Origin of the sequence: Caproicibacter fermentans (genome assembly GCF_014303955.1) — a bacterium.
Taxonomy (GTDB): domain Bacteria; phylum Bacillota; class Clostridia; order Oscillospirales; family Acutalibacteraceae; genus Caproicibacter; species Caproicibacter fermentans.
In genome coordinates, this window is record NZ_CP060286.1 from 228,395 (window position 1) to 284,669 (window position 56,275).

57 protein-coding genes, 3 tRNA genes, 1 pseudogene and 1 riboswitch (2 of these 62 cut by a window edge) are annotated in these 56,275 nt (G+C 49.4%); of the genes and pseudogenes, 40 read left to right on the plus strand and 21 right to left on the minus strand.

What is annotated here, in order from left to right; genetic code table 11:
• From HCR03_RS01145 to HCR03_RS01155, 4 genes are all read left to right on the plus strand, one after another.
• Window positions 1-172, plus strand: the final stretch of a protein-coding gene (locus HCR03_RS01145) for an IS5 family transposase (protein WP_187036298.1). The gene continues 815 nt to the left of window position 1, outside the view; 172 of the gene's 987 nt are visible here — the last part of the coding sequence; the start codon falls outside the window, past its left edge; it ends in the stop codon at window positions 170-172.
• A gap of 809 nt (window positions 173-981) precedes the next feature.
• On the plus strand, window positions 982-1,644 hold the full coding sequence (locus tag HCR03_RS01150; RefSeq protein WP_267459204.1) for a tyrosine-type recombinase/integrase: 663 nt from the start codon (window positions 982-984) through the stop codon (window positions 1,642-1,644).
• Complete coding sequence (locus HCR03_RS19985; RefSeq protein WP_267459205.1) at window positions 1,584-1,874, plus strand: tyrosine-type recombinase/integrase; 291 nt, start codon at window positions 1,584-1,586, stop codon at window positions 1,872-1,874. Before HCR03_RS01150 ends, HCR03_RS19985 begins: the two co-directional genes overlap by 61 nt.
• Window positions 1,867-2,997: an IS91 family transposase gene (locus tag HCR03_RS01155; RefSeq protein WP_187036300.1), complete on the plus strand. Its 1,131-nt coding sequence runs from the start codon at window positions 1,867-1,869 to the stop codon at window positions 2,995-2,997. The genes HCR03_RS19985 and HCR03_RS01155 overlap by 8 nt, the downstream gene beginning before the upstream one ends.
• A 756-nt stretch (window positions 2,998-3,753) precedes the next feature.
• On the opposite strand, the gene HCR03_RS01160 is transcribed toward HCR03_RS01155, so the two are convergent.
• Complete coding sequence (locus tag HCR03_RS01160) at window positions 3,754-4,317, minus strand: hypothetical protein (RefSeq protein ID WP_187036302.1); 564 nt, start codon at window positions 4,315-4,317, stop codon at window positions 3,754-3,756.
• Between the two features lie 134 nt (window positions 4,318-4,451).
• Entirely contained in the window at window positions 4,452-5,111 is a 660-nt protein-coding gene (locus tag HCR03_RS01165) for a hypothetical protein (RefSeq protein WP_187036304.1), read from the minus strand.
• A 310-nt stretch (window positions 5,112-5,421) separates the two neighbouring features.
• Here HCR03_RS01165 and HCR03_RS01170 point away from each other — a divergent pair, with 310 nt between their 5' ends.
• Window positions 5,422-6,669, plus strand: a complete 1,248-nt coding sequence (locus HCR03_RS01170) for an IS110 family RNA-guided transposase (RefSeq protein ID WP_187034118.1) — start codon at window positions 5,422-5,424, stop codon at window positions 6,667-6,669.
• A gap of 382 nt (window positions 6,670-7,051) precedes the next feature.
• On the opposite strand, the gene HCR03_RS01175 is transcribed toward HCR03_RS01170, so the two are convergent.
• The 3 genes from HCR03_RS01175 to dinB all read right to left on the minus strand — a co-directional run bounded on the left by HCR03_RS01175 (window position 7,052) and on the right by dinB (window position 9,126).
• The gene (locus tag HCR03_RS01175; protein WP_187036306.1) at window positions 7,052-7,621 is read right to left on the minus strand and encodes an SOS response-associated peptidase; all 570 of its coding nucleotides are present in this window, start codon (window positions 7,619-7,621) and stop codon (window positions 7,052-7,054) included.
• 6 nt (window positions 7,622-7,627) lie between these two features.
• Entirely contained in the window at window positions 7,628-7,786 is a 159-nt protein-coding gene (locus HCR03_RS20240; RefSeq protein WP_330601097.1) for a hypothetical protein, read from the minus strand.
• A 101-nt stretch (window positions 7,787-7,887) separates the two neighbouring features.
• Entirely contained in the window at window positions 7,888-9,126 is a 1,239-nt protein-coding gene (dinB, locus tag HCR03_RS01185; protein WP_187036308.1) for a DNA polymerase IV, read from the minus strand.
• Between the two features lie 266 nt (window positions 9,127-9,392).
• On the opposite strand from dinB, the gene HCR03_RS20435 reads away from it, so the two are divergent.
• Window positions 9,393-9,623, plus strand: a complete 231-nt coding sequence (locus HCR03_RS20435; RefSeq protein WP_407926849.1) for a DnaJ domain-containing protein — start codon at window positions 9,393-9,395, stop codon at window positions 9,621-9,623.
• 776 nt (window positions 9,624-10,399) lie between these two features.
• Here HCR03_RS20435 and HCR03_RS01195 read toward each other — a convergent pair.
• A tRNA-Leu gene (locus tag HCR03_RS01195) sits at window positions 10,400-10,490 on the minus strand.
• A 388-nt stretch (window positions 10,491-10,878) separates the two neighbouring features.
• Here HCR03_RS01195 and HCR03_RS01200 point away from each other — a divergent pair.
• Both HCR03_RS01200 and HCR03_RS01205 read left to right on the plus strand, forming a co-directional pair.
• A complete protein-coding gene (locus tag HCR03_RS01200; RefSeq protein ID WP_187036310.1) occupies window positions 10,879-11,250 on the plus strand; it encodes a BlaI/MecI/CopY family transcriptional regulator in 372 nt (123 codons plus the stop codon).
• Window positions 11,247-12,497 carry a M56 family metallopeptidase gene (locus tag HCR03_RS01205; protein ID WP_187036311.1) on the plus strand — a complete coding sequence of 417 codons (1,251 nt, stop codon included), beginning with the start codon at window positions 11,247-11,249 and terminating at the stop codon, window positions 12,495-12,497. The genes HCR03_RS01200 and HCR03_RS01205 overlap by 4 nt, the downstream gene beginning before the upstream one ends.
• A gap of 111 nt (window positions 12,498-12,608) precedes the next feature.
• On the opposite strand, the gene HCR03_RS01210 is transcribed toward HCR03_RS01205, so the two are convergent.
• A complete protein-coding gene (locus HCR03_RS01210) occupies window positions 12,609-13,970 on the minus strand; it encodes an APC family permease (RefSeq protein WP_187036313.1) in 1,362 nt (453 codons plus the stop codon).
• 320 nt (window positions 13,971-14,290) lie between these two features.
• Here HCR03_RS01210 and HCR03_RS01215 point away from each other — a divergent pair, with 320 nt between their 5' ends.
• The 7 genes from HCR03_RS01215 to HCR03_RS01245 all read left to right on the plus strand — a co-directional run bounded on the left by HCR03_RS01215 (window position 14,291) and on the right by HCR03_RS01245 (window position 21,632).
• Window positions 14,291-15,220 carry a ComEC/Rec2 family competence protein gene (locus HCR03_RS01215; RefSeq protein ID WP_187036315.1) on the plus strand — a complete coding sequence of 310 codons (930 nt, stop codon included), beginning with the start codon at window positions 14,291-14,293 and terminating at the stop codon, window positions 15,218-15,220.
• A gap of 14 nt (window positions 15,221-15,234) precedes the next feature.
• On the plus strand, window positions 15,235-15,441 hold the full coding sequence (locus HCR03_RS01220; RefSeq protein ID WP_187036317.1) for a DUF3006 domain-containing protein: 207 nt from the start codon (window positions 15,235-15,237) through the stop codon (window positions 15,439-15,441).
• A gap of 260 nt (window positions 15,442-15,701) precedes the next feature.
• On the plus strand, window positions 15,702-17,693 hold the full coding sequence (locus HCR03_RS01225) for a hypothetical protein (RefSeq protein ID WP_187036319.1): 1,992 nt from the start codon (window positions 15,702-15,704) through the stop codon (window positions 17,691-17,693).
• 209 nt (window positions 17,694-17,902) lie between these two features.
• Window positions 17,903-18,712, plus strand: a complete 810-nt coding sequence (locus HCR03_RS01230) for an EFR1 family ferrodoxin (protein WP_187036320.1) — start codon at window positions 17,903-17,905, stop codon at window positions 18,710-18,712.
• An 82-nt stretch (window positions 18,713-18,794) separates the two neighbouring features.
• Window positions 18,795-19,508: an ATP-binding protein gene (locus tag HCR03_RS01235; RefSeq protein WP_187036322.1), complete on the plus strand. Its 714-nt coding sequence runs from the start codon at window positions 18,795-18,797 to the stop codon at window positions 19,506-19,508.
• A 29-nt stretch (window positions 19,509-19,537) separates the two neighbouring features.
• Window positions 19,538-20,221 (plus strand): Crp/Fnr family transcriptional regulator, encoded by a 684-nt coding sequence (locus tag HCR03_RS01240; RefSeq protein ID WP_066644371.1) that lies wholly within the window; start codon window positions 19,538-19,540, stop codon window positions 20,219-20,221.
• Window positions 20,222-20,363: 142 nt separating this feature from the next.
• Entirely contained in the window at window positions 20,364-21,632 is a 1,269-nt protein-coding gene (locus HCR03_RS01245; protein WP_187036324.1) for an MFS transporter, read from the plus strand.
• A gap of 266 nt (window positions 21,633-21,898) precedes the next feature.
• Here the strand turns inward: HCR03_RS01245 and HCR03_RS01250 are convergent, their stop codons facing one another.
• Complete coding sequence (locus tag HCR03_RS01250; protein WP_187034658.1) at window positions 21,899-22,885, minus strand: IS5 family transposase; 987 nt, start codon at window positions 22,883-22,885, stop codon at window positions 21,899-21,901.
• A gap of 125 nt (window positions 22,886-23,010) precedes the next feature.
• Here HCR03_RS01250 and HCR03_RS01255 point away from each other — a divergent pair, with 125 nt between their 5' ends.
• From HCR03_RS01255 to HCR03_RS01315, 13 genes are all read left to right on the plus strand, one after another.
• Window positions 23,011-23,472 (plus strand): MarR family winged helix-turn-helix transcriptional regulator, encoded by a 462-nt coding sequence (locus HCR03_RS01255; protein WP_066644375.1) that lies wholly within the window; start codon window positions 23,011-23,013, stop codon window positions 23,470-23,472.
• Window positions 23,473-24,438: a beta-ketoacyl-ACP synthase III gene (locus HCR03_RS01260; protein ID WP_187036326.1), complete on the plus strand. Its 966-nt coding sequence runs from the start codon at window positions 23,473-23,475 to the stop codon at window positions 24,436-24,438.
• Window positions 24,439-24,465: 27 nt separating this feature from the next.
• Window positions 24,466-24,687 carry an acyl carrier protein gene (locus HCR03_RS01265; protein ID WP_066644379.1) on the plus strand — a complete coding sequence of 74 codons (222 nt, stop codon included), beginning with the start codon at window positions 24,466-24,468 and terminating at the stop codon, window positions 24,685-24,687.
• Window positions 24,688-24,691: 4 nt separating this feature from the next.
• Window positions 24,692-25,639, plus strand: coding sequence for an enoyl-[acyl-carrier-protein] reductase FabK (fabK, locus tag HCR03_RS01270; protein ID WP_066644382.1), 948 nt, complete (start codon window positions 24,692-24,694; stop codon window positions 25,637-25,639).
• The gene (locus HCR03_RS01275; protein ID WP_187036328.1) at window positions 25,627-26,550 is read left to right on the plus strand and encodes an ACP S-malonyltransferase; all 924 of its coding nucleotides are present in this window, start codon (window positions 25,627-25,629) and stop codon (window positions 26,548-26,550) included. The genes fabK and HCR03_RS01275 overlap by 13 nt, the downstream gene beginning before the upstream one ends.
• Window positions 26,543-27,283 carry a 3-oxoacyl-[acyl-carrier-protein] reductase gene (gene fabG, locus HCR03_RS01280; protein ID WP_066644387.1) on the plus strand — a complete coding sequence of 247 codons (741 nt, stop codon included), beginning with the start codon at window positions 26,543-26,545 and terminating at the stop codon, window positions 27,281-27,283. The genes HCR03_RS01275 and fabG overlap by 8 nt, the downstream gene beginning before the upstream one ends.
• Before the next feature lie 23 nt (window positions 27,284-27,306).
• Window positions 27,307-28,401 (plus strand): NAD(P)H-dependent flavin oxidoreductase, encoded by a 1,095-nt coding sequence (locus HCR03_RS01285; RefSeq protein ID WP_066644389.1) that lies wholly within the window; start codon window positions 27,307-27,309, stop codon window positions 28,399-28,401.
• Window positions 28,402-28,443: 42 nt separating this feature from the next.
• Window positions 28,444-29,685, plus strand: a complete 1,242-nt coding sequence (gene fabF / locus HCR03_RS01290) for a beta-ketoacyl-ACP synthase II (protein WP_187036330.1) — start codon at window positions 28,444-28,446, stop codon at window positions 29,683-29,685.
• Window positions 29,682-30,116: an acetyl-CoA carboxylase biotin carboxyl carrier protein gene (accB, locus tag HCR03_RS01295; protein WP_207645026.1), complete on the plus strand. Its 435-nt coding sequence runs from the start codon at window positions 29,682-29,684 to the stop codon at window positions 30,114-30,116. Before fabF ends, accB begins: the two co-directional genes overlap by 4 nt.
• 63 nt (window positions 30,117-30,179) lie before the next feature.
• Window positions 30,180-30,605, plus strand: a complete 426-nt coding sequence (locus HCR03_RS01300; protein WP_187036332.1) for a 3-hydroxyacyl-ACP dehydratase FabZ family protein — start codon at window positions 30,180-30,182, stop codon at window positions 30,603-30,605.
• Between the two features lie 2 nt (window positions 30,606-30,607).
• Window positions 30,608-31,948, plus strand: a complete 1,341-nt coding sequence (accC, locus tag HCR03_RS01305) for an acetyl-CoA carboxylase biotin carboxylase subunit (RefSeq protein WP_066644397.1) — start codon at window positions 30,608-30,610, stop codon at window positions 31,946-31,948.
• A complete protein-coding gene (gene accD / locus HCR03_RS01310) occupies window positions 31,945-32,814 on the plus strand; it encodes an acetyl-CoA carboxylase, carboxyltransferase subunit beta (protein ID WP_066644399.1) in 870 nt (289 codons plus the stop codon). The genes accC and accD overlap by 4 nt, the downstream gene beginning before the upstream one ends.
• Complete coding sequence (locus HCR03_RS01315; protein WP_139104041.1) at window positions 32,766-33,590, plus strand: acetyl-CoA carboxylase carboxyltransferase subunit alpha; 825 nt, start codon at window positions 32,766-32,768, stop codon at window positions 33,588-33,590. Before accD ends, HCR03_RS01315 begins: the two co-directional genes overlap by 49 nt.
• Before the next feature lie 174 nt (window positions 33,591-33,764).
• Here the strand turns inward: HCR03_RS01315 and HCR03_RS01320 are convergent, their stop codons facing one another.
• From HCR03_RS01320 to HCR03_RS01340, 5 genes are all read right to left on the minus strand, one after another.
• Window positions 33,765-35,438 (minus strand): peptide ABC transporter substrate-binding protein, encoded by a 1,674-nt coding sequence (locus HCR03_RS01320; RefSeq protein ID WP_187036334.1) that lies wholly within the window; start codon window positions 35,436-35,438, stop codon window positions 33,765-33,767.
• 208 nt (window positions 35,439-35,646) lie between these two features.
• Window positions 35,647-36,615: an ABC transporter ATP-binding protein gene (locus HCR03_RS01325; protein ID WP_187036336.1), complete on the minus strand. Its 969-nt coding sequence runs from the start codon at window positions 36,613-36,615 to the stop codon at window positions 35,647-35,649.
• The gene (locus HCR03_RS01330; protein WP_156990685.1) at window positions 36,608-37,624 is read right to left on the minus strand and encodes an ABC transporter ATP-binding protein; all 1,017 of its coding nucleotides are present in this window, start codon (window positions 37,622-37,624) and stop codon (window positions 36,608-36,610) included. The genes HCR03_RS01325 and HCR03_RS01330 overlap by 8 nt, the downstream gene beginning before the upstream one ends.
• Window positions 37,621-38,676 carry an ABC transporter permease gene (locus tag HCR03_RS01335; RefSeq protein WP_066644411.1) on the minus strand — a complete coding sequence of 352 codons (1,056 nt, stop codon included), beginning with the start codon at window positions 38,674-38,676 and terminating at the stop codon, window positions 37,621-37,623. The genes HCR03_RS01330 and HCR03_RS01335 overlap by 4 nt, the downstream gene beginning before the upstream one ends.
• Window positions 38,677-38,691: 15 nt before the next feature.
• Window positions 38,692-39,609, minus strand: a complete 918-nt coding sequence (locus HCR03_RS01340) for an ABC transporter permease (RefSeq protein WP_166525116.1) — start codon at window positions 39,607-39,609, stop codon at window positions 38,692-38,694.
• An 820-nt stretch (window positions 39,610-40,429) separates the two neighbouring features.
• Window positions 40,430-40,529: riboswitch (TPP riboswitch) on the plus strand.
• 228 nt (window positions 40,530-40,757) lie between these two features.
• Between HCR03_RS01340 and thiD the strand changes: the two are divergent.
• The 3 genes and pseudogenes from thiD (at window position 40,758) to HCR03_RS01355 (ending at window position 43,070) form a co-directional block, all read left to right on the plus strand.
• Window positions 40,758-41,553, plus strand: a pseudogene (thiD, locus tag HCR03_RS01345) (bifunctional hydroxymethylpyrimidine kinase/phosphomethylpyrimidine kinase).
• Window positions 41,550-42,863 carry a phosphomethylpyrimidine synthase ThiC gene (thiC, locus tag HCR03_RS01350; protein ID WP_187036338.1) on the plus strand — a complete coding sequence of 438 codons (1,314 nt, stop codon included), beginning with the start codon at window positions 41,550-41,552 and terminating at the stop codon, window positions 42,861-42,863. The pseudogene thiD and the gene thiC overlap by 4 nt, the downstream one beginning before the upstream one ends.
• Before the next feature lie 15 nt (window positions 42,864-42,878).
• On the plus strand, window positions 42,879-43,070 hold the full coding sequence (locus HCR03_RS01355) for a thiamine phosphate synthase (RefSeq protein WP_066644420.1): 192 nt from the start codon (window positions 42,879-42,881) through the stop codon (window positions 43,068-43,070).
• A gap of 81 nt (window positions 43,071-43,151) precedes the next feature.
• On the opposite strand, the gene HCR03_RS01360 is transcribed toward HCR03_RS01355, so the two are convergent.
• On the minus strand, window positions 43,152-43,922 hold the full coding sequence (locus HCR03_RS01360) for a MerR family transcriptional regulator (protein ID WP_187036340.1): 771 nt from the start codon (window positions 43,920-43,922) through the stop codon (window positions 43,152-43,154).
• 243 nt (window positions 43,923-44,165) lie between these two features.
• Between HCR03_RS01360 and HCR03_RS01365 the strand changes: the two genes are divergently transcribed.
• The 3 genes from HCR03_RS01365 (at window position 44,166) to HCR03_RS01375 (ending at window position 47,405) form a co-directional block, all read left to right on the plus strand.
• Window positions 44,166-45,155 carry a 2-hydroxyacid dehydrogenase gene (locus HCR03_RS01365; RefSeq protein ID WP_187036342.1) on the plus strand — a complete coding sequence of 330 codons (990 nt, stop codon included), beginning with the start codon at window positions 44,166-44,168 and terminating at the stop codon, window positions 45,153-45,155.
• Window positions 45,156-45,249: 94 nt separating this feature from the next.
• On the plus strand, window positions 45,250-45,954 hold the full coding sequence (locus tag HCR03_RS01370; RefSeq protein ID WP_066644432.1) for a DUF3298 and DUF4163 domain-containing protein: 705 nt from the start codon (window positions 45,250-45,252) through the stop codon (window positions 45,952-45,954).
• Between the two features lie 92 nt (window positions 45,955-46,046).
• A complete protein-coding gene (locus tag HCR03_RS01375) occupies window positions 46,047-47,405 on the plus strand; it encodes an MATE family efflux transporter (RefSeq protein WP_228725050.1) in 1,359 nt (452 codons plus the stop codon).
• Window positions 47,406-47,613: 208 nt separating this feature from the next.
• On the opposite strand, the gene HCR03_RS01380 is transcribed toward HCR03_RS01375, so the two are convergent.
• The 3 genes from HCR03_RS01380 to HCR03_RS01390 all read right to left on the minus strand — a co-directional run bounded on the left by HCR03_RS01380 (window position 47,614) and on the right by HCR03_RS01390 (window position 49,079).
• Window positions 47,614-48,339: a hypothetical protein gene (locus tag HCR03_RS01380; RefSeq protein WP_139104015.1), complete on the minus strand. Its 726-nt coding sequence runs from the start codon at window positions 48,337-48,339 to the stop codon at window positions 47,614-47,616.
• 153 nt (window positions 48,340-48,492) lie between these two features.
• Window positions 48,493-48,774: a GNAT family N-acetyltransferase gene (locus HCR03_RS01385; protein WP_066643814.1), complete on the minus strand. Its 282-nt coding sequence runs from the start codon at window positions 48,772-48,774 to the stop codon at window positions 48,493-48,495.
• Window positions 48,775-48,875: 101 nt separating this feature from the next.
• Window positions 48,876-49,079: a hypothetical protein gene (locus tag HCR03_RS01390; protein WP_187036344.1), complete on the minus strand. Its 204-nt coding sequence runs from the start codon at window positions 49,077-49,079 to the stop codon at window positions 48,876-48,878.
• 706 nt (window positions 49,080-49,785) lie between these two features.
• Here HCR03_RS01390 and HCR03_RS01395 point away from each other — a divergent pair.
• Complete coding sequence (locus tag HCR03_RS01395) at window positions 49,786-50,283, plus strand: GAF domain-containing protein (RefSeq protein WP_156990688.1); 498 nt, start codon at window positions 49,786-49,788, stop codon at window positions 50,281-50,283.
• Window positions 50,284-50,482: 199 nt separating this feature from the next.
• Here HCR03_RS01395 and HCR03_RS01400 read toward each other — a convergent pair.
• Together HCR03_RS01400 and HCR03_RS01405 are read right to left on the minus strand one after the other, a co-directional pair.
• Window positions 50,483-50,558 (minus strand) — tRNA-Thr (locus HCR03_RS01400).
• Between the two features lie 2 nt (window positions 50,559-50,560).
• Window positions 50,561-50,637: transfer RNA gene (locus HCR03_RS01405), tRNA-Asp, on the minus strand.
• Between the two features lie 297 nt (window positions 50,638-50,934).
• Between HCR03_RS01405 and HCR03_RS01410 the strand changes: the two genes are divergently transcribed.
• Together HCR03_RS01410 and sigE are read left to right on the plus strand one after the other, a co-directional pair.
• Entirely contained in the window at window positions 50,935-51,759 is an 825-nt protein-coding gene (locus tag HCR03_RS01410) for a sigma-E processing peptidase SpoIIGA (protein WP_187036347.1), read from the plus strand.
• A gap of 65 nt (window positions 51,760-51,824) precedes the next feature.
• The gene (sigE, locus tag HCR03_RS01415; RefSeq protein WP_407926827.1) at window positions 51,825-52,547 is read left to right on the plus strand and encodes an RNA polymerase sporulation sigma factor SigE; all 723 of its coding nucleotides are present in this window, start codon (window positions 51,825-51,827) and stop codon (window positions 52,545-52,547) included.
• Here sigE and HCR03_RS01420 read toward each other — a convergent pair.
• On the minus strand, window positions 52,540-53,055 hold the full coding sequence (locus HCR03_RS01420) for a DNA-deoxyinosine glycosylase (protein ID WP_066643819.1): 516 nt from the start codon (window positions 53,053-53,055) through the stop codon (window positions 52,540-52,542). The two genes, sigE and HCR03_RS01420, sit on opposite strands and share 8 nt — an antisense overlap.
• Window positions 53,015-54,391, minus strand: coding sequence for a CCA tRNA nucleotidyltransferase (locus HCR03_RS01425; protein WP_187036351.1), 1,377 nt, complete (start codon window positions 54,389-54,391; stop codon window positions 53,015-53,017). The genes HCR03_RS01420 and HCR03_RS01425 overlap by 41 nt, the downstream gene beginning before the upstream one ends.
• A 129-nt stretch (window positions 54,392-54,520) precedes the next feature.
• Between HCR03_RS01425 and sigG the strand changes: the two genes are divergently transcribed.
• The 3 genes from sigG to rpsB all read left to right on the plus strand — a co-directional run.
• Window positions 54,521-55,291: an RNA polymerase sporulation sigma factor SigG gene (gene sigG / locus HCR03_RS01430; protein WP_066643820.1), complete on the plus strand. Its 771-nt coding sequence runs from the start codon at window positions 54,521-54,523 to the stop codon at window positions 55,289-55,291.
• A gap of 169 nt (window positions 55,292-55,460) precedes the next feature.
• Window positions 55,461-55,754, plus strand: coding sequence for a YlmC/YmxH family sporulation protein (locus tag HCR03_RS01435; RefSeq protein ID WP_066643821.1), 294 nt, complete (start codon window positions 55,461-55,463; stop codon window positions 55,752-55,754).
• 147 nt (window positions 55,755-55,901) lie between these two features.
• Window positions 55,902-56,275, plus strand: partial view of a 30S ribosomal protein S2 gene (rpsB, locus tag HCR03_RS01440; RefSeq protein ID WP_066643887.1) — the 5' portion only. Its footprint extends 370 nt past the window's final position; only the first 374 of its 744 coding nucleotides appear in the window; the start codon lies at window positions 55,902-55,904; its stop codon lies off the right edge, out of view.

The window sequence follows — 56,275 nt, forward strand, 5'->3', positions numbered from 1 at the left end:
CTCTGTGCGATGCAAAGTGGAGCACGTTTTTCGCATCATCAAATGCCAATTTGGCTACACGAAAACCCGGTACAGAGGCTTAATGAAAAACGAGAACCGGCTGTATGCCATGTTCGCGTGCGCAAATCTCTATATGCTGGCAATGGCAGGTCGAAGTTTCAGTGAGACCTGACAAGGGAGAAGTGCGCCCATTTCCGCAAAAGTGGAAATAAATTCAGGAGTATAGCGTCGAAATTCGACGTAATCATTCAGTTGGAACGCCTCTTGAATCCCTTTTCGCTGAATTCCTCTTCCTGCGCCATTTGTTCAGAGGTTCCTTAGTAATAATACCGTAATTCTGAACTGGTTTTTAGGAATAGCGGGACTTATCATAATTGCCCTTTTATATATTGAACTTTTCCGGGTACCATATGCCCGGGACATCAAGAAAAAAGAAAGACAATATATCACCTCCAAACGCAACGCTAATGTCAACCTATCCTGGGAAAATCACAAGAAGGAAGGACTGCTGCTGCCACGATTTCAGATATTAGACGGAGAAATTTTCCCGGCCTGTTTTATGGATGCGGATGGAACCCCAATTAGTACGGCATTTTGTCTTGTCCTTCATAAACTTTCCTGGTCTGATAACTTTCATTGTGCCTGCAAAATTCATTTTGTCTTAGATGATGTCCCCGAAGAAAAATTATTGCAAAAAGGGAATCGGTTGTATCTTTATCATAATTACAAGAAAATAGCGACAGGAAGTGTGTTGTGATCGCCAAGTGCTCATTATTCCGCTTACATGCAGTCCGTAATATTGACATATATGAATTAAATAAACATTGAACTAAACTGCTAACGCAGTGGCCCCCGAAATTTAAAAATGCTGCCATAAAAAGGAACTGTTACGAATATTGTAGCATTTCCTTTTTTGTATGTAAATCCTTTAAAATAGTAACGGTACTGCGGTACAAATTTGCTTTTAAAGGAGTTAGTACAATGACAAAAGAAGAAATCTTACACAAACTGGTTCAGGATATTCGGCTACGAGGTTTAAGTGAGGACACCGTAGCGGAATATCAGACCAAAGCACGCGTGTTCATGGAGCATTTCGACAAACCCGCTGACCAGATGGGTGAGGCTGAATTCAGAGAATTTCTTCAATATTTACAGGATGAACGCAAGCTGTCTCCTGCCAGCATCAATACCTACAACAGTGGGCTGCGGTTTCTCTACGAGATAACGCTGGAACAAAACCTCAACTACAAACGCATTCCAAGAGTCAAGGAACCGATTCTCCTACCCAATATCATGACCGTCAAGGAGATTGAGAAGTTTTTCGGCGTCATAGACGACCTGCGCTACAAGGCAATCTTTCTCACCGTGTATGGTTCAGGTTTACGGCTCAGGGAAGTCCGCCATCTCAGAATTTCTGATGTAGACAGTGAGCAAATGCGATTGTTCATTTACCAGAGCAAGGGTAAAAAAGATCGGTTTGCCGTACTCTCTCAAACCAGTCTTACAGTCTTGCGGGAATATTGGAAAGCATACAGGCCAAACCACCCGGAAGGGTATCTCTTTCTCAATCGCGCCGGTACGGAATGTATTCTAACCGCGCTATTCAAGACGCTTTTAAAAAATATCGCGATCGTGCCCAGTTAACGTGTCAAGCCACTGTACACACCCTACGCCATTCCTATGCCACACACCTGTTAGAATCGGGAGTCAGCATATTTTACATTCGGCAGTTGCTCGGACATGCCACCATTTGGACGACTACTCGATACCTTCACGTTGCCAATACTGATATCATGAAAACCAAAAGTCCGTTGGATACCATGACTGAGAAGAAAAAGCGCGGACGTCCACGCAAAGTAGTTGCCGATGATTGAAGTGCAGGATATTTTAAATGAATACGGGCAGGAATATCGCCAAAAGCACCGGATTTCCTATGTGCAAAGCAAGGTCATGTCCGCAATCCAGAACTGCCGCACGGCCAAGTTGGGAGGACACATTGATGTCTGCGAGAATTGCGGCCATACACAGATTTCCTACAATTCCCGCAACCGGCACTGTCCAAAATGCCAGACTCTTGCCAAAGAACGATGGATTGACGGGCAGAAAAGCAGCCTTCTTAATGTCGGCTATTTTCATGTGGTATTTACAGTGTCGGATGAGTTGAACCCAGTCATATACCAGAATCAGAAAACAATGTATACGCTCCTATTTCAAGTTGTAGCCGAGACCTTACAGGAGCTGGCTGCCGACAGAAAGTATCTCGGCGCAACGCTTGGCTTTACTTCTGTGCTCCATACATGGGGGCAGAATCTCATGTTCCATCCCCACATTCACTGCATTGTTCCGGCAGGCGGATTAAATATTCTCGGCCAGTGGGTAAATTCACGTAAGAAGTTCTTTCTGCCAGTAAAAGCCTTGTCGAGAAAATTTAGTGGAAAGTTCCTCGCATATCTCAAATTCACAAAGTTGGAATTTCATGGCTCGCAGAAGTATTTAGAGGATGCCTGCAATTTTCAGCACTTGCTGGATTCCTGTTACAGTAAGGATTGGATTGTTTACTGCAAGCCTCCGTTTAAGAATGCTTCCTGTGTGGTGGAGTACCTTGGACGGTACACACACCGCGTTGCCATTTCCAACAACCGTATTCTTAAACTCGAAAACGGACAAGTCTCTTTCAAGTGGCGGGATTACAAAAGTGACAGCATGTGGAAAGTAATGACAATTTCAGCGGAAGAGTTCATACGGCGGTTTCTCATGCATATTTTGCCGCCTGGATTTATGAAGATTCGGCATTACGGGCTGCTCGGTAACCGCAACAAAAATGCCAAGCTGAAAGTCTGCAAACAGCTTACCCATACACCGATTATCCTTAAAGAAAAAGCTTCCACCCTCGACCTGATTCGAAAAATTCTGGGCAAGGACATCTCTAAATGCCCTGTTTGTGGCTGCGACAGACTTCATCACTACATGGGTCTGTCACCACCAGCCATTGCTTGAACTGTATACCTCAATTCAACGCCCGTTTGGGGAGGGGGAAGCTATGCTTATTTTACCATATTTCTCGTACTATCGCAGACCTTCTTCTCTGCTATATATGAAAAGCTGATTTTTATTGTATGTTTTAGGAAAGCCAAAGAATTCAATCCCCATAGCTCCTGCCTCGCCATCCGCAGTTAAGTTCAATGGCAATTATCCAACATTTAGCGGCAGCTTACTTCTTACTTTACTCTCGTGCTTCTCATCTGAGGCACGAGCTTTTTTTGCCGCTAAATCTCGGATAACTCACTACTCATAATGTGAAGTTCGAAATGGAGACAGCTTAATCTAGTATGGATAATGCGGCACTTTCATATCTATACATAGTTAGCCTAGATCCATACTTCCTCCTGAGTAATATACTGTAATATTTCATAATAAAACTTTGAATTGGTATGTTCTGTATTTGTAACTTAAGTAATGATTGATTATCCGAACTCAAGCAAGATAAGTTAAAATTTTCAGCCCAAAAAAGGTAAGATGGAACCTATCAATGTTTGACAAAGAAGATGTTCCTATGGTTACTTTAATCTCGCAAACCATTACACCTAAATTTTGTAATTTAGTTAAAGATCGAATTATATATGCCCAGTCTACTATAGTATTTCCGTTCTTATCAGAACAATATAAATTGAGCAATATACTTGGATCTGTAACATTTTTTGATAGTCCAAAATATTGTGCAAAGTCAACCCAAAATATTGTATTTTGTGCAAATTATACATTTCTATCAACCCAGATTTTTTTCTTATAGCCGGTATTTGTTTCCGCTGCTTTTAAAGAGTCCTGTTGTTTTTTGGTGGTCTGCTGTGCTTCCTGCGTCACCGTTAGCTGGTGACTTTTTTTCCCATTTTTTTGAAATGAAATAAGCTCCATAAAGTAAATGTCATCCGCATTTAATTGTTGAATGATTTCGCAAGCATGTTCAGGCATACTGTAATTGTCTGTCATAACTAATTCAATTAGTGCCTTTTTAAACGCATCTATTGTTTCGGGTAATGCCGAAAGAAACATATGTTTTAAATTATTACGAACAGCATAATATTTATGTTCATCAGTGGCAAGTCCTAATAATCTGTCTTGAAAATCTTTAATATTAATATGTTGCTGATATATTGTTTTCTCAAGGGCCTTTAAACGCCGGTCAATCAGGTGAGTGTCAAAATAATTCCAAATTTCAACTACCACACCACCGACTATTGGAATTTTTCCAAGTCCACCTTTTAGAATTGCTTTATATAATTCAGGGTCTTTTATGATTGGCATAACATCACTATTCATCGTATTTCCCCATGACATATTTTTTTAGCCATACTTATTCTCAGCTATTCCGCAAATAAGAAGTTCTGCAAAAGTGACTGGTCTCCCATTGTGCTCATTAAGTAAAAGAGATATTCATATACTTACCAAACGGATTAATAATGAATGCTGCCACTTTCCATTATGAGACCACCATTATTATCAATATAAAAAGCATAATCACCAAAGAAATCTATGTTATCCCATATGTCTCCCACCAGTTGTAACAAGCGAGAACCAGGCAATGGGACTAAAACTCGTTTTCCTTCAGTAGTTGCAATCGTATAATAAATATATATTAAAACTTGATACAAACCAGCCAGAGCCAATATGGTGTATTTAAGATTTGCAAATTTAAAATATTCCTTTGTTACAGATTCAATAGACCCAGAACCTGTTCGATCATGCTTTATTTTGTTATAGGCAGTCCACCAATATGGGCGCTCCTTGTTCCAATTTTCCCATGGTTGCAATATAATATCTGTGCTTTTCACGGAAACTATCTGTTTACAAAAATTCGGTTTTTTCATCTTAATTAGGCTTCGATAATCCCCAATACGAGTTCCAGTAAAAGTCGGTTTCAGCAGTTTACAGTATACTTTTAATATAATATCTACTTCGCTTCCAATTTCTAATATTAACTTTGCGTATGTTTCGGAGTAAGTCAAATAGTTGTCAGTATCTAAAGAAACATATGTTAACGTATTAATAAATTCTTTTTCCAAGGAAATAAAATGTGCCCAGTATACTTTACTGAAATTACTATCTGTAAGCATTATTATGACCATTCCTTTCCGCTGCGCTGCAAGGCATAAAAGGATAATGAAACCTATATTTCCTAACGCAGCATTCAAATATTTGTTAAAATGTACTTGAGGAAACAGGCACACTACAGAGCACGTGGAGGTGAGTGGGCACAGCCTTGTCGGCTGACCGCATTATTATGTGTGCCGGATGCTCTTTCAAGCACAAATGAATGGGGCATTGTACCCCGTAAACTTATCTTTGGAGAGACAAACTACTCGTTTTTCAGTGAGCGTTCAGTCCCTGCCTGCGCCCTCAAATATTTTTTTGAGGGGATGTGTTATGCTCAGAATTGTGTATCCCACCTGTTGTGGGATGGATGTTCATAAATCCTTCGTCATAGCCTGTATTGCTTCGACCAATCCGCAAGGTGTCACCACCTACAAAAGCAAGCGGTTTTCCACTTTCACCGGGGATTTGCGGAGACTCGCCGTATGGCTTGCAGAAAATGATTGCCGGGATGTGTGTATGGAATCAACGGGAAAGTATTGGATTCCAATCTACAACATTCTGGAGCCGACATGCAAGAACGTTCTCGCTCACCCGAAGTATGTCAAGGCTATACACGGGAAGAAAACCGATAAAAAGGATGCAAAATGGATTGCCGACATATTTAAGCACGATCTTGTGTCCGGCAGCTTTATTCCACCCGCCGACATCCGCCAGCTTCGGGATTTGGTACGCTATCACTGGAAGCTTACCAATTTCACCACAGGTGAGAAAAACCGCGCTCAAAATTGCCTGACTGTTTCCAACATTAAGCTCGATGATGTTTTCTCGGATGTATTCGGAAAAGCCTCGTCCGCGATCATCGAGCACATCTTGCAAGACCCAAGCAAAAAGATCAAAGATGTTTCTGCTTTCAGAACCAAAGGAATGAAGGCGTCCAATGAAGAAGTCCTTGCCGCTGTGGACGGTGAAATGTGTGCCGAACAGGCTGAAAAGCTCCGCATCATCCGTTCCCACATGGACGGCCTAGAACTCTGCAAGCTGAATCTGGAATCCTTAATTCTTTTCACGGCGGAAAAGTATCTGCCGCAAATCAACCTTGTTCTAACGGTGCCGGGTATCCAATCCTTTTCCGCAATCGGAATCCTTTCGGAAATCGGAGTGGATATGTCCGTGTTTCCCACCTCGAAGCATCTGTGCTCTTGGGCTGGGCTCACGCCGCAGAACAACGAGAGCGCCGGGAAAAAGAAAACCACCAGAATCAGCCGTGCCGGAGCTTACATCAAGCCTCTGCTTGTACAATGCGCCCTGTGTGCCATCCGTGCCAAGCAAAATCCAGAAATCCGAAACCGTTACCTTTCTTTGAAAAAGCGCCGCGGCCACAAGAAAGCGATTATTGCCATTGCCAGAATGCTGCTGACCGCAATTTACAACATTCTTAAAAAGAACGAACCGTACAACCCGGATTTATACCATCAATCTGACAAACCTCCGGTACACCGTGAGGTTTCTGCGGACGAGGCAATTTTTATCTTGCAACGACAGGGTTATCTGGTCTCTAAGCCTGCGAGTACACCGTAGAAAATTATCCGATTTTTTGACTGCCTCCGGGCGGTCTGCTTTGCTGTGCCCGTTCAAGGTTAGTGCTCAAATTACCTTGTTTCAAACTTAATATACCTCCAATTAATAAACATTAGTGAAGTTAATGCGTAAAATCTTTTTATGCCCCGCCATTGGCCGAGCTTCCTATAATTGCTATAATACGTCATTGCCGTGCTCCTGGGCAGCAGCCCTAACCTTGTCCAGCAAATACTTTCTTCCACCATTATATTCTCACAAAACAGTAAATTCAACGAAATATGCTAAGAAAAACATAAAAAAGCGGAACCAGTTCCGCTTTTCATAAAAACGGACGCTTCAGGCTTTTACCCCGGAAGCGTCCGTAAATCTTTTCTATTCGTCTTTACACTGGGATTCTCGCCAGCTCCGGCGGTACCCGGTTCAGCAGCTCCATGGCGCTCTGCGCATCATCCAGCCATCGGTTCCTTCCATTCCCATCAAGAACAACCGGCATCCGGTCGTGAACATCCTGCATGGAGAAATTAGCGGCGGTCGTGAGAATCACAAATCTTCTTTCGCCCTGAAATTCATCGTACAATCCGGCCATATAGAGAGCATCGGTTCCAGGCAGATTAAACTGATATTTCACTTTGTTCGCGTCATGCGACCATTCAAAAAAGCCAGTGGAGGGTATCACGCATCTGCGGGAGGGGAGACACCTCCGGAACATGGACCGTTCCCGCACGGTTTCCACTCTTGCGTTGATGATAACGCCCTTGTTATATCGGTGCGGAAAGCCCCACACAATGGCTTCGGGCGTAACGGCGCCCCGTTCCCGGATTAAAACCGGCGCTTTGTCCGTCGGGAAAATCTCTCCTGTTTGAAACGTCTCGTTCTTTCTCTGCACTTCTTCCAGAATCTCGCGGATCTCTTTCAGATCCGGGTCGCTGAACAGAACGTATCTGCCGCACATGTTTTTTCACCCCGCGTTTTGTTTTGATTCGACAAACCACCGGTCCTGCTCCCGCCAGAGATACTTTTCCCGGCCCTGAATTCGGCAGGTGTAGCGGATCCCCGCGCCGCCGGCCTTGAGCGACGCGGCGGGGCGCACATCCAGCACCCGGTCGATTTCATACATCACTCCATCCGCCCACCAGATCGCGAGGGGGAGCAGCCGTCCGTCCTCATAAAAGCGTGATCACATCGACATATCGTTTACAGGACATTCAGATTTCCCCCTTAAAAGTATCCGACCGGATGAATCGTATGATCCCTTTTGGGATCGAATCCGGAGAGCTGCCGGTCCGTCAGCAGAACCGCGGGCTGCACCGCAAAACTCCCGAATCTGTTCTTCAGCCAGTCCACCGCACTGTCCAGATGTTCCAGCCGTTCCCGGCCCGCCTCATCCCGGTACAGGTCTGCCTGGGACGGAACCGTATCCGGAACGAAATCCGTCATGCTGATTCCGATGCTCCGGATCGGCCGTTCCCATCGGTAATGCCTTCGAAATAAGGCAAGGCCCGCGTCAGAAATCTCAGAGGTGATATTGGTGTAGGAACCCAACGTATGCTGACGGGTAAAGCTGAACAGCTGATTATCCCTCACGGTGACGCAGACCGTCCTCCCCTTGAAGCCCTGTTCCCGCAGGCGGCGAGCGACGCTGTCGGCCAGCACATAGAGGATGATCTTGACGTCCTCGTCATTTTTGAGATCACGGGGCGTGGTCGTGCTGTTGCCGACGGATTTGACCGTCGGCTGATTGTCGTACCGCGCCACAGGGGAGCAGTCCAACCCGTTTGCAAAGCAAGAAAGAACCTCACCCCATTTGCCGAACCAGCCGCGCAGCGTTCGCTCCGGCGTGTTGGCCAAGTCTCCGATCGTGTGGATTCCGTAACGCTCCAGCTTTTGTTTCGTCGCTCTGCCGACGTACAAAAGGTCGGAGCAAGGGAGGGGCCACGCGATCTCACGGTAATTCTTCTTCTCGATTGGAGTAATCGCGTCAGGCTTTTTGTAGTCGCTGCCGAGCTTCGCAAAGATTTTGTTATACGATACCCCGATGCTCACGGTGATCCCCAGCTCATATTTCATCCGGCCGCGGATTTCTTCCGCAATCGTCATCCCGTCGCGGCCCCGGGAATCAGCGGTCACATCCAGCCAAGCCTCATCCAAACCGAACGGTTCGACTAAATCGGTATAATCCCGATAAATCCGGCGGGCCATTTGTGAAAAGCGTATATACAGCTCGTAGTTCGGCGGAACGATGACAAGATCCGGGCATTTCTGTTTCGCCTGCCAGAGAGCTTCTCCGGTCTTGACATGATACCGTTTCGCGATCTGGTTTTTCGTCAGGATAATACCGTGCCGCTGCTCAACGTCGCCGCCGACCGCGACCGGCTTTTCCCTAATCTCCGGTCGGTGCAGGCATTCCACGGAGGCATAAAAGCTGTTGCAGTCGCTGTGAAGAATGACCCGTTCCAAATTCCCACTTCCAAACACATGTTCTTGTATTAGTATAGAACAAGTGTTCTGAAATATCAATGGGAATTTTAGGGGGAAATAAAAAAAGCCATGCGGTCTGCATGACGAAAAGCGGAACCGGTTCCGCTTTTATCATATTGCTAATTACTAAATATAGTGCTAAAATTGTCGTAATATACATATTAGCAAGGGAGAGCCAATTATGGATTACTACGAAATCTTAGGAATTGATGAAAATGCTACACAAGAGCAGATAAAGGCATCTTATTAGAGCATTAGCAAAAAAATATCATCCAGATGTTAATGATGCTCCAAATGCTGCGGCTTTTTTTAGATTGATTCAAGAGGCTTATGAGACATTGAGCGATCCAAGGAAAAGAGATGAATATGTGGGCAGCTTTGGCCGGCGAACTTGCAAGAGAATTATCACATGGAGATTGGATATGGTTTTGGGGAATATTTGGATTCGTTTTTCTCATTTCCCTTATGGTACATAGAAATAAACTAGACACATAAAAGAGCTTAAAAGAAAGAGTAAAAAGGAGGAACCGGTTCCGCTTTAGATTTAATTCCTCTTTTTGCTGGGAAATTTATACTTGATTTTTTCCGAAAGCGGGTATATAATTCCTATATGTGGACAAAAAAACAGCATCCACAGAGGATTAACCATCGTCCAAATGATTAGTCCCCATGCGCCATAAGGGTACCTAAGACCCATATGACTTGTGAATGCCGATTATGCGTGGTTTATTATACCGCGTTTTTCGGATAGATTCAAGTCTGTACCCTTATTGGCTACTGAGGGTGCAGGCTTTCTTTTTTCCACAAACCCAATCCACAGTGAGAAGCACTGTGTACCTCTTGTTTCGACTGCTCCGCAATCGATGCGCGAGGTTGGCGCACTTTGAAAATATTTCTGCCAATCGTTCTGACCGATTGGGGAAATTACAAAAACGTTTCTTAGCTGGGGGCGGAAACATCAGAAACCGCGAAGCGGACACAGGCGCTGTTGCGACCAACTGCATGTCGCGCGACGATCCCGGTAAGTGATAATGATACTTCTGCCTTGAACGCCTCACCGCATTGGGCAGGCCTCGACGAATGAAAAGCTGGGAACACGATGTTCCTAATGCAATTTTGTAATATATAAGTTTGTGGTAATCTCCTGCCGGTTTCAAGGTGGGAGGTTATCATAAAATCAAATGCTCATGATGTGAACACTTGATTTTATGATAACAAGGGCAAAAGCATTTAGCTTTGCCCTTCATTATCTTGGTGCGAGAGGCGGGACTTGAACCCGCATGAACGTTGAATGGTTCACAAGAACCTGAATCTTGCGCGTCTGCCAATTTCGCCACTCTCGCGACTCAGCTTGTATATCTTATCATACGATTCTGCACTTGTCAACCTTTTTAAATCATTTTTTAGAGCTTTGTAGGGCACTTCCACAGCAGCTCCAATTAAGGCGGCAAATAATCAGCTTTATTAATCTGTAATATCACCTGACTGAAACAGCTTGAATGCCTTTGGAAGAAAATCGACGAACATCCTGATGCTGATTTTTCTCAGAATTCTTAGGTGAATCTGAGAACCCGTTTATAACCGTGATGTCGATGGAAATGCAAAGGAAATGTCTTCAAGCAATTTTTATCTCATGGAGCCTGTTAGCCGTTGACAAAGGCGTTCTACTGTAGTAGCATAATAGCGTATTCATTCTACTATAGTAGAATATCTATAAAAAGAGGCTAGTTAATGCAAAAATTATTTGATTCAGAACTGAAAATAATGGATGTTCTTTGGAAAAATGGAGATACCACCGCAAAACGGATGGCTGAAATCCTGAAAGAGCAAGTCGGATGGAGCAAGACCACAACCTATACCCTCATCAATAGATGTATCCATAAGGGGACCGTTGAGCGTATGGAACCAAATTTCTTATGCCATCCCCTTGTGAGCATCGGACAGGCGCGAGAGCTTGAAACAACGGAACTAATTAACAAAATGTATGATGGCGCCGCCGATCAGTTAGTGGCTTCCATTTTAGGGCGCAAAAACCTGTCCCCGGAAGAAATTGAAAAGCTGAAGCAGCTTGTCAACAGCCTGGAATCAGGGGGCCGTTTATGAACCTGTTGGAAATGAGCCTTCCAGCTTCCATTCTTATTCTGGTTATTGTGGTCATTCGTGCGCTGCTGCTGCACAGTCTGCCGAAAAAGACCTTCCTTGCGCTGTGGGGAATGGCCCTGTGCCGCCTGTTAATCCCATTTTCCCTTCCGCCAAGGTTCAGCGTTTTTACCGTTGCAGACATGCTAAGAATCGACTCTTTTGAGAAAGGGGGCCCACTGACCGGGATAACTGTTATCGCCAATCATGCGGTCTTCACAGGAAATACTTCCGCATTGCCGGAAACGGTGTATAAGAATATATCCCCCATATTGGTAATCTGGCTGATCGGCCTGATTGTCTGCGCCTTGTTTTTTCTTATAACACATCTTCGCTGCAGGAAAGAATATCAGACCGCGCTTCCGGTTGATAATGCGTTCGTGAAGTGTTGGAAGCGGGATCACCCAACGAGAAGAAACGTTCAAATCCGGCAGTCAGACAAGATTGTGTCTCCATTGACCTATGGAATATTTCGCCCGGTTATACTCTTCCCAAAGCGAACCGATTGGACAGATGAAACCCCGCTGCGCTATATCCTTATGCATGAGTTTGTTCATATCCGGTGCTTGGATATATTGATAAAACTCCTATTTGCAATCTCGTTATGCATTCATTGGTTCAACCCCTTTGTGTGGTTGATGTATGTACTGGCAAATCGGGATATTGAGCTTTCTTGTGACGAAACAGTTGTGCGGACATTTGGAGAAACAACAAAATCTGCTTATGCACTAACATTAATTGGGTTAGAAGAAAAGAAAAGCCATCTTACCCCTCTAGTAAACAATTTTGGTAAAAATGCAATTGAAGAAAGGATTGTGTCAATTATGAAATTTAAAAGAACTTCATCTTTTTGTATAGTTGGTGCTATTTGTTTAGTGATTGGGGTAACAACAGTTTTTGCAGCTTCTTTTCAAAATAATAACCACAATATGAATTTACCGGAAAAATTTAATAGTCAATATATTATCGAATTATCCCAAGGGCATCATACAGGAGATTTGGATCCACAAAATGTATTTTTGACCTATCTTTCTGAGAAAAAATATAAATTAGAGGATTTTAAATTACAACAGGATGAAGATATGAAGAGGACATACGTGTGTCCGGCTGGAAACGTTGAAATTCAATTGACCGCTTACGATGTAAAAACTTCAAATGGGGATATCGTTAGAGTCTGGGACGCACGGCAATTTTCGTATCATGAATTTTAGCATTTATCTTTAACTAAATCGCTTGTTCATTGATTTCTTTTGACCTTCCGCAAAGAGGATACGGCCAGAGAAGCTGAACCTGTAAAAATATTATCTCCCGTTTGACTTGCCTTATCTGAGCTTTTTTCTATAAGGGTCAAACGGGATTCCAATACACATGATTACTCCGAATATCATTAAATAGTAAACGACCGACACTCCATGTGCGATACATGCCGCGATCATCATGAACACGCAGCCCAAAATAGCAAACGTCGGCATGACAAACCGATTAAATACATTCAGCTCTTTTCCTTTCATGAGAAGAAGCAGAAAAATGGGGATATAGCCGGCATACAGAGTGATGATTGGTAGTTCCGAGGTATCAAAGCAGAATGGCCCGAACCAAGGCCTTGTCTGAAGAACGGCACCAAAGAAATAAAGCAGCCAGACACCGCACAGCAAAAGACCCAAGACCGAGGAGTTGCCGGGCATGTTAGTCACAGGATCCACTTGACTGAATACTTTCGGCATGGGACCGGAACCGCGGACCGCCAGAGAATACATGCCTCTGGTGCATCCGAGCATCAGGCCGTTCAGGGTTCCGAGACAGGATATGATGACAAAAACAAAAATCAGGGATCCGCCGACCGGCCCGAAGATTTTCCGGAAAGCAAGCTCTGCTCCGGCCTGACCGTTTTTCATCAATATTTCCGTCGGTACAACTCCCGCGAGGCCGATGTAATAAAAAACATAGACGGCGACGACAATCAGCGAACCCCAGATCAGAGCTCTCGGCAGATTTTTTTTGGAATCTTTCAGTTCCGAGTTAATCGATGTCGCAATAATCCAGCCTTCATATGCGAATGCAACCGCAACAACGGATGCGAACAAGCCCCCGCCGGTGCTGGAGCCGCTTTCCGCAGCCTGTGTGAAATTCCGCACCGTCATGCCGTTAGAAAGACCGATCAAAGTGCCGGCAACCGACATTAAGAGCAGCGGAATGAGCTTGATGACCGTGGTTGTAACCTGAAATTTACCTGCGAGAACAGGGGACAGTGCGTTCAGGGCATAACTGCTAACCAGATAGAAGCAGGTGATCGTCATGCAGGGTCCCCCTGTAATATCCCAGCCCAGCAATACGCAGGTAAACCGGGCGGAAACCCATGCCAGCACGGAAGTCAGGGTCGGATTATAAATCACAGCTATGAACCATCCGACGTAATAGCCGTATCTTCTTCCGACCGTCATTTCCGCGTAGTCGACAATGCCGTTTACCTTTTCGTACTTTGTGGCCATGGTTGCAAATGTATAGGAGCAGACGATCATAATGAAACCCACAATCAGCCATGCGGCGATTCCCATCGGCATATTGCCTCCCGTTGCCTTCAGAACCGCCTCCGCTTTAAAAAATACACCGCTTCCAATCACAATTCCAACGACCATTGCAATGGCTGTCAACAAGCCGTACTTTTTTTTTAAAGTACTTTCCATAAACCGTTTCCTCCCTAAGAACCCGTTTGTTCCCTGCAAAAGTAAAATTATCGACGGGTTTAAACTTTTTTAAGTATATCAATTTAAATCGCTAAAAACAATTGAAATATTTCATTTTATCCGTTTAATTTAACTCTTGATATTAATATGGAAAGAAGTCCGCTCTTTCTATTTGGCGGAGTTGTTGCCGTTCGACGCGATCTTTTTGTGGAAATGCTTTTTTTTCGAAGCTGTTACTTTAAAATTGATCTTGCCAAAGATTGGGACCGAAGGTATGATAAATAAGTATGCGTAAATCTGAACCATAAAGAGAGGATTCCATGAGAAGAATGAAACAGCGACCATTCTGGCCTTTAATGATTTTGATTATCCTTGCTGTTGCGGCGGTAGTTTCCATGCAGCCGCAGAAGCGTGGGACGGCTAGCCTTACTCCGTCAAACTCGCCGGAACGGCGTAACCAGCTGACGGTGTACTACCTTGACGTCGGGCAGGGGGATTCCGAATTCATTGAGTTGCCGGACGGGCGCAGTATGCTCATTGATGCCGGTAACCCGGAAAACGGAGGCCAGATTGCCCGCTTTTTAGACACGCAGTCGATTAAAAAAATCGATTATCTGGTGGCGACGCATCCTCACGCGGATCATATCGGCGGAATGCCGCAGGTGGTTCAGTCCATTGATATTGGTTCCGTTTATATGCCAAAGGTGTCAGCGACAAGCAGAACTTTTGAGAATTTGCTGTCGTCCATTCAAAAAAAAGGGCTGCAAATCCAAACAGCCCGGGCTGGTGTTACCCTGTTGGACCGCGGAGATCTGAAAGCCGTACTCGTCGCGCCGGTCGGAAGCGGGTACAACGATCTGAATCAGTATTCCGCCGTGATTAAGCTGTCTTATGATAACACGTCTTTCCTTTTTATGGGCGACGCCGGCGCGCAGTCGGAAAAAGAGATAACGGCCGATGTCCGTGCGGACGTGCTGAAGGTAGGGCACCATGGCAGCGATACGGCTTCAACAGAGGCCTTTTTAAAACGGGTCTCACCGCGATATGCGGTGATCGAGGTCGGAAAAGATAATTCATATGGTCATCCGGCGGAATCGACACTGAAAAAGCTACGGCGAATCGGCGCTGAAATTTACCGTACCGACGAGGACGGAACCATAAAAATTCAGTCCGACGGGAACAATATAACGGTTGAGGAGCATGTGCCCGGCATGGAAGAAGCGGATGCGTCCATGCGGCCCGCAGCTTGAGAAAGGGGAGCAAGATGGAAGCGGTGATTGAACGGTTTGAAAAAGATCAGTGCATCCTTGAATTTGAGGACGGACGGCTGATTTCATTTCCCAAAAATCTTCTGCCCGAGGAGGCGCAGGAGGGGGATGTGCTGGACCTGAGGTTTAAAATCAATCGTGAACGAACCGTCGCAAGACGTGAGAAGATTCAAAAGATGATGGATGAAATTTGGCTGGACTGAATGACGGAGCTTCTTCCGTGCTTTTCACAAGAAATTGAAAAGATCTGGAAAACATTGATTGGGATTACCAGAAAAGCGGATGTCTGCCAAAAATTTTTCTTGCATTCAGGAAGAAAAATTACTATAATTCTCCAAAATAATTAAATTTAAGCAATATTCCTTTCTGCTATTTCCTGCCTCTTTTTGGCTTATAAAATAGTAGCACTGACCTGAATTCCCAAAAATCGGGTCCGAACTTAACAGCAGAAAGGGAATGAAAATTGAAAAAGCAGTATCGTATTCTAAGCATGGTTTTGGCTCTGACGCTGATTTTTTCCGTATTTACAGGAAATTTGGCGTTTGCGGAAGAAACCGCGTCATCGGTTATTTCACTCAATGGTTTTGATTCGGTGACAACAGTCGAAAAATACAGCAGAACTTCTTATGAAATTGAAATTGACCAGCCGGAAGTTCAACTGGAGGCTGCGTCCAGCGACGAATCCGTTTTGAAGGCCTCTCTGCAAGCAGAATCGGGAAACTCCGGCTACTACACGCTGGTTCTGGAAGGATGGGAAGAGGGGGAAGCGACCGTGACCCTGACCGCTTCCGACGGAACGACGGTTGCCAAAACCATTACGGTTGAGGACACCGGTTATGAATGGAATTACACTGCCGAAGCGGACCAGACAGAAGATTTTACTCTTCCCTCCGGAAGCAGCCGCTACATAAAGATTCATTATGAAAATCTGGATGCGGATACCTTTACTTATCCGACCCTTGTGACCGATCAGCCGGATGACTTTAATGTTACGCTGGAAGGCTCCGACGGCGACGACTTTTTCTATCGGGTCGACGCAACGGGAAACGACGGAGCGACGGGTACGCTTTCCCTTGGCAGTTCCGATTATGTTATTCCTAAAAAGCTGTGCGATGTTACGATTGCGGAAAACAGCAACCTCAGTATGGATACGAAATCCACTTATGTCTGCAGCCTTTTTGACACCTATCATTTTGTCGTCCGCACAACCTCCGCTGCCGCTCCGGAAGTGACGGCAGGCAACGACAACGTGTCGATTACCCCGGTGGGCAAGGTGGAAGGCGGATATGAATATGTCATGGATGCCGATCATGAAGGCACTTCTTTAATACAGGCGACTCTGAACGGAGAAACCGCCGGCTTTGCGGTTACCGTGAATTACGACAGTAAGCCCTCCGTTTCTTTTGATGCGCCGAAGGAAATTTCCGTTGAGCGCGGAAAAACATACACCTATAAATTTTCCATCATGGGCGGCGGGACGCCGTCGTTTGCGCCGGATCAGGACGGGGCGATTTCCGTGCAGTCCGTGCGCAAGGACGGTATCGACTATTATTGTACGGTCGCCGCGACCGGCGCTGTCGGCGCAAGTGCGAATTTTCTGGTTTCTTTTCCGGATACCGGAGAGGATGACGATACCGTTAACGCGGGCAAAGTCACAGTGACGGAACCGGTCGGCATCGTTTTGAAATCCGATACCAACAATGATTTCTCTCTTGCGAAAGGTTCCAGCTATGTATTCTGCATTACCGGGGCGACCGGGTTTTATGCCGCTTCTTCCGGCGTGTTCTCTGTGACAAAACTCAGTACCTCCGGCAACGAAACGCTATATAAAATTACCGCGACCGGCGACGCCGGGCAGGGCGCCGGATTTTACATGTCTGCTCCGGGCCGCGTGCCGCTGAAAGTCTGTGCCGTTACGGTCGCTCCCGTGAAGATTACCTCAGACACAAACGATGATTTCGAGCTTGCGGCGGGAGCCGGCTACCAGTTTAAAATCACCGCGCCCGGCGTTAAGTCCATTCAGTTTAACGCGGGGTCTTCCAAGGTGGTTGCGCCTGTTTTTGTAAGGCGTGTCGGCAATGATTTTTATTACAAAATTACCGCGGTCGGAAAACCGGGTGAGCAGACCGGCATTTACGCTTCTGTAAAGGGACAGGATGCGAAAAAAATCTGCGTTGTGACGGTTGGCCGGATTCAACTGAAATCAGATACCAACAATGATTTCAGCCTTGCCGCGGGGGCCGGATATCAGTTTAAGATTACGGCGCCGGGAGCGTCGTCCGTCAATTTTGGGTCCGGCTCGTCCGGGGTCATTCAGACATATTTTGTGAAACGCGTTGGAAACGACTTTTTCTTTAAGGTTGTCGGGACCGGGGCTTCCGGTCAGCAAACCGGTATCTACGCCTCGGCTCTCAATCAGGATGCGAAGAAAATATGTGTCATCACCATTAAATAAGACAGCCCGGTAGAGAAGCCGCGTGCCTGCAGTTTGCAGGCGTGCGGTTTTTCTATCGGTTATTTTGGTTAAATGCCCGGAATGTGATTGCTTTTTCCGGAAAAATCCTGTAGGATAAAAGAATCTTTGAATCTAAAAATCGGTCGAAAATTTGCCGCTTAGGGAAAACGCGGTAACGACCCGGAATCTGATTTGCAGGAGGAAGTTAAATGGGATATCATATTCATATGCTTTATTTCAGCGCAACTGGGACAACGGAGAAAATCGTTCACAGGGTTGCCGAAAAACTGAACGGAGAAATCGGGGATTCCACAGTAAACCGTGTGGATTTCACGCTTCCGCCGGAAAGGGAAAAAAGCTGTTCTTTTGGGGAAAACGACCTGGTGATCGCGGGCGTTCCGGTCTATGCGGGAAGGGTTCCGAACGTACTGCTCAAATACATAAAATCGATCCGCGGAAACGGCGCGCTGGCCGCGGCGGTCGTGCTTTACGGGAACAGGGACTATGAGGACGCGCTGATTGAACTGCGCGACCTGTTGTCGGAGGACGGCTTTCACGTGATTGCGGGCGGGGCATTCATCGGCGAGCACTCCTTTTCCCGCGTCCTGGCAAAGGGCCGGCCGGATGAAAAGGATTTGGCGCTGGCGGACAAATTCGCGGATCTGATTTCTCAAAAAATAGAATTCGGCATGACGGCTTCGGTTGAGGTGAAAGGGAACACACCGTATCGCAGCTATTACAAGCCGAAAGATGAGCAGAAGAATCCGGTGGATATTCGGAAGGTGAAACCAAAAACAAAAGAAAACTGTACGCACTGCATGACCTGCGTGAACGTGTGCCCAATGGGTTCCATCAGCGCGGACGATCCGTCCGTCCTGACGGGAATCTGCATTAAATGCGGCGCGTGTATTAAAAAATGCCCGGTTGGTGCAAAATATTTCGACGACCCCGATTTTCTGAGACATAAAACAGAAATGGAAGTCGGCCTGACGGCTAGGAAAGAGCCTGAATTGTTCTAGCTCGTTGGAAATACAACGGACTTGACTCTGAGAATCCGGTATAATGGGGCTATCAAATCAAATGATACCGGAGGATAGGACCATGATTCGGAAAATAATTAAAATTAAGGAAGAACTGTGCAACGGCTGCGGGCTTTGCGCCCAGGCCTGCCAGGAGGGAGCCATCGCCATGGTTGGCGGCAAAGCACGGCTAGTCAGGGAAGATTACTGCGACGGTCTGGGCAACTGCCTTCCGGCCTGCCCGGCAGGTGCAATTACGTTTGAAGAGCGGGAAGCGCCCTCGTTTAACGAAGCCGCGGTGATAGAGGCAAAATCGGGTTTGCCCGCGGCTATCGGCGGCTGTCCGGGCAGCATGGCCAGAACTCTTCGCCGGCCTGCCGTACAGGAAAATCCGCAGTCTTCACAGGCGGGTCCTTTGGACCCGGTGGAAAGCGAGCTGACCCAGTGGCCCGTGCAGATTAAGCTGGTACCGACCCGCGCTCCCTGGCTGGATAACGCAAATCTTTTAATCGCGGCCGACTGCACCGCTTATGCTTATGGCAATTTTCACCGCCGCTTTTTGAAAGATCATATCGTGATGATCGGCTGCCCCAAGCTGGATGAAGGCGATTACGCGGAAAAGCTGACTGAGATTCTAAAAAGCAACAAAATCCGCAAGATTCACGTTCTCCGCATGCAGGTACCGTGTTGCGGAGGAATAGAAAATGCCGTGAAACGGGCTTTGCGGGACTGCGGGAAGATGATTCCCTGGCAGGTGACGGTTCTTTCGCCGGACGGCAGAATTGTGGAAGATTAAAAGGTTGAACGGAAAAAGCGAAGTGAAAGATGAATCTTGACTATGATGCTTTCAAAAAGATTCCTTTGTTTGAGGGAATTCAACCGGAAGAGCTCAGGCAGATGCTTTCCTGCCTGCACGCGAAGCGCAAATCGTATGCAAAACAGGAAATGATTCTGCTGGAGGGGCAGCCCGCTTCTTTTGTGGGAATCGTTCTGTCCGGAAGCGTATTGATTCTAAAAGAGGATTACCGCGGAAACCGGATGATCATTGCGGAAGCGACCGCGGGGCAGCTGTTTGCGGAAGCTTTTTCCTGCGCGGAGATTGACCGCCTTCCGGTTACGGTGGTCAGCGCGGAGGACAGCACGGTCCTGTGGATCGATTACCGCCGCGCGGTTTCCGTCTGCTCTTCCGCCTGCCGCTTTCATTCCAGACTGATTCAGAATATGCTCCGGATCCTCGCCTTTAAAAATATTTTGCTGAGCCGTAAGATCGAGTACCTGTCCAAACGGACGACCCGGGAAAAACTGCTGGCTTTTCTGGCAGATCAGGCAGGGGGAGCCCGCGGAGAAGAGTTTTCGATTCCATTCAGCCGTCAGGAGCTTGCCGATTATCTTTGTGTTGACCGCAGCGCGCTTTCCGCCGAGCTTGGCAAGCTTCAGCGGGAAGGCGTCTTGAAGTTTCACAGGAACCGGTTCCTGATTTGCAGGACCGAAATTCAGGATAACAACTGAATATGCGCGGAGAGCGGCCGGACTGTTCTGTTAAGAGACAGTTTGGCCGCTGTTTTGCGCAAATTTATATGGTGGAAAGTTCCAATCCGGTGTATAATAAATCATTATCTATTAAGGCCTCGGGCGGAAGGGAAACAGCCGAATGCGCTTTGCTTTGATCAGAAAGGGGATTTTTTCTCCCTATGCGAATCTTTCGCGTGAGATTTACATCTTGTTCGCGGCGAGGATCGTCACTTGTCTGGGGGGATTTATCCAACCCCTGCTCACGCTGATTCTGACGCAAAAACTGGGCTTTTCGGCTGCCGAAACGGGCAGCTTTTCCGCTTTGCTGATTTTAACGCAGGCTCCCGCCGTGATTCTGGGAGGAAAGCTCACGGATTGGGTCGGACGAAAAACAATTCTGGTATCCTGCCAGATTGCGGGGTCGTTTTTCTATCTCGTCTGCGCCTTGTTCCCTTACAAATTTCTAATCGTTCCATGCATTATGCTGGCGGCGGATCTGTATACGGCGGCGGCGCCTGCCTATGAAGCGATGACGGCCGATCTTTCTACCCCGGAAAACCGGCAGGCGTCTTATTCGCTGATCTATCTTGGCATTAATATCGGCTTGGCGGTCAGCCCGCTGTTCGCGGGGCTGCTTTTTCAAAACTATTTGCGTTTGATGTTTTTTCTCGACGGAGCGACCACGCTTGTTTCAACGCTGATTATCATTTTCGCGATTCGGGAACCCGACTGGAAAGAACGCTCCAAAAGTTCCGGACAGGAACAGCGCCGGGGGAATATTTCTGCTTTTCAACTTCTGCGGCTGTTTCCGGGACTGCTTTTTGTCATACTTCTCACTTTTGCCTATACGTTTACCTATTCCCAGTGGAGCTTTCTTCTGCCGCTGCAGTTCGGCGACTTTTACGGGAAGAATGGGGCGGTCAATTACAGCATGATGACGGCGCTCAATTCCCTCACGGTCGTATTATTTACGTCCGTTTTGACCGGATTGACAAAGCGTCGCCGCCCGCTTCGTGTGATTGCGCTCAGCGGTGTGGTTTTCAGCGTGTCCTTTCTCATGTTTGCGCTGGTGCGTTCTATGCCGCTCTTTCTGGTGGCCGGAGCAATTTTTACGTTTGGAGAAATTTTGGAAAGCATTCATCTAAGGCCGTACCTGGCGAATCATACTCCGCCACAGTATCTCGGAAGAATCAATTCGTTTGCGATGTTCGTTCAGGGGACCGGAAATGCGATGGGGCCGCTGCTGGCGGGGGTGCATCCTGGCGCCGGCGGGCTATCGCTTTACCTGGATGTTTCAGGCGGCATTTGTCTTTTTGGGCGCGGCAGGTATGTTTGCACTGGACAGAAAGGAGAAGCGAACCGAAGAATGTCCGCCGTCGAAAATTCCGCCGCAGAACGGATCCGCTGATCCGATGAATCACGTTGAAACGCTTTCCTGACGGACGAAAAGATACCGTTTGCTTTTGTCGGTTTGCATCATGAAAGGAAATACGGCTTGACAAATCAATCCAGCTGTGATATAAAGTTAGGGAACCTCTGAACAAATGGCGCAGGAAGAGGAATTCAGCGAAAAGGGATTCAAGAGGCGTTCCAACTGAATGATTACGTCGAATTTCGACGCTATACTCCTGAATTTATTTCCACTTTTGCGGAAATGGGCGCACTTCTCCCTTGTCAGGTCTCACTGAAACTTCGACCTGCCATTGCCAGCATATAGAGATTTGCGCACGCGAACATGGCATACAGCCGGTTCTCGTTTTTCATTAAGCCTCTGTACCGGGTTTTCGTGTAGCCAAATTGGCATTTGATGATGCGAAAAACGTGCTCCACTTTGCATCGCACAGAGGATTTGCGATGTTCGATGAGACGCTCCCAATCAATGGAATTGTCGGAAACCCTAGGCAAGCTGTGCGGACGGCGGTTGATACGGTAGTCGATCTTGGATAAATGCGCGTCATTCCGAACCTCCGGGCGCTTTTGAATACCAAGATAACCGGAATCACCATAGACCACCTCGTCATCCTTACGGATGAGTTTCGCCGCTGCGGTCACATCATGTTCGTTGGCGGCAGTTACCTCTATCGTGTGAACCAGCCCGCTGCCGGCGTCAACGCCGGCGTGACACTTCATGCCGAAACGCCATTCATTCCCCTTTTTTGTTTGATGCATCTCCGGGTCGCGTGCTTTCTCCGCATTTTTTGTAGAGCTGGGTGCGTTGATGATGGTAGCGTCTACAATTGTGCCGCCTTTCATCATGTGGCCGGTAGCTACCATGACGCGGTTAATGGCGTCAAAAAACAGCTTGTTTAGCCCGTCTTTTTCCAGCAGGTGCCGAAACTTGCAAAGCGTCGTCTCATCCGGGACATTCTCCGTCATGAAATCGATGCCGGTAAACTTACGCATGGCATAGCTGTCATAGATTGCGTCCTCGGTAGCCGGGTCGGAAAGGTTGAACCAGATCTGCAGCAGATACATCCGCAGCATCCGTTCTATGCCCATGGGTGGACGTCCCCGTTTGCCGTGGGGATAATACGGCGCAATGATACCGACCCACTCTTCCCACGGGATAATCTCGTCCATGGTTTCCAGAAACTCTTCCCGCCGTGTTTTCTTCTTTCTGCAGCTATATTCGATATCCGTAAAAGTTTGTTGCTTTTTCATTTCTCTGCACCGCCTGTGAATTGATAGTTCTATTTTACCAGAGTTCTCCTCTCTTCGGTAGAGGGGCGGATTAAATCAGAGGTTCCTTAGATAAACAAACTAATTAGATTGAGGGGAGAACGTTTATGCTGGATTCGTTTGAAAGAGAACTCAACGAACTTCTGGTGGATACGTTCCGTTCCATCCTCAAAGTTGAGGAAGACACGCTCAAAAGCACACGGATTGATCTGTCCATCAGCGAACTGCATCTTTTGGAAGCTGCCGGGAAAAATCCGGATCAGGGAAGAACCATCAGCGAGCTTGCGCAGGAGCTTGACATCACGTTGCCGTCCGTTACCATCGCGATCAATAAACTTTTAAAAAAGGGATATGTGAAAAAGGTAAAAAGCGGGGACGACGCCAGAATGGTTTTTGTTGTTCTGACAAAACCGGGACGGAAAGTCGACAACGCACACCGCTATTTTCACAGGCAGATGGTTCGAAAGGTCAGTTCGGAATTTTCTGAAGAAGAAAAGCAGATCCTTGCGCGTGGGATTGCCAAGCTCGATAAATTCTTTAAAATGAAAAGCGCGGAAATGGAGAAATGAATGAGTTTTACAATCACAGGAACCGGAAGCTGCCTTCCAGTTTTGTCCGTTCATAACAACGACTTCGTCGGCATTGTGGAAACGAGCGATGAATGGATATCTACCCGGACGGGAATCAGAAGGCGCCGTTTTTTAAAAGAAGAGAGTCTTCGCCAAATTGCTGCGGGGGCGGCGCGCAGGGCTTTGGAAGATTCGGGCACGGATGCCGCCAAGCTCGACCTGATTCTCTGCGCCACGGTTCAGGGAGAGGACGTATCGCCGTCCCTTGCCTGCTTGCTTCAGGAGGATCTTGGGGCCGAATGTCCGGCGTTTGACATGAATGCGGGCTGCACGGGGTTCCTTTATGCTCTGGATACCGCCGCGGCTTATTTTCGGGCCGGGATGGCGGAGCACATTCTGATTGTCTGCGCGGAACAGCTCTCCCGTTTTCTGGACTGGAAAGACAGAAGCACATGCGTTCTGTTCGGCGACGGGGCCGGGGCGGTGGTCCTTTCAAAAGGCGATTCGCTTCTGGCGGTTCAGACCGGAGCCCGGGGGCAGCGGGAAAATCTGAATATTCCGGGCGTGTGTGCCTCGGGGCCGTTCTGGGATGAAGCGGACGCCAGGGGGAGTTTTATCCATATGAACGGGCGTGAAATATTTAAATTTGCCGTTACAACCGTTCAGAATGAAATTGAAACGGTTGCCCGGAAGGCTGGAATCGCTGTGGACGATGTGGACTATTTCCTGCTGCACCAGGCGAACGGCCGGATTATTGAGTCCGCGAGGACACGGCTGCATCAGCCGGAGGAGAAATTTCCGGTTAATTACGCGGAATGTGGGAACACCTCCTCGGCAAGTATCCCTGTTTTACTGGACGAACTGAACCGAAACCGGCGCCTCAAAAGGGGAGACACTCTGCTTTTTTGTGCGTTCGGAGCCGGACTGACCTGGGGCTCCTGCGTCATCCGCTGGAACAAAGACTGACCGTAAATTGATTGGAGGAAATTTATCATGGTATTTGAGAAAGTTGCAAAGATTCTGGCCGAACACAAGGAAATCGAGGTTTCGGAAATTCATCCGGAAAGCACGCTGGAAGAACTTGGGCTCGACTCGCTGGATACGGTCGATCTGATTATGCAGTTTGAGGACGAGTTTAATGTCTCTCTTGAAATGGACGAAAAGATCAAAACAGTCGGCGATATTGTGAAATTGATTGAAGACAATATGGAGTAACGCCATGATACACACACCGCTTTGCGACCTTTTAGGAATCCGATATCCCATTCTTCAGGGAGGCATGGCGTGGATTGCCGACGCATCACTGGCTTCGGCGGTTTCGAATGCCGGCGGGCTTGGAATCATTTCCGCCATGAACGCGGATGATGAATGGTTAAGAACAGAAATCCGAAAAGCAAGGGGAATGACAGACCGTCCGTTCGGGGTCAACATTATGCTGAGAAGCCCGTTTGTGGAAAAAGTCGCCCGTGTTGTGGCGGAAGAGCGAATTCCCGTTGTGACAACGGGCGCGGGGGACCCGACCCGTTATATGGAGCAGTGGGGAAAAGCCGGGATCCGCGTTTTGCCGGTTGTCGCCTCCGTTGCTGTCGCGCGGCATGTGGAACGTGCCGGAGCCGCGGCGGTTATCGCGGAAGGCGGGGAGTCCGGGGGACACGTCGGGGACCTGACCACGATGGTTCTGGTGCCTCAAATTTGCGATTCGGTCGGGATCCCGGTGATTGCCGCGGGCGGAATCGCCGACGGCCGGGGAATCGCGGCTTCGTTTATGCTCGGCGCGGTCGGTGTGCAGGTTGGAACCCGTTTCCTGACCGCCCGTGAATGCACCGTTCATCAAAATTATAAAAACAGAATTCTGAAAGCAAAGGATATCAGCACCGTTACCACCGGAAAACGGCTCGGCCATCCGGTCCGGTGTTTGAAAAACGCATTTTCCCGCGATTTTCTCGCGAAGGAATACGATCCGTCGGTTGACAACGAAGAACTGGAAGCATTGGGTGTCGGCGCTTTGCGTCTTGCCGCCCGCGAGGGGGACGAGAAAAAGGGCTGCTTTATGGCGGGTCAGGTCGCGGCTCTGGTGACAAAGGAACAGCCGTCGGATGAGATCATTACGGAAATGTTTACTCAGGCGGAGCAAATCCTGAGCGGAGGGACAAAATGGGTTGGATAGCAGTTGTCTTTGCCGGTCAGGGAGCACAGCACACCGGAATGGGAAAAGAGCTTTACGATGCTTCTCCGGCGGCCAGGTCGGTGTTTAAAATGGCGGAGCGCATTCGGCCCGGTACCCTGCGCCAGTGTTTTGACGGCACCAAGAGGGAGCTTTCCGAAACCGTAAACACACAGCCATGCGTTTTTGCAGTTGACCTTGCCTGTGCCGCTGCTCTGCGCGAAGCCGGTGTTAAAGCAAACGGAGCGGCAGGCTTCTCTTTGGGAGAAATTGCCGGCCTTGCCTTTACCGGCATTCTGTCCGAAGAGGACGCGTTCCGCCTCGTCTGCCGAAGGGCGGAGCTTATGGAGCAATGCTCCCGGAACAGGCCCGGTTCCATGGCTGCTGTTTTGGGGTTGGAAAATGAGAAGGCGGAAGATGTCTGCAAGAAAGCCGGCGTCTGGCCGGTGAACTACAACTGTCCCGGCCAGTTGGTAGCCGCAGGGGGAACGGATGCAATTTCGGCACTTCCGGGATTTTCTGCCGAAGCGGGCGGCAAGGCGGTTCGCCTTGCCGTTTCGGGGGCGTTCCATTCCCCGCTGATGTCCGATGCGTCGGAAGGGCTTGCAAAGGAGCTCGCACAATATACTCTGCGAACGCCCGCGATGCCGCTCTATTCCAATGTTACGGCGCAGCCTTACGGAGCCGGTGCGGCGGAATTGATTGCCCGTCAGGCAAAAAGTCCGGTGCTTTGGCAGAAAACCATAGAAAACATGATCTCAGACGGCTTTGATCTTTTTATTGAGGCCGGACCGGGCACCACGCTTTGCGGGCTGATTCACAGAATTTCGACGAAGGTTGCTGCGTTCGGCGTGGAAAATCCTGATAGCCTTGAAGAGGCGGTGCGGATGATATCGGAGGGGAAACATGCTTAAGGACAAAACGGCGGTGATTACCGGTGCTTCCCGTGGAATCGGGAAAGAAATCGCTCTGAAATTCGCGGGCGAGGGCGCGGACATTGCCGCGATCTATTCCGGAAACCGTAACGCCGCGGAAGAGCTCTGCGCACAGATTCGGGCGCTTGGCAGAAAAGCGTCTTCCTATCGCTGTGACGTTTCCAATTCCGAAGATGTGAAAGAGACGGTCAAGCAGATCAAAACTGATTTTAACGGATTTGACATTCTGGTCAATAACGCCGGAATCACGATCGACCGGCTGCTTCCTCAAATGAAGGAAGAAGAATTTGAACGGGTGCTGAATGTGAATTTAAAAGGCGCTTTTCACATGATTCGGCAGACGTATATGATTTTCGCCAGAAAGCGCGGAGGGAAAATCATCAATATCGCGTCGGTTTCCGGATTAACCGGAGCCGTGGGACAGGCAAATTACTCCTCCGCCAAGGCCGGCCTGATCGGTCTGACCAAATCGGTCGCAAGAGAACTTGCGGGGCGGAACGTGACCTGCAACGCAATAGCGCCCGGCCTGATTGATACCGCGATGACGCGGGAGATGAATCAGGAGGCAAGAGAGAAGATTCTGGAATCCATCCCGATGAAACGAATGGGTCAGGCGGGAGATGTTGCCAATCTTGCGCTTTTTCTTGCTTCCGACCTTTCCGGTTATATTACCGGTGAAGTGATTCGGGTGGACGGCGGCCTTTGTATGTAAGGCAGGCCGGGAAAGGAGCATTCATGGCGAAATGGACGGGAGCCGACTTTCATATCGGTGAACTGAAAATACAAGCGCCTGTGGTCCAGGGCGGCATGGGGATCGGAATTTCCATGAGCGGACTCGCTTCCGCGGTTGCGAACGAGGGCGGCATCGGAGTGCTTTCGGCGGCCGGTGTCGGTGTTCTGGGCGGAGGCAGCGGGAAACTCTGCGAGGACCGAGCGGGGCTCCGGGCGGAAATTGCGAAGGCGCGTTCCCTGACAAAGGGCGTTCTGGGCGTCAATATCATGGTTGCGCTGACCAATTTCGAAGAGATGGCGCGCACGGCAATGGAAGAAAAAATCGATGTGATTTTTGCAGGGGCCGGCTTGCCTTTGCGCCTTCCGGCTTTTCGCCCGGAGGGATGCAAAACCAAGCTGGTGCCGATCGTTTCTTCCGCCCGGGCGGCGGACCAGATTGCCAGATGGTGGCTAAAACGCTACCGGTATATTCCGGACGCTTTTGTGGTGGAAGGCCCGAAAGCGGGCGGTCATTTAGGCTTTCATCCGGAGCAGATCGATGATTCGGACTATCGCCTGGAAAAGATCATTCCCAAGGTTGTCGCGGCCGTGCGGCCTTATGAACAGACGGCGGGCCGAAACATTCCGGTCATTGCCGCCGGCGGGATTTTTACCGGCGAGGATATTTACCGCTTTCTGCAGCTTGGCGCGTCCGCGGTGCAGATGGCGACCAGGTTTGTCGTGACCGAGGAATGCGACGCGGACATCCGTTTCAAGCAGGCTTTTGTCGATTGCCGGGACGAGGACATTGAAATTATTAAAAGTCCGGTTGGAATGCCCGGAAGGGCAATTCGCAATGACTTTTTGAAAAGTGCCGCGGAAGGCGGAAAAAAACCGAAAAACTGTCCTTACCACTGCATTACCTCCTGCCGTCAGGAAAAGGGGGCTTATTGCATTACCGCCGCTTTGGTCAACGCGTGCAGGGGAAACCTTGAAAACGGATTTGTGTTTATCGGGGCAAATGGGGGCAGAGTCCGCGAAATTACAACGGTGCACAAGCTGATGGAAGAGCTGGCCTGTCAATACCGGGAAACGGTTGTTCACAATCAGGTCACCTGAATCGAGAAAAATACACTGTTTGCCGAAAAAAGGAGTCTGAAGATGAGAAGAGTAGCCGTAACGGGACTCGGCGTGGTTTCCCCGGTCGGAAACCGTGTGGAGGATTTCTGGAACAGCCTGACGGCCGGAACTTGCGGCGTCGGGTTTATCACGAAATTTGACGCGTCCGATTATAAAGTGAAAATTGCCGCGGAGGTAAAGAACTTTGACCCCCTGTGCTGTATGGAAAAAAGCGATATCCGAAAGACGGACCTGTTTTCGCAGTTTGCTCTTTCCGCGGCGGATCAGGCTATGCAAGACAGCGGTTTGACCGGGGTTGATCCTCGCCGCCTCGGCGTTTATGTAGGCTCCGGAATCGGCGGCATCCACACGATTGTGGAAGAGACGGAAAAGCTTTTAAACAGGGGGCCTTCACGCATTTCCCCGTATTTCATTCCAAAGATGATCGGCAATATGGCGGCGGGAAATATTGCCATCCGCTACAACGCGCAGGGACCGTGCCTCCCTGTTGTTACGGCGTGCGCGACTTCATCCCATACGGTTGGAGAGGCTTTCCGTGCGATTCAATACGGTTACGCGGATGCGATTCTCGCCGGCGGAGCCGAAGCTTCGGTCGTCCCGCTTGCGGTTGCCGGATTCATCAACTGCATGGCCCTTTCCACGAAAAATGATCCGCTCAACAGCTCTATCCCATTCGACAAAAGAAGGGACGGTTTTGTCATCGGCGAAGGGGCGGGAATCCTGGTTCTGGAAGAGTATGAACACGCGGTGTCGCGCGGTGCGAAAATATATGCGGAAATTACCGGCTATGGCAACACCTGCGACGCATACCATCCGACCGCGCCGCATCCGGAGGCGCGGGGCGGCACGGAAGCGATCCATCTTGCCGCGGAAGAATCCGGGATCGGTGAAAAAGATGTTCTCTATATTAACGCACACGGAACCGGGACGCCCCTCAATGACAAGATCGAAACGCTTGCCATTAAAAAGGCGCTTCCGGAGCTTGCGGAAAAGGCTTATGTCAGTTCCACAAAATCGATGACAGGACATATGCTGGGAGCGGCCGGTGCGGTCGAGGCTGTAGCGTCCGTACTGGCCCTTTCCACCGGAACGATTCCGCCGACCATTGGGTATCGTGAGCCCGACCCGGACTGCGATTTGAACTGCGTGCCCAATCAGGCGGTAAAGGCGCGGCCGACTTCCGCACTTTCCGTGTCTCTTGGATTCGGCGGTCATAACGCCTGCCTTGCATTTCGAAAAGGAATGGAGTTGAATCCGTCATGATGGATTTGGAACAGGTTCGCGCACTGGCTCAGATACTGCGAGAAAATGATCTGAGCGTTCTGGAGCTCAGTTGCGGAGAGGACAAAGTCAAATTGGAACGGCAGTCCGCCGTGCCCGCAATTCCTGCCGCGCCAGCAAATTCCGCGGCACAGATTCCGCCCGCGGCGGAATCGGCGGCGACCGGCGCGGCGCAGAATTACCGCGAAATCAAGTCGCCGATGGTCGGCGTGTTTTACGCCGCGCCGTCTCCGGACTCTGAACCCTTTGTAAAAGCGGGCAGCCGTGTAAAAAAAGGCGATGTTCTTTGTGTGATCGAAGCAATGAAGCTGATGAACGAGGTCAACGCCGAGCAGGAAGGAACAATTCAGGAAGTCTGCGTGGAAAACGGTCAGGTCGTCGAGTATGGGCAGACTCTTTTTAAAATCGTGTAAACCGGCGGAAACAGATCGTTCCCGCTGATAAAATAGAGCCGCAAAGGCGGAACGGAGGAGCCTATGAATCGTGAAGAGCTGATGAAAATAATGCCCCACAGGCCGCCGATGCTTCTGATTGACGAAGCGGAAAGGGGTGCGGATGGAAAAGCGCACGGAGTTTATACGGTGCGGGGCGACGAGTGGTTTTTGCGGGGACATTTTCCGGGGATGCCGATCGTCCCCGGAGTGATTCAATGCGAAATGCTGGCGCAGACCTGCTGTGTTTTGATAGGTGACGGGCAAAAGGGCAAAACTCCGATGTTTGTGGGAATTGATAAGGTTCGTTTCCGTGGGAATATTCTACCCGGCGACCGAATTGAAATTGTTTGTGAAATATTGAAAACCAAAGGCCCGTTCTATTTTGCAAAGGGGTCCGGAACTGTGAACGGAAAGCTCTGTGTCAGCGGAGAATTTTCGTTTGCTCTGGTTCAGACGGGGGGCGAATAGGCTTGTTTTCAAAAATATTAATTGCCAACCGCGGGGAAATTGCCGTACGGGTGATACGAGCCTGCCGGGAAATGGGAATCTCGACGGTTGCGGTTTATTCGGAGGCGGACCGGGACGCTTTGCACGTCAGTCTGGCGGATGAATGCTACTGCATCGGTCCGGCAAGAGCGAAGGACAGCTATCTGAACATGAGTGCCGTCTTGTCGGCCGCGGCCGCAAGCGGCGCCCAGGCCATCCATCCCGGGTACGGGCTCTTGTCGGAAAATGCGGAATTTGCCCGTCTTTGCGAACAATGCGGGATTACATTTATCGGCCCTTCCCCCGAAGTCCTATTCAGAATGGGGGATAAGGACGAAGCAAAACGAACGATGAAAGCCGCGTCCGTTCCTGTGATTCCGGGTTCCGGTCTTGTGGAAAATCCGGAAGAGGCGAAACGGACCGCGGCTGAAATCGGGTACCCTCTGCTGATAAAAGCCCGCGCCGGCGGCGGAGGGCGCGGCATCAGACTGATTCAAAAGGAAGAAGAGTTTGACCGCGCGTTTTCCCAAGCGTCCGAGGAAGCCGCGAGCGCATTCGGCGACGGGGGAATGTACCTGGAAAAATACATGACCGGAGTCAAACATGTTGAAATGCAGGTGCTGTGCGATACATTCGGGAATATAATCTGCCTGGGCGAGCGGGACTGCTCCATGCAGAGGAAAAACCAGAAAATACTGGAGGAAAGTCCTTCGCCGGCCGTCTCAGGAAGCCAGAGGGAAAAGCTTTCTCAGCTGTGCGAGCGGGCAATGCGCGCGGTCGGCTACACCGGTGCGGGAACGGTTGAGTTCCTGATGGACCGGGACGGCCGTTTTTATTTTATGGAAATGAACACGCGCCTTCAGGTGGAGCATCCTGTGACAGAGATGGTAACCGGAATTGATCTGGTCAAATGGCAGATCCGCGTTGCCGCCGGCTTGCCTCTGGATTTTACCGCCGAAGAGGCTTCTTTGCGGGGGCATGCGATCGAATGCAGAATCAACGCGGAAAATCCAAAAGAAAATTTCCGGCCGGGCTGCGGCAAAGTTACGCTGCTGCATATTCCGGGAGGACCTTCGGTTCGGTTTGACACGGCTTTGTATCCTGATTACTCCGTACCTCCTTTTTATGATTCTATGATCGGGAAACTGATTGTTCACGCAAAAACACGGGAAGAGGCCATTCGCAAAATGCAGGCAGCCCTTTGCGAATTGGTCATAGAAGGCGTTGACCATAACGGAGAATTCCTGCTGGAACTGCTGCAGGAAGATGCTTTCCAGTCCGGCCGCTACACCACTTCCTATCTTGCCGAGCGGGGGAGCCTATGATACGCAGAGGAATTTTCAAACATCCGAAGAATGATCTGGAGGGAGAAATCAGAAGGGACCGGACTCCGGGCCCTTCTGTTCCGGAAGAGCTTTGTGTGACTTGCCCGACCTGCCGCAAAATGCTGTTTCGAGACGCGCTTGCAGAGAGCAGCTATGTTTGCCCGCACTGCGGCTGGCATTTTCGGATCAGCGCCAGGCGCAGGATTGAAATAACGGCGGATGAAGGTACGTTCCGGGAATTGAACACGAAAATCGTATCACGGAATATTCTGAGCTTTCCTGGATACGACGAAAAGCTGGAACAGGCAAGACGTTCGGAGTCCGGAAAGGATGAAGTGGTTTGCGGAACCTGCCGGATCGGCGGATTTACCAGCTGCGTTTTTGCAATGGAGCCTTCTTTCATGATGGGAAGCATGGGAACCGCGGTCGGGGAGAAAATCACCCGGCTGTTCGAATATGCCGCGGAACATCGTTTGCCCGTTGTTGGCTTTACGGTCTCAGGAGGCGCGCGTATGCAGGAGGGTATCCTTTCTTTAATGCAGATGGCAAAAACAAGCGGCGCGGTTCGGCGGCACAGTGAAGCCGGGCTTCTTTATGTTGCGGTTCTGACCAACCCCACCACGGGCGGCGTGACCGCCAGCTTTGCGATGGAGGCGGATATTATTTTGGCAGAGCCCGGCGCGCTGATCGGCTTTGCGGGACCGCGGGTCATCGAACAGACGATCCGCCAGAAATTGCCGCCGGGCTTTCAGCGGGCGGAGTTTTTGCTGGAAAAGGGTTTTGTAGACCAGATTTCCAACAGAAAAACGCAAAAAAGATTGCTCACAAGACTTCTGGAGTTTCACGCGGGAGGTGCGGACGAATGAACGCCTATGAAAAATTGCTGGCCGCCCGTGCCGACGGCCGCCCGACCGCAAAGAATTATATCGAAAGACTGTTTCAGAATTTCATCGAGCTTCACGGCGATCGCAGATATGGGGACGACAGCGCCGTAATTACGGGGATCGGGACCCTCGGCAGAATTCCGGTCACTGTAATCGGGATTGAAAAAGGACATGGCACCAAGGAAAAGGTCGCGCGGAATTTTGGCTCCGCTCATCCGGAGGGATACCGTAAGGCGCTGCGCCAAATGAAGCTTGCGGAGAAATTCAGACGCCCCGTCATCTGTCTGGTGGATACGTCCGGCGCGTATTGCGGCATTGGAGCGGAAGAGCGCGGGCAGGGTCAGGCGATTGCCGAAAATCTGATGGAGCTCATGGGGCTGAGGGTGCCCGTTGTTTCCATTCTGATCGGGGAAGGCGGCAGCGGGGGAGCGCTGGCGCTGGCGGTTGCCGACGAAGTCTGGATGCTGGAAAACGCCGTTTATTCCGTGATTTCACCGGAGGGCTGCGCCAGCATTCTGTGGAAGAATCCCAAAAGAGTTGGCGATGCGGCGGAATACCTGAAAATTACGGCACAGGACCTTTTGTCCATGAATGTCATCGACAGGATCATTCCGGAAGGAATCGGGTTTACCAAGACCTGCGCCTTTTTAAAGATACAGCTGATCCGAACGCTGAAGCGGAGCCGTGCTCTTACGGAAGAAGAGCTTGTAAGTCAAAGGTATGAAAAATTCCGGAGAATCGGCAGTGACTTTCAATAAAACGGCGGGCCCTCTGCAAGGGGGGGACTCGCCGCTTTAACCTGATCTGCCTTAGAAAAATATGCCGGTTCGGTGTTAATGCAGCCTGCTTACTTTATGGCCGTGAAAAAATCTCCCCAAAAGGCAAACGCCTTTTGGGGAGATTTCAGTTCAGTACCAAAAGTTAGAGCTAAATCAGCTTACTGTTGCATAAGTGAAAAGTTTATCGCCAAGAGAAGTTGTTACAATACCGGAAATATTTGTGTTTTGCAGGTACACATCGGTGTAGAAGTAGATCGGCGCAACCGCTGAATCCTGCATCAAAAGCTTTTCAGCGTCGTGCATCGCCTGCATACGGACCGTTTGGTCTCCGGTGGACTTTGCCTTTGCAATCAAAGCATCATAGTCCTTGTTTGACCAGTGGGGGTCATTATTGCCGGAACCGCTGATGAACGTATCCAGATACGAAATCGGGTCGATATAGTCGGCCAGCCAGCCGTCACGCGCGATGTCGTAGTTGCCTTTTTGGCGGCTGTCGATAAATACGGCCCATTCCTGCGCCGCAAGGGTGCAGTTGATGCCGAGTTCTTCCTTCCACATGTTCTGAAGAGCTTCGGCGACTGCCTTATGGGTGGAGTTAGTGTTGAAGGAGTATTCAAAGGACGGGAAACCCTTGCCGTCCGGATACCCGGCTTCGGAGAGGAGCTGCTTTGCCTTGGCTACGTTTGAATCGTAGTCGTCGTCCTTGACGGAGTAGAACCCGCCGCCGACTGTGCGGAAGTCTTTGGAGGTGTCGGCGTCGCCGATTCCAAGGGAGACAAACGCGTCGGCAGGAGTCTGGCCCTGCTTCGTGATGGTGTTGATAATATAATTACGGTCAATTGCGAGCGACAGCGCTTCGCGGACTTTCTGATTGTTAAACGGTGCTTTCTGGCAGTTAAACGCTACATAGTAAGTGCCAAGCTGGGCCATTGCGTGGTAATCCTTGGTCTGAGCCCATTTGGTCTGCTCGGAAACCGGATACGTGTCGGCAAACTGCAGCGCGCCGCTCTGGTAAGCCGCCTGAATCGCGGAGTCGTCGTCCATCAGCATGAACTTGATATTGTCGATTGTGACGGCGTCCTTATTGTAATAGGTGTCGCTTTTTTCGTCGACAATGCTTTCCTTGTGGTTCCAGGCCGTCATCTTATAGGCACCGTTGCCGATATAAGTTTTCGGGTCCTGAGTCCACTTGTCGTTGCCGTCCACGATGTCTTTGCGCAAAGGGTAGAACATCGGGCGGGAGAGGAGCTGCTCGAAATAAGCGCAGGGTGCGTTCAGTGTGATGACCAGATGAGTGTCGTCAGTCGCCTTGATTCCAAGACTGGTTACGTCCTTGTTCTTGCCGGTGTAAATATCCGTTCCGTTCTTTACCGGGTCAAACATGTAGCTGTACTCGGAAGCGGTTTTCGGGTCGACGCAGCGCTGCCATGCATAGACAAAGTCCTGCGCGGTGACGGTTTTGTCGTCCTGCCATTTAATGTCGTCGCGCAGCGTGACGTTATAGGTCAGTCCGTCGTCGCTCACCTTGATATCCTTCGCCTGTCCGTTGACGATCTTGCCGTCTTTATCCAGCTTGGTCAGACCTTCAAAGCAGTGCTGGATGTAAATGCCGCCATCGACCGCGGTATTCAGATCCGGGTCGATGGAATCCGGTTCCGTACCTACGTGCACCGTCAATGATTTGGATTTTGATGTGGAAGTGGATGCCGTGCCGGACGCCGTCTGCGAGGCCGCACCGGACGAAGCCGACGCACCGCCGCCGCATCCGGTGAAAGCCGTCGCAATCATCGCCGCGGCAAGCACCGAACACAATAACTTTCTTGTCATAAACTTTCCCTCCGTTTTACAATTTGAAATACGCATTTATGCCAAGTCCTGTTGTGAGAAAACAGTCCGCCCTAAGAATAAAACAGTATCATGCCGAAAGGCAAAGTAAGAGAAAATTAAAAAAGAGAAAATTGCTTTTGGCACTGCGGAATCAATCCTTTGCCCATGGCGGATTGTCTGATCGTCTCAAACAAGACTGAATGCCCAATTAAATCTCCTGAATTCTATGGCACGCGGCAAAGTGGCCGGGTTCATACTCCTTCATTTCGGGAACCGCTTCGGCACATTCCGGAACCGCATAGGGGCAACGGGTGCGGAAACGGCAGCCGGTCGGCGGATGAAGCGGACTTGGAATGTCGCCTTCCAGCACAATCCTCTGTTTTTCGCGGCTCGATTTCGGATCCGGAACCGGAATTGCCGAAAGAAGACTTTTTGTATACGGGTGAAGCGGGTTTGAATAGAGAGTCTCACTGTCTGTCAGCTCCACCAATTTGCCCAGGTACATCACGCCGATGCGGTTGCTGATGTGTTTGACAACGGCAAGATCATGCGCGATGAAAAGGTAAGTCAGACCCAACTCTTGCTGAAGATCTTCAAACATATTAATCACCTGCGCCTGAATCGAAACATCCAACGCGGAGATCGGCTCATCGCAGACGATAAATTCAGGGTTCACCGCAAGCGCTCGCGCAATGCCGATCCTCTGGCGCTGACCGCCGGAAAATTCATGAGGATAGCGGTTTGCGTGCTCGCTGTTCAGCCCGACTCGGTTGAGCAGAGCCAGAATTTTTTCCTTGCGCTCCGCTTTTGAAGAAGCAAGATTGTGAATGTCGATTGCCTCGCCGACAATATCGCCGACCGTCATGCGGGCATCCAGAGAAGCATAGGGATCCTGAAACACAATCTGCATCTTTCTGCGGTACGGCTTGAAATCAACGTGCGTTACATCGACACCGTCGTAAATGATTTTTCCGTCGGTAGGCTCATAAAGCCTTAAAATCGTACGTCCTGTCGTTGTTTTGCCGCATCCGCTTTCACCAACCAGGCCTAATGTTTCGCCGCGGTTGATAAAAAAGCTGACGTCGTCGACCGCCTGTACATAGCCTTTGCTGAAAGTGCCTGTTTTAACAGGAAAGTATTGTTTCAAATTTTGGATTTCCAGCAATTTATCACTCATCGCCGTTTGCTCCTTCCTGTTTTTCCAGCAGCGCTTTCTGATTCAGCCAGCAGGCGCTTTTATGGGTTTCAGAATGCTGTATGAATTCCGGCATTTGTCTGAGACAGATCTTCATGCAGGATTCGCAGCGTGGGGCGAACGGACATCCCGCTGGAGGATTGAGCAAATCAACCGGCGTTCCCTCGATGGGAATCAACCGTTCGTGAGTCGTCTCGTTAATCTTTGGAATAGAGCGGAGCAGGCCGTTGGTATAGCAGTGCTTCGGCTCATAAAAAATTTCGTCTGTGGTTCCAATTTCTACGATTTTCCCGGCGTACATGACCGCAATTCGGTCGCATACATCGGAAACGACGCCGAGGTCGTGCGTAATCAGCATAACGGACATTCCGATTTTCTTTTTCAGGTCGACCATCAATTCCATAATCTGAGCCTGAATGGTTACGTCCAACGCTGTGGTTGGTTCATCGGCGATCAGCAGCTTTGGCTCGCAGGCCAGCGCCATGGCAATCATGACGCGCTGACGCATGCCGCCGGAAAATTCATGAGGATATTGCTTCAGCCGTTTTTCAGGCTCGTTGACGCCGACCAGATTCAGCAGTTCAATCGCCCGTTGGCGGCGTTGCGCCCGGTTTTTACTGGTGTGCAGCCGAAGCATTTCTTCCAGCTGATTCCCGATGGTAAAAACGGGATTCAGAGAAGTCATCGGGTCCTGAAAGATCAGGCTGACTTCTTTTCCGCGGATTTTGCGAAATTCCTTTTCGGGGAGCTTTTCAATCTGATGACCGTTAAAGTTTACGCTGCCGCCGACAATTCTGCCCGGGCGGTCGACCAGACCCGTCAGAGTGTAGGCGGAAACGCTTTTACCGCTTCCGGATTCACCGACAATGCCCAAAACCTCGCCGTAATCCATCGTATAGGTTACCCCGTTTACCGCTTTGACTTCACCGGCAGGGGTGAAAAAAGATACTTTTAGATCATTAATATCAAGCAAATGTTCTTGTTTCATCATTTATTCTCCTTCAGTTTTGGATCAAACGCATCCCTCAGGCCGTCGCCGAACAGATTGAAGGAGAGGATAACCAAACTGATGGCAACCGCCGGCGCCACAAGCAGGTACGTGTACGATTCCATGCCGCCGATGGCATCGGAAGCGAGGGAACCAAGGCTTGCCATGGGGTTCATAACGCCGAGTCCAAGGAAGCTTAGGAATGCCTCCGTAAAAATCGCCCTTGGAATTTCCAGTGTCGCGGTAACAATCAGAACGCTGATACAGTTTGGAATCAAATGCTTAATAATGATTCGGCTGTTAGAGGCGCCAAGCGCGTGAGCGGCTGTTACGAACTCCTGCTCTTTCAGAGCCATGATTTGCCCGCGGATGATTCTTGCCATGTTGGTCCAGTACAACAGACTGAATGTCAAAAAGATACTGACCATCGGCACACCCATTGCCTGAAGCCAGCCAAGCGACGGATGAGCGTCGAACAAATTGGTCAGCGGTGCTTTCAGCGTAACCTGAAGAAGGATAATCGTCAGCATATCCGGAATCGAATAGATCACGTCGACGATTCTCATCATCACCAGATCGACCACGCCGCCGAAAAAGCCGGAAATTGCGCCATAGACAGTCCCGATCAGTAAAACCAGCATGCTGGCGATGATTCCGACCAGCAGCGAAATCTTAGTGCCCATCATCAGCCGGATCACCATATCGCGGCCGTGCATATCCGTACCCAGAAAATGCGGGAAAACGCTTTGCCCCGCCGAAATGGCTTTCAGCTCTTTCGCGGAATACTGCATGGGGTGCAAAAATTCACTTCCGCGAATTTGCTGGTCGTAAGCGTAAGGATAAAACGAGGGAGCGACAAAAGCGAAAAGAATCGCGATAATAATCACAACGAAAGCAGCCATTGCCACCTTATTATGTGTCAGCCTGCGCCAAGCATCCTTCCAAAATGTCGTGCTCTCTCTCATAATAATCAGTTGCTGTTTTTCCTCATCCGCCGCAGGAAGAAAATCCTCCGCGTTCAAATGAAGGGAAAACGGGTTTTTAAAAGCTTCCATTTCCATGTCCTCCCTTTACTGAAGTGTAATGCGCGGATCAATCAGCTTGTAACTAAGATCGACCACTAAGTTCATCAGGACAATGAGGACGGCAAGGAAAATGGTCGTGCTCATTACCAACGGATAATCGCGGGCAGTGATGCACTGAATAAATTCACGCCCAAGTCCGGGAATATTAAATACGGTTTCCACGACGAAACTGCCTGTTACTGTATAAGCGATCATTGGGCCGAGGTAGGTAATAACCGGAAGCACTGCGTTGCGCAGGGCATGCTTGAACAGCAGAAGGGACTTTCCGACGCCCTTTGATTTTGCCGTACGGATATAGTCCTGATCCAGAGCGTCCAGCATGCCGGAACGCATCAGCCTTGTAATATATGACATCGGATAAAACGCAAGGGTGGCACACGGCATGATAAAGGCCGTGACAGAATGCAGGCCCATGGTCGGCAGCCAGCGAAGCTTTACCCCGAAAACCAGCATTAGAAAAGCAGCCATGACAAAACTTGGAACCGCGATTCCAAGCGTTGAGACTACCATAAGCAGCCGATCCCAGAACCTGCCTCTGTTAAGCGCCGAAACAGAGCCCATAAAGACCCCCAAGATGACCGCGACCAAAATGGAAATGCCGCCGAGCTTGGCGGAAATTGGAAAAGCTGTAAAGATAATATCATCTGCGGAACGGCCCTTTTGTTTTAACGAGTCGCCTAAATCGCCCGTAATCAGTTTTCCCATGTAATTCAGATACTGCTGGGGAAGAGGCTTGTCAAGTCCGTATTTTACATTCAGCGCCTTTACGGTTTCCGGCGGAATGTTCTTTTCACTCAGAAATGGCCCGCCAGGTATCAAATTCATTAAAGTAAATGTGATAATAGATATGAAAAAAATTGTCAGTAAGGCATAACCGATTCGTTTAATGGCATATGCTCCCAAAATATATCCCCCTTTTTTCCTTTTATTTATTAGAAACGGCAGGTACATTCTTCGCTGAATGTGCCCGCCGCTTTAATAAATCTTCATGGCTAGAATATTACGGTAATTAATAAATATTCATTGCTAGAATTTTTATAAAAACGCACCGAAAATGCCCAATGCGTGAATTTTCCGAGCATTTCGAATGCATGATGTGCATTATGTAACGGCAAACCGTTCCAAATGTATGAGAACTGGCCTATCGAGTCGCAATAGGCAAGGCATCAAATTTTAACTTCAATACTTAATGTATGGAATTGCTTGGCTGCTGAAAACCCATACTGTTGTCCTCTTTTTTGAGAGGGTATCCTTCTCCCGGTCTCTTGACCACTCCCCATGTTTCATTAAGTAATTTGTTTCTTTGAAGCTTACCGGATTTGCATCATGAAAGATTAAAAATGCCTAATGCTAAAAGTATTTATGAATTTAAATAAAAGTATAGTTTAACATCCTTTGATTGTCAAGGACGAATTTAAGCCAAAAACCGTCTTCATTTTGTCCCATTCTGAATAATTCCAGCAAGAATGAAATAATATTCACTAACCGATGGAAGATTTAAACAGTTATTTTTGAAACCGCTAAAATTCTTTTTTTCTGTAAATAGTAAAGGCTGTGCCTTTGCAAATAAATGGACGCTTATTTGCGCTTAACTTCAGAAAAAGCTGCATATGACAAAATATGCCAAAAAATCTGAATATAACAATAAGTATTTATTGAATTTGCAATGCATAAACTTTAATAAAAATTAAATTGACAGAAAACTTGGAAAAAGATATAATAAATTGAAAACGGGGGGAACTCACTCTGAGTTGAGAAGGTAAAACCTGACCCTTTGAACCTGTCGGTTAACACCGGAGTAGGGAACGTGAAATTGTTTGATCGGCGTTCGCCTCTTTTGGCGGGCGCCTTTTTAATTGAATATCGCGGGGGGACTCATATAGAGTTGAGAAGGTAAAACCTGACCCTTTGAACCTGTCAGTTAACGCTGTTGTAGGGAGCAAAGAGAAAATAACCCGCCGGTTTCGGTGGGCTATTTTTGTTTGACGGAAACCCGTTTTTGAATCCAAAACCCCAAATTTAAGATACGATTAAGAAAAGGAGGAAACCAAATGAAAAATCTTCTGACGATAGCGGGCTCCGATTGCAGCGGCGGAGCCGGAATTCAGGCGGATCTGAAAACCTTTGCCGCGCACGGCACGTTTGGCATGAGCGTGATTGTGTCCATCGTCGCGGAAAATACGGAGCGTGTGATTTCGATCTGCGACATGGCACCGTCCACGGTTGCAGACCAGATTGACGCAGTATTTGAGGATATTGCGGTTGACGGCGTAAAAATCGGGATGCTTTCCGGCACGGAGCTGATGCGTATTGTTGCGCGGAAGCTGAAGCAATACCGGCCTCGCGGGGGTGGTCGTCGACCCCGTGATGCTGGCAAAAGGAGGCTGTGCCCTGATGCAGCCGGAGGCGCTCCGGACCCTGAAAGAGGAGATCCTTCCTCTGGCCTGCGTTTTGACGCCGAACATACCGGAAGCGGAGGCCATTACCGGAAGGAATATCATTACGCCGGAGGATCGCCGTGCTGCCGCAAAGCTGATGTTCCAAATGGGCGCGGAAAATATCCTGCTGAAGGGGGGGCATCTTTCCGGTGAAGCGGAGGACCTGCTGTTTGACGGCGGCCGGTTTTACACCTTTACACACAAAAGGATCGAAACAAAAAACACGCACGGCACGGGATGCACGCTGTCCTCCGCCATTGCGGCTAATCTGGCGCTGGGCCTAAGCGTACCGGAAGCGGTCCGCGAGGCGAAGGAATATGTGACCGGGGCGATCGAGCATGCGCTGCCGATCGGAAAAGGCCACGGACCGACCAATCATTTTTACTTCATGAAAGGGATCAGAGGATGAAAAATTACAAAACACAGATGGAAGCAGCTAAAAAAGGAATTATAACGGAAGAATTAAAAAGGGTCGCCGAAAAAGAGAGGATGGAACCGGAAAAGCTTCTGACAAAGGTCGCTTCGGGACGCGCCGTGATTCCGGCGAATATCGGCCATATGGCGCTTTCCCCGGAAGGAGTCGGGGAGGGGCTTTCCACAAAAATCAACGTGAACCTCGGGGTATCGGGCGACTGCAAAAATTACGCAGTTGAATTGCAAAAAGCGGAGCTTGCGGCCCGGTTCGGCGCTCAGGCGATCATGGACTTGAGCAATTACGGAAAGACCCGGGAATTCCGCCGGAAGCTGATTGCAGAGTCCCCGGCGATGATCGGCACGGTTCCCGTTTACGACGCGGTCGGATATCTTGAAAAGGACCTGCTGGAAATCACCGCTCAGGATTTTTTGAAAGTGGTTGAGGCTCACGCAAAGGAGGGTGTGGATTTCATGACGATCCATGCCGGCATCAACAGGCGGGCGGTTGAATCGTTCCGCAGGCAGGGGCGAAAAATGAATATTGTTTCCCGGGGCGGTTCGCTGCTTTTCGCGTGGATGGAAATGACGGGAAATGAAAATCCGTTTTTTGAATATTACGACGAGGTCCTTGACATCCTGCGCGAATACGATGTGACGATCTCACTCGGCGACGCGTTAAGGCCGGGCTGCCTGGATGACAGCACCGACGCCGGGCAGATCGCTGAGCTGATTGAAATCGGCCATTTGACCGAGCGCGCCTGGAAAAAGGACGTGCAGGTGTTGGTGGAAGGTCCGGGCCACATGGCAATGAACGAGATCGCCGCCAACATGGCGCTGGAAAAACGCCTGTGCCACGGTGCGCCGTTTTATGTCCTGGGGCCGTTGGTAACGGATATCGCGCCCGGCTACGACCACATTACGGCGGCGATCGGGGGGGCGATCGCCGCCTGCGCGGGTGCTGATTTTCTCTGTTATGTAACTCCGGCGGAACACCTGCGCCTGCCGGATCTGGACGATGTGAAAGAGGGAATCGTCGCAAGCCTGATCGCGGCGCACGCCGCGGACGTTGCAAAGGGAATCCCCAACGCACGGGAGCGCGACAGTCAAATGGCGATGGCGCGTAAGAATATGGACTGGGATGAGATTTTCCGTATTGCAATCGACGGCGAGAAAGCGAAGCGGTATTTTGAAAGCACACCGCCCGCTGATCGTCATACCTGCTCCATGTGCGGAAAAATGTGCGCCGTACGGACCACTAATCTAATTCTTGATGGGCAGAAAGTGGAATTTTGTTCCGAAAAATAAAATAGAGGAAGGTCTATGGAAACGCTCGCGGAAATCCGGCGCGCCGTGATCATTCCGATCGTGGCAATCGGGGGAATCGGCCCTCAGAACGCCGCGCGGTTTTGCGGCACGGGAGTCGACGGCCTCGCGGTGGTTTCGGCTATTCTTGCTGAGCCGGATATCACCTCGGCTGCTCGGGAACTTCGCACGATTTTTCGTCGCGTATAATCCTTACTCTGAAAAAGTGGAGCCGTCCGAAAATGAATGCCCCGGTTTCTTGGGGCAATTCATTACGGACGGCTCTGTTTGTTATGCTTTTTTCAGATGCTCAGTATAGATTGTTACCGCGTCCTTCAGAAATTTTGTAAGGCCCGGCTGCAGCCGGTCATAATATGCGGTAAACCGCGGATCCTCCACATACATTTGAACCAGGCCGGCGTGGGCTTCGGGGGTATAATGATTCCAGGTGTAGGAAAGCCACCTCCGATGCAGATCGGCCGCATGCTGAGCGGTTTCTCCCGCCGGGTCGCCGGACTGAAAGGCTTTCAGCAAAGCACGGTTCAGCTCCTGCTCCAGCGCCTGAAACCGAACGTATTGTTCCTGCGTCATACCCAGCATTTTGCGGTTGCTTTGGTCAACGGCCTCATCTCCGTATTTTTCCCGGATCTCCTTGCCGTAACGCTGCTCGTTCTGCTTGACCAGCTCCGTTTTAAAGCCTTCAAATTTCTCTTTGTCTGCCATGAATATTTCTCCTTTCTCAAAGGCAAGCGTTTTTTCGACGTTGTGAATTAAAAGATTTAGACGGGCCCGCTGTTGAAGGAGAAGTTCGTGGTGCCGGCGAAGCGCCTCGGCGGCGTTGAATCCGGGCGAATCGAGGATCCTTCCGATTTCGTCAAGACTGACGCCGAGTTCCCGGTAAAACAGAATCTGCTGCAGGCGCCTTACCTGTGAATCACCGTAGATTCGGTAACCGGAAGAGCTCAGTCTTTCCGGTTTCAACAGGCCGATTTCATCGTAATATCTTAAAGTGCGTGTGCTGATGCCGGATAGGCCTGCAAATTTTTGTATGCTGTATTCCATTCAGCTCTTCTCCTTTCAAAGAAATCTTACAGCTTTACGCGGCGGTAATGTCAATACCTTATTCAAAAAAAATTTTTAAGATAATTTTCCAGTATGAGCATTGCCGGTATTGTCAAATGGGACAGATTCTAGTATAGTATGAGCAGCCGGATTTTTCCGGCGCTTTTTAGTCCATTTTTACCGCGCGGGCAGAAGTGCCGGCGCGTATTTTAAATTAAGAAGACTGTTTGGAAAGGGACAAAAATGAAAGTGTTGGTGCTCACCTCCCAAAAGCGGATTGAAAAATACACGGATTTTTCAAAAATTCCAAACAACTGGGAGCTGCTATATCTTGACAGCGTCTATCGGGAGGAAGAGGCTCTTCGGATTGGAAAGACCGCGGATTTTATCATCGTTGATGCCGTCAGCCCCGTTTCCCGCAATCTGATTGAGAATATGCCGAATCTGCGGGTGATTCACTCGGAGGGAGTCGGCTTTAACGGGATCGACACGCAGGCTGCAAGGGAAGCCGGTGTTTACGTCTGCAATAATGCTTCTCTGAACAGCGGAGCGGTAGCGGAACAGGCCATTTTACTGATGCTTGCTCTTCTTCGCCGGCTTCGGGAGGGGGACAGCCTGGTAAGGCAGGGTAAACAGGGGCAGGCGAAAATTTCCTTTATTCTTAACGGAATACCGGAACTCGCATCCTGCCATGTTGGAATTGTCGGTTTTGGCAGTATCGGCAGAGCGACCGCCAAACGTCTTGCGGCTTTTGGTTCGAAAGTAAGCTATTTCAGCAGGCGCCGTCTGAGCGAGCAAGAGGAAAATGATTTTGGCGCTGAGTATCTTCCGCTGGACGAGCTGGCAGCTTCCTGCGACATTATCAGCCTCCATTTGCCGGTAACGCCGGATACGATTGGATTTGTAGACGGCGATTTTTTGAAGAAGATGAAGCCCTCCGCGTTTCTGATTAACACGGCCAGAGGAGAAATTGTTGATCAGAACGCATTGGCGCAGGCGTTGGAAGACGGAAGTATTGCCGGAGCCGGACTCGACACGCTTGATCCGGAACCCGCAACTCTCGAAAATCCGCTGCTGAATCTGAGCGACAGCTGTCGGTACCGGGTTTTGTTTTCCCCGCATATCGGCGGCACGACGGACGGTGTTTTCTACAGGCTGCACCGGAATATCTGGAATAATCTGTTTCTGGCGGCACAGGGAAAAAGACCGAATAATATTGTTAACGGAATATAACGCTTAAATTATTTCTACATAAATTTACTCTCTCCCGTAAAACCCTTTTCTGAAATGTCAAATTGGATCATAGAATGAAGCGGGAGGGATCAACATGAATTTACCCAACAGCAGCGCCGAGGTAACCTTTCAGGAAAACAATCGGGAGTTTTCTTACCGCGGTACCGTAGTTCTTACTCTGGCTGCCCAGTATCCGGAAATTCGACTCAGGGAAAATCCAAACGCCCAGGCCAGAATCAATTCCCGGTTCCGGCAGCAGGGGGCGGAGTTCTCCCGGTATGCGGCGGCGACCCTGTACCGGCAGGCAGTCAGGGATTATCACAGTGCGCAGGAGCATGATTATCCGTTCAGAACATACGACGCGGTGATGAAATATGAAATTACGCTGAACCAGGACTGTTATCTCAGCTCATACCGAGACCGGTATGAGTTTACAGGCGGTGCTCATGGCAATACAATCAGGGCTTCCGATACCTTCAGCCTGAAAAGCGGAAGAAGATTTTCGCTGTCCCATTTTTTCGCACCGGGTCAAAATTACCGCCGTGTAGTTGCCTCCAAAATACTCAGGCAGGCGGAAGAAAACATGCGGCAAAACCCCGGCATTTATTTTGATGATTACAAACATCTGATCCTGAAATATTTTAATCCTGAAAATTACTATCTGACTCCCGACGGGGTGACAATCTATTACCAGCAGTATGAAATTGCCCCTTATGCATCCGGAATTGTAACCTTTATGATTCCGTATGATTCCCTTGGTATTGTGCTGTCCTGTTTGGGAAGAGTACCTCAGTTTTAAAAAACGGACCGGGCGGCTTGCGGGCCGCCCGGTTGATTGATCAAGCATCGGATCTGCTAAAATTTTAATATAGAAATAGAAAGAGGAAAATTTTGAATCTCGATTTTTTACATCAGGGTACCGAGCAGCGAAGGGAACGAATTCTTCACGGAAACATTTTACAAACCCTCTTGATGCTGTCTATGCCCACGCTGATGATGAGCGTCATCCAGGCGATGCTTCCTTTGTCGGACGGACTTTTTATCAATAACGCGGCGGGTACGCTGGTGGCAAGCGCCGTTACATACAGCGAGCCGGTCATCAATATGATGGTGGCGCTGGCGCAGGGGATCAGCGTGGCGGCAATGGCGGTGATCGGCCAGGCAAACGGCCAGGGTGACTTTAGCAAGGTCCGGCATATCTCCGTGCAGGTGGTAGCATTTGCTTCCATTATAGGAATCTGCGCCGCGCCGTTATCGGCCTTGGCGGCATTTCCGGTCTCCGCGAACGTCGACCCGGAAATTTCTCATAATGTATTTCTTTACATCAGTCTTTATGCGTTTGTTTTGCCGTTTTCTTTTCTGGAGAGTATTTACAACGCGATTAAAAACGCGACGGGTAAGCCGGAAGCCACGTTTATCCGTATGGTGCTTTTACTGGTCCTGAAAATTCTATTTAACATTGTCTTTATCGTTATGCTTCGTCTGGGAATTGTGGGCTGTATTCTTTCTTCGCTTTTTTCCAACATCCTGATTTGCGTCTGGATGTTTTATGAGCTGTTTATCAAGAACGGAGAGGACAAGCTGTCGCTTCGCGGGTTCCGTTTCGACCGGGATTTGATCATCCAGCTCGTCAGAATCGGGATTCCGGCCATGCTCGCAAGCCTGATGATGAATCTGGGATTTTTCCTGATTAACAACGAAACGCAGAAATACGGCGCTGTTGTTTTAAACGGCCAGGGCATTGCCAACAATATAACGGCGGTGTGTTTTAATCTTCCGGCGGCGTTCGGTTCCGCCGTGACGACGATGGTCAGCATCAATATCGGGGCGGCGCAGCCCGAGAATGCGAAACGCTCCTGCCGGGTGGGATGTGTGGCAAGCGCCGTGACCGCCCTTGCGATTATCGCGGTGATTGTACCGCTCTCATCCCATCTGACCATCCTGTTTACCCAAAGGGCCGATGTCCTTAACATTGCGAACCGTGCTCTGCACATCTACACGTACTCCGTCGTCGGGTTCGGCGTCTGCATGGCGGTACAGGGGGCGTTCATCGGTCTTGGCAAAACAACGGTTCCGCTTTTTCTCGGCATTCTTCGCATCTGGCTTTTGAGATATCTGTTTATTCTGGCTACGGAACAGTCGCTGCAGTATTATTCGGTCTTTTGGGGAAATCTTTTTTCCAATTACATGGCCGCGGTGATTTCGGTGGTTTTAATTCTTCGGGTAAAATGGGTATCAACCTTGACGTAAGAAGAATAATGTTTTTCTAGAACAGACGGCAAACTTAAAAAAGGGGCTGCTGCAAAATAGCCTCGTCGTAAAAAATGCACAGAAAATGCGCTTTGACTAGGCTTCTAAAGCCGTCTCAAGGCGCATTTTCTTGCTTTCAGGGCTGTTTATTTGTACAGTTAGCTATGCAAATCCATTTTGCAACAGCCCCATTGATATGCTCTGAATATTAAATCACCTGGGAAATGACGATGTTTGCCTGCGGCGTGACGGCTCCGTAGAGAACAGCCGCCCCCGTCGTGTTTACCAGTGCCAAAGTAGACGGCGTCGTTCCGATTGTGACAAGTGCGCTTCCGGAAATCTGTCCGGTGGTGGCAGGCATGGTGCTCGGGATATCGGTCAATCCGTTTAGTCTCAACGCAAAGGCAACGGACGCCGGACCAGCGGTTCCGTCGACGGAGACCCACCAGTTGACCAGAAAAGTGCCCGGAGCCGAAACGGTGAAAATACCTGTTGCGGCCGCATAGGTGATGGATGGGCTGGACGTGTTGAGAAGAGAATCGAAGAGCACGTTCGCGCCGCTTGCCAAAGTTGCGCCGGAGCTTCCCACCAGCTGTGCCTGAATCCCGGCCAGAACTCCAGCCGGTCCCGTTGGGCCGGTGTCTCCCGTCGGTCCGGTCGGTCCCGTTGGGCCGAGAAGGCCGGTTGGTCCGGTTGCGCCGGTAGGCCCCGTTGGGCCGGTAGGCCCTGTCGGGCCGAGAATGCCTATGATGGAACCGGTTGGGCCTGTCGGCCCCGTCGGTCCAATACAGCAGCAGCATCTGTTGCCTCTGAAGGCTTCCTGATTTGCTCCGGCAAAATTTGGATCCGGGTTAAAACCACAAAAATTTCCTTGACCGTTTAACTGGTTTTGAAAATATGTGTAATATTCATTTGGATTTGTCCCGTTATACATATTACAATCTCCCATCTGTACAGTAATTCGTTTCTATAAATTGTTTAGTACATAATATGAAAGACTTAATATTTGGTTAAGAACGAATCGTGAAAGATAATACCTTTTTCAAAAAAGAACGGGCAAGGCGCCCCCCTGGTCTCTGAAAAACCATTAGGGCTGGTTCAGTTGAATATCCGAATAGTCTTTGTGGCTGGAAAACCACTTCTTTGCGTATGAACAGGTTAAGACAGCTTGTTTCCCATCTTTACGAAGCGACTTGGCAACTGCTTCCATTAAGCGGGAAGCGATTCCCTGACCGCGTAGGGAATCGTCAACAAAGGTGTGGTTTATGTCTACAACTCCTTTCCGAATCTGAGGAAAGGTTACTTCCGCAACCGTTTTCCCGGCTTGATCCAGAAAAAATATTCGTTCCGGTTCATGTTTTAATACCATCTTGAATCACCTCGATTAAAGTATAGCACGTCCAATTCATTTCATAAAGAACAGTTCCCGGCAAAGCTGCCGGGAACTGCCTGAATATTAAAAGCAGAGAGTTATCTTCTGCAGAAATAGCAGCTAAGGAAGCGGAAAAGTCTGCATAATTCTTGATCGTTCAGCGCGCTCAGGTCGGCATTTGCCAGATTTTTCAGATCGGAAACGGCTTCAGTAAGATTTTCATTGGAAGCAAGGCTTTCAATTGCGTTTTCAAAATTGGAATCGTTGGCGCCATCTTCCCTGAAACGGCGATAGCATGACATGAATTGCACCTCCTTTTCATTGAGCTTTATATACTATGACAAGTAGACTCAGCTTGTCAATATGGCTCACGGGAATAGGCGGAAGCTAAAATAGCAGCCAGAAAGACGGGCTTTTTATAAAAATAAGGAGCGCACCCCATTGTACGCTCCCCGGGAGGGTCCGGAACAACTGCTCCTCACCTCGCACCTTTTAGTATGGCCGTTCTTTCATTGATTTAAACGATGCGGCAGAAAGGGATCAGTGCTTTTTTCCGGATATTTGCTGATTGGGATGTTTCTTTGCATAGGGATTGGCCGTTTGTACGGCTGGTCTTTTAAAAACCGGCGACGGGGCCGCAGAGCGGATCCCTTCCTGTTTATGCGGCAAATTGCGGACTGGAGGACAAGCCCCGTATTTCTGTTTCTGTACCGGTGACTTCGGAGCAGGAGGACGCTGCGGCATCGGTGACTGTGCGGACATCGTCGCAGAAGGCTTCATTTTTTGGCGTGGCTGCCTGTTACAAGGTGTATTCCAAACAAATGGAAAAAATCCCATTGGCATGATCATTCAACTCCTTTTCCATATAATATGCGGAAGAAGCAGTGCTTGAACATAATCCTGAAAAATGGTTATATCCGTGAACTCCCGGGGACAGCTCCGGGAACTTTGCGTTTTGCCGGTTTTCTGCTATACTGTAAACATTCTGATATTCGGAGGAAATTTTGGATGGAACTTGTGAAATCAATTTACCCGGAAAACCCCGCCGGCCGGTACAAGCTGCTGAAACAGCAGATGGAAGTCCTTTTGGATGGGGAAACGGATTGGGTCGCTAATCTTGCGAATGCGGCAGCTTTGCTGAACGGTGCTCTGCCGAACATCAACTGGGTAGGTTTCTATCGGCTTGTGAACGGAGAGCTTCTGCTCGGGCCGTTTCAGGGAAAGACGGCCTGCATCCACATCCCTTTTGGAAAGGGAGTGTGCGGTACGGCAGCCGCGAAGAATAAAACACAGGTGGTTGCGGATGTGCATCGTTTTGAGGGGCACATCGCTTGCGATTCCGATTCGGCGTCCGAACTGGTGATCCCTCTCCGCATCAAGGATGGAGTGGTCGGTGTGCTCGATATTGACAGCCCGGTTTTAAAGCGGTTCAGCGATGAAGACGCGCGTGCGCTGGAAGAAATTGCAGAGATGATTTCCGGCGGATGCGAATGGACGAAATCTTAAAAACCTTCCGGCTGTCTTTTGACGGCCGAAAGGCCTTTTTAATTTTGTAAGCAAATTGTTAGCAACAAGGCTATGTTCTTTTTATTATGCGATATTATTTGACACAGTAATCCTCGTAAGCACGATGCGACTTTAGAACAAAACACATGAAAAAGTCCCGCCAAACCTGAGTTTTTCAGGAGTGGCGGGACTTTTGCTTTGGAGCTGCTAACGCGATTCGAACGCGTGACCTCGTCCTTACCAAGGACGTGCTCTGCCAACTGAGCCATAGCAGCATTGGCGACTCGGATCGGGATCGAACCGACGACCTCTAGCGTGACAGGCTAGCGTTCTAACCAGCTGAACTACCGAGCCATACTGCGTATTTGAGCAACGACAACGTATGTTATTATACTGAAACGTACAAAAATTGTCAACTTCAATTTTTTTAATTAATAAACGCAATATGTAGTATAAAAACAATAAATAATAGATATTATGTAACAATATATTGATGTATATTACAGGAACAGAAATAAAAAATTATTTTATCTTTTTATATGCTCGGAGAGAGATAAAATATGACGGATTGCCTACAGTGAAACAAGATTTGACAGAAACAGCGGACAGGGGAGTCTATAATTGAATTTAATCCGACAGGGGGAGAACTTCTTGAAGCAAACCATATACATAGATATTCTAGTCGGTGTGAATTTGTTCATCAATTATCTGTTGCTGCTTTGTGTTTCTAAATTTCTGGCGCTTCCTGCAAAACGGAAACGCCTTATGGCAGCGGCTTTTCTTGGTGCGGCTTATTCCCTGACGATCTTGTTGCCGGAAATCAATCCGATTTTGTCTCTGCTTTTCAAGCTGATGATGTCCCTGAGCATCGTTGCCGCGGCTTTCGGGTTCCGAGGCCTTCGGGAATTGATTCGCCAGACGGTTGCTTTTTATTTAATCAGTTTTGCTTTTGCCGGCTTCATGCTGGTTTTGTGGTATTTTTTTGCCCCTCAGGGCTTGATGATTCGAAATTCAGTCGTTTATTTTAATATTTCGCCGCTTGCGTTAATTGTATTAACTGTTTTATGTTACGGTTGCATTCGCCTGTTCCAGCGAATCACAGGGCGGCAAATGCCGAAAAATCTGAACTGTCGGATTGTAGTTGACTGCGGGGGTAAGACCTGTGACTGCACTGCACGGGTGGACACGGGAAACTCTTTAAGAGAACCGTTTTCCGGCGATCCGGTGACAGTGATCTACGAACCGGTGGTTGCGGGAATGATACCGCCAAAGGACGGCCTGAATTTCCGGCTGATCCCATTTGACGCGATTTCCGGCGGCGGGCTGCTGGAGTCTTTCCGCCCGGATCGGATGACGATTTGCGTTGGCAGAGAAAAAATTGTGACAAATAACGTCTATATCGCTGTATCAAAAACCAGATTCGGAGAATTCGACGCCCTGCTGAATCCGGATTTACTGCAAAAAACGTCCGACTAAATCTGGCCGTGGACGGACGCGTTTATAAAGCCGCAGGCGGCAGCGGCAAAAGGGAATGAGTGGAAATGAACATGAATCGGCGAATAAGGGAATGGTACAACAGGTTGCTGCTGCTGTTTTATCGGCTGCGGCTGAGCGGGCAGGTTCATTACATCAACGGGCCGGAAACGCTTCCTCCGCCGCTTACCAAGCCGGAGGAAGAGAAAGTCATGAACAATATCATGAACCATGTTCCCAATGCCCGCGAGCCGCTGATTACGCACAATCTTCGGCTGGTCGTCTACATCGCGAAGAAATTTGAATCCTCCAGCGCGAGCGTGGAGGATCTGATTTCTATCGGAACCATCGGGCTGATCAAGGCGGTGAACACATTCTGCCCCGAACGGAATATCAAACTGGCTACCTATGCATCGCGCTGCATCGAAAATGAAATACTGATGTATCTGCGCAAAACATCTCAGCTGAAAAACGAGATATCCATAGACGACCCCCTCAATGTTGACTGGGACGGCAACGAACTGCTTCTTTCCGATATCCTGGGCAGCGACCAGAACGCGGTTAACGTAAATATAGAGGAAGAAGTGGAGCGCGATTTGCTGCGCAGCGCGGTTTCCCGGCTGGCTCCGCGCGAAAAGGAAATTATGCAGCTTCGGTTCGGGCTCAACAACAGCAGGGAACATACCCAAAAGGAAGTCGCCGATACGCTCGGTATCTCCCAGTCTTACATATCACGCCTTGAAAAGAGAATTATAGAGCGCCTCAAAAAAGACCTGGAACGGGTCAGCTGAGAGTACGTGATGATTCCGCCGCGGCGCGCAGAATCCGGTAAGCGTCCAGCAGCTTTTCATAACTGTAAAACCGGCAGTTGGCGGGGCTTGTGGAGGGCAGCGCCACGGCGGCGAGTCCGGTGCCTTTCAGGCAGAGCCTGCGGTAGAGAACGGCGGCTTTTGTTCCGGTCGTGAAGACGGTATGGATCCCGGTGCGGGCAAGAAGCGCCGCGATGTCATTCGGTACCGGTTCCCGAATGCTGCCGTCGTCCGCGCCTTCAATGACGCAGCTTTTCAGGACATCCCAGAGGGCGATTCTGTGACTGAGCAGAATCGCCCTCTTTTCACCGTTCGTTTTGGGAAGAGGCAGTTCGTACAGGTCGGCAAGAATGCGCCAGAAGCGGTTCTGGGGATGCGAATAATAAAATCCGCACTCTCTGGATTTTGGAGAGGGCATGGTTCCCAAGACCAAAACGCGCGAGTTTTCGTCATAGACCGGTTCCAGTGGATGTACAATGCGCTCCGTCATCCAGTTTCCCTCTTTCCGTTTTTACATAATCCAGCAAAGCTTCCCGCTGATTCGCACATTTGCCTTCGATGACCGCATCGAGCAACAGGGTGAGCAGGCGACCGACCTCAGCGCCCTCCGGAACTCCGGCATCAATCAGGTCGGCGCCGTTCACGGCAAGATCACACAGGGAAAAGCATTGCTTTTCCCTGATAATGGTTTCAAACATTTCCCGTATATTTTCCAACAGCGGAAGCTTTTCCTGGTCTTTCAAACTTTTTGCCAGCGTATCCGCCCTGCGGACTTCGATCAGCATTCGCAGGTCGTCTTCACCCAGGCGGTTGAGGCGCCGGCGCAGTATTTTTTCACCTCCGGACAGCGACAGGTCGTGCTGCCGAACCAGCAGTGCAACCGTGCCGATCATTTTTCGGCTGTACCTCAGGCGCTTCAAAATAACATCCGCCATTTTACCGCTTATCTCCGGATGACCGTAGAAATGGCCGATTCCGCTACGATCCTCCGAGTAGCAGTACGGTTTTCCGAGGTCGTGCAGAAGCATGGTAAGCCGAAGCGTGGGATCGGCAGGCGCGGCGGCAACACTCCTGATGGTGTGCTCCCACACATCGAAAATATGATGCGGGTTATTCTGAGGAAAATCGAAGGAGGCCCCGATTTCCGGAATAAATTCTTCAATGACGCTCCGGTATTCCCTTAAAATACGCTCTGCTCCGGGGCCGCATAGGAGCTTTGTGAATTCAGAGCAAATCCGTTCCCGTGCGATTCCATCCAGCATGGTTCGGTTTCGATTCAGGCTTTCGGCTGTTTCAGAGTCGATTGTAAAATCCAGTACGGAGGCAAAACGCAGAGCCCGCAGGATCCTGAGGCCGTCCTCACGGAACCGGATGTCCGGGTTTCCGACGCAGCGAATCGTTTTCTGCTTCAGATCGTCCCGTCCGCCGAATCGGTCCACAAGCCCGCCGGTTCTGCGGTATGCCATGGCATTGACAGTGAAGTCCCTTCGGGACAGATCCTCCGTCAACAGGCCGGTAAACGTAACTTCATCCGGTCTTCTGCCGTCGGAATAGGCCCCGTCAACGCGGTAGGTGGTCACTTCTATCGGCATTCCATCGCTGAGCACCGTGACCGTTCCGTGTTTCAGCCCGGTCTTGATGATTAAAAATCCGTTCAAAACGCGCATTGTTTCCTCCGGCAGAGCGGACGTTGCAACATCCCAGTCCGTCGGTGCTTTGCCAAGCAGGCTGTCACGGACGCACCCTCCGACAACGCAGGCGTCGAACCCGTTGCGGGTCAGAATTTGCAGTACGGAATCGACCTGAGAGGGTATTTTGACAATCATGATGGTTCCTCGCTTTTCAATCAAATTCTGTCGAATCACAAGAAAGATTATTTGTGTTATGCCCTGCATGATCCTGCGCATTCATGGTAATAATGACATTGAAATGCGGCGGATGGGGGCGTGTGTGAAGTGCAATATAATAAAGTGGAAATCTGCGGGGTTAACACTTCGAAACTGAAAGTTCTCACCGAAAAGGAAAAAATGGAGCTTCTTCGCCGCGTAAAGGACGGAGACATGAGGGCTCGGGACGAATTAATCAGCGGAAATCTCCGGCTTGTGCTCAGTGTGATCCAGCGGTTCACCAACCGGGGAGAAAATTTGGACGATCTGTTTCAAGTGGGCTGCATCGGTCTGATCAAGGCAATCGATCACTTCGACATCAATCAGGGCGTTCGTTTTTCCACTTACGGCGTGCCGATGATCATCGGAGAAATCAGGCGGTATCTTCGCGACAACAACAGCATTCGCGTCAGTCGTTCCCTGAGGGACACCGCTTATAAGGCGATGCAGGTCAAAGAAAAAATGATGGCGAAGAACAGCAGGGAGCCGACGGTGGAGGAAATTGCGAAAGAGTTGGATATGCCGCGGGAAGAGGTCGTCGTGGCGCTGGAATCCGTTGTGGAGCCTGTTTCTCTGTATGAACCGGTTTTCTCAGACGGCGGGGATACCATCTATGTGATGGATCAGGTCGGCGACAACAACGACGACAATAACTGGCTTGACGAGATCGCGCTGAAGGAAGCAATCAAAAATTTAAACAACCGGGAAAAGAACATTTTATCCATGCGCTATTTTCAGGGAAAAACCCAGATGGAGGTCGCTTCGGAGATCGGCATCAGCCAGGCCCAAGTTTCGCGCCTGGAAAAAGCCGCGCTTGATAAAATCAAAAAGGACATATAAAATGCAGGGGGAAAGGTTCCTTTCTATTCGGGGGCCTTTCTCCTGCTTTCAGTTCATGCAGGAATACCCCGAAACCGAACTAAAAATTTTATCTATTGTAACATTTCTTTTCTTCGCAATCAAATAAATCCCATTCCCGGCATAAAAATGGGTATGGGGGGTATGGAAAATGACTTGCAGAATGTTTGACATGCGCCGGAAAGAGGTTATCAATATCAAAGACGGAATGCGTCTCGGCAGCGTAAGCGATATAGAATTCGATACGACAAATGCCAGAGTCGTGGCGGTCGTCATTTACGGGCGCCTTCGCCTGTTCGGGCTGCTGGGCAGGGAAGACGACATCGTAATTCGCTGGCAGGACATTCAGGTAATCGGTGACGATACGATTCTGGTTTCGTACAACAACTACCTGAAAGCGAAAAATTCCTCGCACAGCCTGGCGAATTTTCTGGGTTTCAAATAACGAGTCAAATGAAAAAGGCTTGTATTTCGTCGCGTCTCATGCTATAATATTCCCGCTAAAACACACGCCGATGCCGGCCCGGGGTGCCCGAAAGGGTGGAGGGTTAATTTTATGCTCGGCGGAGGAAAAACTAAGGAGGATTTAGCAATGGCAGTAGTATCCATGAAACAGCTTTTGGAAGCAGGCGTCCATTTCGGACACCAGACAAGAAGATGGAACCCGAAAATGGCGGAGTACATCTTCACGGAACGCAACGGTATTTATATTATCGACCTGCAGAAAACCGTTCGCAAACTGGAGGATGCGTATAATTTTGTGCGCGATCTGTCAACGGACGGAAAGTCCGTGCTGTTTGTCGGAACGAAAAAGCAGGCTCAGGAATCCATTAAAAATGAAGCGGAACGTGCGGGCGCTTTCTATGTAAATGCGCGCTGGCTGGGCGGCATGCTCACGAATTTCCGTACAATCCGCCGCAGAATTGACCGTCTGAATCAGCTTAAGACCATGGAAGAGGACGGTAC

Bases quoted from the DNA above. Each gene is read 5' to 3' on its own strand.
- HCR03_RS01330 (WP_156990685.1), bottom strand. From the start codon at position 37,624: ATGATGAAACAAGAACATTTGCTTGATATTAATGATCTAAAAGTATCT.
- HCR03_RS01380 (WP_139104015.1), bottom strand. From the start codon at position 48,339: ATGTATAACGGGACAAATCCAAATGAATATTACACATATTTTCAAAAC.
- HCR03_RS01425 (WP_187036351.1), bottom strand. From the start codon at position 54,391: ATGATTGTCAAAATACCCTCTCAGGTCGATTCCGTACTGCAAATTCTG.
- HCR03_RS01205 (WP_187036311.1), top strand. From the start codon at position 11,247: ATGAACCTGTTGGAAATGAGCCTTCCAGCTTCCATTCTTATTCTGGTT.
- HCR03_RS01215 (WP_187036315.1), top strand. From the start codon at position 14,291: ATGAGAAGAATGAAACAGCGACCATTCTGGCCTTTAATGATTTTGATT.
- HCR03_RS01300 (WP_187036332.1), top strand. From the start codon at position 30,180: ATGAATCGTGAAGAGCTGATGAAAATAATGCCCCACAGGCCGCCGATG.
- HCR03_RS01240 (WP_066644371.1), top strand. From the start codon at position 19,538: ATGAATCTTGACTATGATGCTTTCAAAAAGATTCCTTTGTTTGAGGGA.
- fabG (WP_066644387.1), top strand. From the start codon at position 26,543: ATGCTTAAGGACAAAACGGCGGTGATTACCGGTGCTTCCCGTGGAATC.
- HCR03_RS01335 (WP_066644411.1), bottom strand. From the start codon at position 38,676: ATGGAAGCTTTTAAAAACCCGTTTTCCCTTCATTTGAACGCGGAGGAT.
- fabK (WP_066644382.1), top strand. From the start codon at position 24,692: ATGATACACACACCGCTTTGCGACCTTTTAGGAATCCGATATCCCATT.
- HCR03_RS01370 (WP_066644432.1), top strand. From the start codon at position 45,250: ATGAATTTACCCAACAGCAGCGCCGAGGTAACCTTTCAGGAAAACAAT.
- sigE (WP_407926827.1), top strand. From the start codon at position 51,825: ATGAACATGAATCGGCGAATAAGGGAATGGTACAACAGGTTGCTGCTG.
- HCR03_RS01175 (WP_187036306.1), bottom strand. From the start codon at position 7,621: ATGTGCGGCAGATACGTTCTGTTCAGCGACCCGGATCTGAAAGAGATC.
- HCR03_RS01365 (WP_187036342.1), top strand. From the start codon at position 44,166: ATGAAAGTGTTGGTGCTCACCTCCCAAAAGCGGATTGAAAAATACACG.
- HCR03_RS01255 (WP_066644375.1), top strand. From the start codon at position 23,011: ATGCTGGATTCGTTTGAAAGAGAACTCAACGAACTTCTGGTGGATACG.
- HCR03_RS01160 (WP_187036302.1), bottom strand. From the start codon at position 4,317: ATGAATAGTGATGTTATGCCAATCATAAAAGACCCTGAATTATATAAA.
- HCR03_RS01230 (WP_187036320.1), top strand. From the start codon at position 17,903: ATGGGATATCATATTCATATGCTTTATTTCAGCGCAACTGGGACAACG.
- HCR03_RS01325 (WP_187036336.1), bottom strand. From the start codon at position 36,615: ATGAGTGATAAATTGCTGGAAATCCAAAATTTGAAACAATACTTTCCT.
- fabF (WP_187036330.1), top strand. From the start codon at position 28,444: ATGAGAAGAGTAGCCGTAACGGGACTCGGCGTGGTTTCCCCGGTCGGA.
- HCR03_RS01265 (WP_066644379.1), top strand. From the start codon at position 24,466: ATGGTATTTGAGAAAGTTGCAAAGATTCTGGCCGAACACAAGGAAATC.
- HCR03_RS01150 (WP_267459204.1), top strand. From the start codon at position 982: ATGACAAAAGAAGAAATCTTACACAAACTGGTTCAGGATATTCGGCTA.
- HCR03_RS01355 (WP_066644420.1), top strand. From the start codon at position 42,879: ATGGAAACGCTCGCGGAAATCCGGCGCGCCGTGATCATTCCGATCGTG.
- HCR03_RS01360 (WP_187036340.1), bottom strand. From the start codon at position 43,922: ATGGAATACAGCATACAAAAATTTGCAGGCCTATCCGGCATCAGCACA.
- HCR03_RS01220 (WP_187036317.1), top strand. From the start codon at position 15,235: ATGGAAGCGGTGATTGAACGGTTTGAAAAAGATCAGTGCATCCTTGAA.
- HCR03_RS01385 (WP_066643814.1), bottom strand. From the start codon at position 48,774: ATGGTATTAAAACATGAACCGGAACGAATATTTTTTCTGGATCAAGCC.
- HCR03_RS01285 (WP_066644389.1), top strand. From the start codon at position 27,307: ATGGCGAAATGGACGGGAGCCGACTTTCATATCGGTGAACTGAAAATA.
- HCR03_RS20240 (WP_330601097.1), bottom strand. From the start codon at position 7,786: ATGTATGAAATCGACCGGGTGCTGGATGTGCGCCCCGCCGCGTCGCTC.
- HCR03_RS19985 (WP_267459205.1), top strand. From the start codon at position 1,584: ATGTATTCTAACCGCGCTATTCAAGACGCTTTTAAAAAATATCGCGAT.
- HCR03_RS01245 (WP_187036324.1), top strand. From the start codon at position 20,364: ATGCGCTTTGCTTTGATCAGAAAGGGGATTTTTTCTCCCTATGCGAAT.
- HCR03_RS01165 (WP_187036304.1), bottom strand. From the start codon at position 5,111: ATGCTTACAGATAGTAATTTCAGTAAAGTATACTGGGCACATTTTATT.
- accD (WP_066644399.1), top strand. From the start codon at position 31,945: ATGATACGCAGAGGAATTTTCAAACATCCGAAGAATGATCTGGAGGGA.
- HCR03_RS01395 (WP_156990688.1), top strand. From the start codon at position 49,786: ATGGAACTTGTGAAATCAATTTACCCGGAAAACCCCGCCGGCCGGTAC.
- thiC (WP_187036338.1), top strand. From the start codon at position 41,550: ATGAAAAATTACAAAACACAGATGGAAGCAGCTAAAAAAGGAATTATA.
- HCR03_RS01155 (WP_187036300.1), top strand. From the start codon at position 1,867: ATGATTGAAGTGCAGGATATTTTAAATGAATACGGGCAGGAATATCGC.
- HCR03_RS01260 (WP_187036326.1), top strand. From the start codon at position 23,473: ATGAGTTTTACAATCACAGGAACCGGAAGCTGCCTTCCAGTTTTGTCC.
- HCR03_RS01200 (WP_187036310.1), top strand. From the start codon at position 10,879: ATGCAAAAATTATTTGATTCAGAACTGAAAATAATGGATGTTCTTTGG.
- HCR03_RS01420 (WP_066643819.1), bottom strand. From the start codon at position 53,055: ATGACGGAGCGCATTGTACATCCACTGGAACCGGTCTATGACGAAAAC.
- HCR03_RS01435 (WP_066643821.1), top strand. From the start codon at position 55,461: ATGACTTGCAGAATGTTTGACATGCGCCGGAAAGAGGTTATCAATATC.
- HCR03_RS01390 (WP_187036344.1), bottom strand. From the start codon at position 49,079: ATGTCATGCTATCGCCGTTTCAGGGAAGATGGCGCCAACGATTCCAAT.
- HCR03_RS01210 (WP_187036313.1), bottom strand. From the start codon at position 13,970: ATGGAAAGTACTTTAAAAAAAAAGTACGGCTTGTTGACAGCCATTGCA.
- HCR03_RS01170 (WP_187034118.1), top strand. From the start codon at position 5,422: ATGCTCAGAATTGTGTATCCCACCTGTTGTGGGATGGATGTTCATAAA.
- HCR03_RS01320 (WP_187036334.1), bottom strand. From the start codon at position 35,438: ATGACAAGAAAGTTATTGTGTTCGGTGCTTGCCGCGGCGATGATTGCG.
- accB (WP_207645026.1), top strand. From the start codon at position 29,682: ATGATGGATTTGGAACAGGTTCGCGCACTGGCTCAGATACTGCGAGAA.
- HCR03_RS01235 (WP_187036322.1), top strand. From the start codon at position 18,795: ATGATTCGGAAAATAATTAAAATTAAGGAAGAACTGTGCAACGGCTGC.
- HCR03_RS01275 (WP_187036328.1), top strand. From the start codon at position 25,627: ATGGGTTGGATAGCAGTTGTCTTTGCCGGTCAGGGAGCACAGCACACC.
- HCR03_RS01250 (WP_187034658.1), bottom strand. From the start codon at position 22,885: ATGAAAAAGCAACAAACTTTTACGGATATCGAATATAGCTGCAGAAAG.